General features: G+C 47.3%; 22 protein-coding genes and 2 tRNA genes (1 of these 24 running past the window's edge). 12 read left to right on the top strand and 12 right to left on the bottom strand.

Features of this window, described 5'->3' with window-relative positions; all coding sequences use genetic code 11:
• Window positions 1–1,433, top strand: a 1,433-nt coding sequence (locus HGH90_RS30070) for a putative LPS assembly protein LptD (RefSeq protein ID WP_262888622.1), incomplete at its 5' end; no start/stop codon positions are given.
• Window positions 1,434–1,502: 69 nt separating this feature from the next.
• On the opposite strand, the gene HGH90_RS30065 is transcribed toward HGH90_RS30070, so the two are convergent.
• Window positions 1,503–2,240: a lysophospholipid acyltransferase family protein gene (locus tag HGH90_RS30065; protein ID WP_169192646.1), complete on the bottom strand. Its 738-nt coding sequence runs from the start codon at window positions 2,238–2,240 to the stop codon at window positions 1,503–1,505.
• 12 nt (window positions 2,241–2,252) lie between these two features.
• Window positions 2,253–2,924: a uracil-DNA glycosylase gene (ung, locus tag HGH90_RS30060; RefSeq protein WP_169192645.1), complete on the bottom strand. Its 672-nt coding sequence runs from the start codon at window positions 2,922–2,924 to the stop codon at window positions 2,253–2,255.
• Window positions 2,925–3,061: 137 nt separating this feature from the next.
• On the opposite strand from ung, the gene HGH90_RS30055 reads away from it, so the two are divergent.
• A tRNA-Arg gene (locus tag HGH90_RS30055) sits at window positions 3,062–3,135 on the top strand.
• Window positions 3,136–3,330: 195 nt separating this feature from the next.
• Here HGH90_RS30055 and HGH90_RS30050 read toward each other — a convergent pair.
• From HGH90_RS30050 to HGH90_RS30035, 4 genes are all read right to left on the bottom strand, one after another.
• Window positions 3,331–3,723: a hypothetical protein gene (locus HGH90_RS30050; RefSeq protein ID WP_168764705.1), complete on the bottom strand. Its 393-nt coding sequence runs from the start codon at window positions 3,721–3,723 to the stop codon at window positions 3,331–3,333.
• A 204-nt stretch (window positions 3,724–3,927) separates the two neighbouring features.
• Window positions 3,928–5,247, bottom strand: coding sequence for an RICIN domain-containing protein (locus HGH90_RS30045; protein ID WP_169192644.1), 1,320 nt, complete (start codon window positions 5,245–5,247; stop codon window positions 3,928–3,930).
• Window positions 5,248–5,343: 96 nt separating this feature from the next.
• Window positions 5,344–5,844, bottom strand: a complete 501-nt coding sequence (locus HGH90_RS30040; protein ID WP_168764703.1) for a DinB family protein — start codon at window positions 5,842–5,844, stop codon at window positions 5,344–5,346.
• A gap of 48 nt (window positions 5,845–5,892) precedes the next feature.
• Window positions 5,893–7,404 (bottom strand): SecDF P1 head subdomain-containing protein, encoded by a 1,512-nt coding sequence (locus HGH90_RS30035; RefSeq protein WP_169192643.1) that lies wholly within the window; start codon window positions 7,402–7,404, stop codon window positions 5,893–5,895.
• A gap of 228 nt (window positions 7,405–7,632) precedes the next feature.
• Between HGH90_RS30035 and HGH90_RS30030 the strand changes: the two genes are divergently transcribed.
• On the top strand, window positions 7,633–9,486 hold the full coding sequence (locus HGH90_RS30030) for a PQQ-binding-like beta-propeller repeat protein (protein WP_248277097.1): 1,854 nt from the start codon (window positions 7,633–7,635) through the stop codon (window positions 9,484–9,486).
• 47 nt (window positions 9,487–9,533) lie between these two features.
• On the opposite strand, the gene HGH90_RS30025 is transcribed toward HGH90_RS30030, so the two are convergent.
• Window positions 9,534–9,953, bottom strand: coding sequence for a hypothetical protein (locus HGH90_RS30025; RefSeq protein ID WP_168764701.1), 420 nt, complete (start codon window positions 9,951–9,953; stop codon window positions 9,534–9,536).
• Window positions 9,954–10,132: 179 nt separating this feature from the next.
• On the opposite strand from HGH90_RS30025, the gene HGH90_RS30020 reads away from it, so the two are divergent.
• The gene (locus HGH90_RS30020) at window positions 10,133–14,767 is read left to right on the top strand and encodes a DUF3320 domain-containing protein (RefSeq protein ID WP_169192642.1); all 4,635 of its coding nucleotides are present in this window, start codon (window positions 10,133–10,135) and stop codon (window positions 14,765–14,767) included.
• Between the two features lie 93 nt (window positions 14,768–14,860).
• On the opposite strand, the gene ygiD is transcribed toward HGH90_RS30020, so the two are convergent.
• From ygiD to msrA, 4 genes are all read right to left on the bottom strand, one after another.
• On the bottom strand, window positions 14,861–15,682 hold the full coding sequence (gene ygiD / locus HGH90_RS30015) for a 4,5-DOPA dioxygenase extradiol (protein WP_168764699.1): 822 nt from the start codon (window positions 15,680–15,682) through the stop codon (window positions 14,861–14,863).
• A 38-nt stretch (window positions 15,683–15,720) separates the two neighbouring features.
• A complete protein-coding gene (locus HGH90_RS30010) occupies window positions 15,721–16,131 on the bottom strand; it encodes an Rrf2 family transcriptional regulator (protein WP_169192641.1) in 411 nt (136 codons plus the stop codon).
• A 56-nt stretch (window positions 16,132–16,187) separates the two neighbouring features.
• Window positions 16,188–16,613, bottom strand: a complete 426-nt coding sequence (locus tag HGH90_RS30005) for a hypothetical protein (RefSeq protein WP_169192640.1) — start codon at window positions 16,611–16,613, stop codon at window positions 16,188–16,190.
• Window positions 16,614–16,691: 78 nt separating this feature from the next.
• Window positions 16,692–17,339 (bottom strand): peptide-methionine (S)-S-oxide reductase MsrA, encoded by a 648-nt coding sequence (gene msrA / locus HGH90_RS30000; protein WP_168764696.1) that lies wholly within the window; start codon window positions 17,337–17,339, stop codon window positions 16,692–16,694.
• Window positions 17,340–17,769: 430 nt separating this feature from the next.
• Between msrA and HGH90_RS29995 the strand changes: the two genes are divergently transcribed.
• From HGH90_RS29995 to HGH90_RS29965, 7 genes are all read left to right on the top strand, one after another.
• A complete protein-coding gene (locus HGH90_RS29995) occupies window positions 17,770–19,890 on the top strand; it encodes an endonuclease MutS2 (protein WP_169192639.1) in 2,121 nt (706 codons plus the stop codon).
• Between the two features lie 112 nt (window positions 19,891–20,002).
• Window positions 20,003–20,890 (top strand): helix-turn-helix domain-containing protein, encoded by an 888-nt coding sequence (locus HGH90_RS29990; protein WP_168764694.1) that lies wholly within the window; start codon window positions 20,003–20,005, stop codon window positions 20,888–20,890.
• A 341-nt stretch (window positions 20,891–21,231) separates the two neighbouring features.
• On the top strand, window positions 21,232–22,428 hold the full coding sequence (locus HGH90_RS29985; RefSeq protein ID WP_169192638.1) for an efflux RND transporter periplasmic adaptor subunit: 1,197 nt from the start codon (window positions 21,232–21,234) through the stop codon (window positions 22,426–22,428).
• Between the two features lie 137 nt (window positions 22,429–22,565).
• Window positions 22,566–25,730, top strand: a complete 3,165-nt coding sequence (locus tag HGH90_RS29980) for an efflux RND transporter permease subunit (protein ID WP_169192637.1) — start codon at window positions 22,566–22,568, stop codon at window positions 25,728–25,730.
• Window positions 25,731–25,771: 41 nt separating this feature from the next.
• Window positions 25,772–27,184 (top strand): efflux transporter outer membrane subunit, encoded by a 1,413-nt coding sequence (locus tag HGH90_RS29975; protein ID WP_169192636.1) that lies wholly within the window; start codon window positions 25,772–25,774, stop codon window positions 27,182–27,184.
• Between the two features lie 178 nt (window positions 27,185–27,362).
• Window positions 27,363–27,447 (top strand) — tRNA-Ser (locus tag HGH90_RS29970).
• Between the two features lie 262 nt (window positions 27,448–27,709).
• Window positions 27,710–30,670 (top strand): two-component regulator propeller domain-containing protein, encoded by a 2,961-nt coding sequence (locus HGH90_RS29965; protein WP_169192635.1) that lies wholly within the window; start codon window positions 27,710–27,712, stop codon window positions 30,668–30,670.
• Here the strand turns inward: HGH90_RS29965 and HGH90_RS29960 are convergent.
• The gene (locus HGH90_RS29960; RefSeq protein ID WP_168764690.1) at window positions 30,636–31,301 is read right to left on the bottom strand and encodes a response regulator transcription factor; all 666 of its coding nucleotides are present in this window, start codon (window positions 31,299–31,301) and stop codon (window positions 30,636–30,638) included. The two genes, HGH90_RS29965 and HGH90_RS29960, sit on opposite strands and share 35 nt — an antisense overlap.
• A 599-nt stretch (window positions 31,302–31,900) precedes the next feature.
• On the opposite strand from HGH90_RS29960, the gene HGH90_RS29955 reads away from it, so the two are divergent.
• Window positions 31,901–47,454, top strand: the 5' portion of a protein-coding gene (locus HGH90_RS29955; RefSeq protein WP_169192634.1) for a Calx-beta domain-containing protein. 10,582 nt of this gene lie beyond the right edge of the window; the window shows 15,554 of its 26,136 coding nt (coding positions 1–15,554); the start codon lies at window positions 31,901–31,903; its stop codon lies beyond the right edge, outside the window.

The raw sequence follows: 47,454 nt of genomic DNA, 5'->3' as shown, positions 1-47,454 counted from the left end.
TTTCCTTCCCGGACGCGACTTTCACCGTAAATACCATCTATCCTTTTCAGCCAAAAGAAATGGTAGGTAAGCCTAAGTGGTATGAGAAGATAGGGATTTCGTATAATGGCGTATTGCGCAACCAGGCCAACTTCAAGGATTCACTGTTTGGACGGCAACAGATGTTCGATGCGATGCAAACGGGTATACAGCATAGTGTGCCTATCTCTTTCTCCATCCCTGTGTTTAAGACATTTACTTTATCGCCGGGTATCAACTATTCAGAATACTGGTACGCCAAGAAATTTATCCGTAACTGGAACCCCAACAAGCCGAACCTGGGAACGGGCGACAAGGGCGCCCTGGATACTACTTATCAGGCTGGCTTTTTCACCGCGCGCGACGTAAGCGCCAGCATGTCGTTGTCGACCGCCCTGTATGGTATGTACACGTTTGCCAAGCATTCCAAGGTGAAGGCCATCCGCCATGTGATGCGTCCTACGCTGAGTGCCAGCTACCGCCCGGATTTATCCAGCAGCTATTACCGCCTGGTACAGTATAATAAGGAGGGAGATAAAACCATGATGTCTGACTTCGATGGAGCGATCATTGGCGTGCCATCCCCCGGAACCTTTGGCGGTATCAACTTCGGGTTAGACAACAACCTGGAGATGAAGGTATTTTCCCGGAAAGATACCACCGGCAACCACGAGAAGAAGATTAAATTACTGGATGGTTTCGGTATCAACGGCAACTACAACCTGGTAGCCGATTCCTTTAAGCTGTCGACTTTCGCTATTTATGCCCGTACTAACCTGTTTGATAAACTGAATATTTCCGCCAGCGGTAACCTGGATCCTTACCAGACTGATGCCCGCGGCCGCCGGATCGATAAACTCATCTGGCAGCAGGGCAAGATCAGCCTGGGTCGTTTAACCAACGCCAGTATATCGATGAGTACTTCTTTCCAGTCGAAGGATAAGAAGAGCAAAGCCAAAGAACAAACTATCGACTCCATTGAAAATGCGCAGAGCAAGGATGCTGCATTTGCTGCGCAACAGCGGCAGCTGGCCATGGTACGTGCAAATCCTGGAGAGTACGTGGACTTTGATATTCCGTGGCGGGTGGATCTCTCCTATAGCCTTGCCTATACGAATACTATTATTCCGGATTCCGGAGGTGTAGTAAAGAGAATTACCCAATATGTTAGTTTCAACGGGGATTTTAGTCTTACGCCAAAATGGAAGATAGGTTTGAACAGTGGTTTTGATTTTACCAATATGCAGATCGCGTATACGAATATGTATATATCGAGGGACCTGCACTGCTGGCAGATGTCTATCAACCTGATACCGTTTGGTACTTTCCGGCAGTTCAGTATTACGATCAACCCCAAGGCCGGTATCCTGCGGGATCTGCGTATAAACCGATCGAGGCAGTTTTACGATTTATAGGGCAGGATTTCATCCTGCTGGTATCATAGAAGAAGAAAGCGAGGCAGGCATCTGCTTCGCTTTCTTCTTTTATTCATGCGTGGTATAAAAGTCCCACATTTGTTTAAATACTTTTTCTTTCAATGCCGGCAAATCATCCCTGGTAAGCCCTTGTGTTGGGATGGGCGGGAAGAAATGGTAGTCGATGCGGTGCGGCCATGCGAAAAACTTTTTCTCTGCCGGTACTATTTTCCTGGTATGTAGTAATACAGACGGCATCAGCGGCAGCTGGGTATCTATTGCCAGCGCGAAGGCGCCGTCGTAGAAAGCTTTCAGTGGTTCTTTGGTACGGTTGCGAGTACCTTCGGGGTATAGCAGGATGTGCAATCCAAGGCTCAGCGCATGTTTCATTTCTATCACACTTTGTTTCCTGCTGGCTTCGCTGCTGCGGTCTACCATGATGCCGCCGATCCGGTATAGTACGCCAAAGAGCGGGATTTTGCCCATAGAGGCCTTGGCCAGTGTTTTGTTGGCGCCAGGAATTTTAGCGGTGGTTACCGGCACATCGATCAGCGAGTTGTGGTTACAGACAATCACGTAGGTTTGTCCTGGTGCAAAATATTCCGTTCCCTTTCTTCTCACAGGACATCCTATGAGCGGCATATACACGATCATCCATATCCTGCCGATAGCCAGGAAGCCTTTGGATTTTACAGGGTCTGGCCAGAAGGAAAAAATCCAGATAGGAATAAACACGATTAACATGGTGCCGGCAAAAAGCAGCAGGCACCATAACGCGAATATCCGGCCGAGTATGTTTCTTAACATGGGTAGTTACTTTTAGAGTCTCCAGTCTACCGGCTCAATTCCTGCTTTCGTCAGTATTTCATTGGTTCTTGAAAAATGCCTGCATCCAAAAAATCCTTTGTCCGCGCTAAAGGGAGAAGGGTGTGCTGCCTGCAATATATGATGTTTAGTGGCATCTATCAGGTATTGTTTATCCTGTGCAAAGCGGCCCCAGAGCAGGAATACAACATCCTGTCTTTTTTCGGAGATAGTTCTGATAACGGCATCGGTAAAATCTCCCCAGCCTATTTTGCTATGGGAGGCGGGTTCGCTGGCTCTTACCGTCAGGAAGGCGTTAAGTAATAATACGCCATGCTCTGCCCATTTAGTGAGATTGCCACTGGTAGGGATGTCCAGGCCAAGGTCTGTTTTCATTTCCTTGTAAATGTTAACCAGCGAAGGAGGTGGTTTTACGCCATCAGGTACAGAGAAGCTGAGTCCATGCGCCTGGCCTTCGCCGTGATAGGGGTCTTGTCCGAGGATCACTACTTTTACTTTGTCGATCGGGGTTTTATCGAAGGCGTTAAAGATGAGGTTTCCTGCAGGGTAGATCACTTTTCCCAGTGCTTTTTCATGCTTGAGGAACATGACGACCTGGTCGAAATACGATTTTGTAAATTCATCTTTCAGCGCTTCCTTCCAACTTGGTTCAATTTGTACATCCATAGTGATCAAAACTATATTTAAAGAAATTTAAAATTAAATTTGATTTATTGAGAGAAATTTACATAAATTTGCACTCCCAAAACGAGAGATAAATATAACAATTTATTTCACATTTCAAGGGAAAATGAAACATATAAGTCTCGGTAGCTCAGCTGGATAGAGCAACTGCCTTCTAAGCAGTAGGTCATTGGTTCGAATCCAATCCGGGACACGAAAAAAGACAAGTTGAATCAGTTTCAGCTTGTCTTTTTTATTTGCAGCGCATTCAAAAAAAGTCTTTTTATTTATGCAAATAGCCTCTTACGCGCGTAGTTAATCATTCAGAATTTTGCATGCTGTGAATGATGATAAAAAGAGATGGTAGTCGTATTCCGGGCTAAGAAAAAAAGTGTGGTGAAGCAATCTATCACTGTTCATATTCGCTTTTCAGCCGCACATTCTGCTGTAAATTAAATACTGTGCCTGCAGGGTCAGTAATCCAATGCATGTTTTCAGGAAGCTCCTCAATTTCGTCACAGGTTTCTACCCCGTTCGATTGCAGATATTTTGTTGCCTCTTCTACGTTAGGAACAGTCAGTTGTAGCCAGGTTTCGGAATGGGTGTAGTTGTCTACGCAATCTAACCATATAACATTGTTACCGAATTTCACTTCGTGTGTTCGGGAAACGGTTGGATTATTAATCGGTTTTTCCTGCACTTCCAGCTTCAAAATATCCTTGTAAAAAGCGACGGTTTTTTCGTACTTACTTTTTGGGATTTTTATGGCAATATTAATTCCTGCATCAAATTTTGTATCCATATTTTATGCTTTTACGATTATACAAAATGTTTAAGTTTTTTAGTCAAAAAATACGTCTCATGACTGCATGGATGTCTGGTAATATTATGACTGCCTTCTATTTATTTTCGTTTAGTCGTTAATGTTACCAGTTATAAAAATTTGACAAACAACCGGCCGCCTCAATTTGAGGCGGCGGATTTTTACATGCCAATTGCAATCATATTACTGCTGACTGATAATCTGCCATTGCTGATTGGCGCCAGACTGATAAGGCCATTGAATGGCCGTATCGCCCTGCACTTTGGAAGCATTGGCCATATCCAATGTTAATCCGCTATTGCGATTTTTGAAGTTGTAAATCCCATTTCCGACTCTCGATATCTGCCAAATTTGGTTATTGCCACCGGTAGACGGCCACTGTATGATAGCAGCGCCCTGTGTAGTGGAAGCATTTTTAACATCTACCAGTTGTCCGCTGTTGCGATTGGTTAATACATAGTAGCCGCTGCCCTGATCGCCGATCTGCCATTGTTGCTCTGTGCCTCCCAGCCAGGGCCACTGAATGAGGGTTACTCCCTGGGTAGTAGAAGCGCTTGGCACTGCCAGTACCTGCCCACTGTTTACGTTTACCAGTTTATAAGAAGCGTTGGGATCGAAGGGGGTTTTACCTTTGCGCATTATCACGTTCTTCACTTTGAAATAGGTAGCTGTTTGCGGACCGGGGTTACCGCTGGCGCCCTCCATCTGCAGATCAATAATGAGCCAGTATGGGGCATTCGCAAAATTATTCCCCACATGCGTAGCCGTCAATATGCCATCGATGAAGTACTGGCATTCTACACTATTGGACCAGGACCCATTGGTATTCTTTAACCGGTTATATACTGCTTTATAATGATGCCAGGTAGTGGCTGCATTGTTGACAGTAGTTAACTTGGTTTGCCAGTTGCCATCGTAGGTATTTTGCCAGATGGACGTACTGCCTTTCACTTCCACGATATCACTTTCGGGCGGCCAGCTATTTACAGCTGTAATCCAGAACGCAGGCCAGGTGCCCAAAGCCGTGGGCGCCTGAAGGTCTACGCTGATCTCCCAGTAAGGGTAGATAGAATCGATCAGTACCTGGTGCTTAGAATAAATGGTACCTGAGTGATAGTGAATCGGGAGGTACGGATCTTTATTACTGGGAAGACTGTCGGGCTGATATGTAGCCTTGAGTGTCAGGGAGCCATCGCCGTTCAGGTAGATCTGGCTATGATCCGTGCTGCTTCCGTACATACGGGCCGTTCCATTGTGATCGGATCCCCAGGGATAGAGATAATTCCATTCTGATTCGAAACGGGTATAATCCGTCAATGAGCTGCCATCTGTTACCGTTTCCCAGGTGCTGCTCAGGATCTGGGCCGCGGTGGTTGTTTTGTTTGAAGCCAGCATGCTCTGCTGACCATTGATCTGGGTAAGTGCTTGTTTACTGCAAAATGAAAAAAGTGCGGCACTTGTTAGTGCCAGACAAACCGTGGGCATTTTGTGCGTGAGGGTCATGATATGTGAGGTTTAAGTGATGGGTTACACTATTATTTCACAAATGGTACGGCGCCCAATGTACGGAATAAATTTTTGTAAAATGCCCTCTTTTCTTTACCTGGCCGCCCTTACCCAATGGGGCGCATCGCCGGTATCTTTTCTGAGTAGCATATTCAGTTGTGCAGCATGATGTTGTACATGACGCATATTGTATAAGAATAGTTCAAAGACCGGCATCACTTTGTCCCCGTCTATTTCTACCCATGGTTCATTGAAACCGGTTTCCGTCATATGGATGATGAGGTCATGGCATTTTTTTCTGCTTGCCTGTAGCCAGGTCAATATCTCCTCTTTACTGTAAATTTTGTCCGGAACAATATCGTCGATGCCGTCGGCCGGGATATCATCGCTAAGCGTAAATGAAAGCGGGGCGGAGAGGGGTGCTGCGGGAATGGTGAGGTAGTAATCCAGGAAAATAGCTACATGATAGGAGATATAGAAAAACTTTTTCTCCTGGTACCAAAGATTTTCAGGATACGCGGAAATAGCGTTGACCAGCATATCAATGCTGCCGCCAAATTGTCTCCATAAACTTTGTCTGTGAGATGGTAACATGAGGTTGTTTTTTAGATGTAATATACGGCCGGAAGTTCTATAAGTCCGTTACTTTTGTTGTAACTGTTTCGCAATGTTGGTCACTTCCTTCAGCGTAAAGCCTCCTGCTATCTGTATTTCCCCTCCTGTAATGGGTTCCCGGACAACCGGCATGGTGATAACTTTTTTCCCTACTACCACTGCGATGGGTTTACCGGTATTAGCCGCAGTGATGGTGGTTAATTTGCTTCTCCCGGTGTCGCTAAATTTGATATCTATAACCGACTGGCCATCATCATTTGTTCTGGCGTTTGCGGATGTTATATCTTTTTTAGTAAGAAATGGCATTTTAGCCAGTATCGTTTTACTATAGTCCTGGTAGTTGGCATTCTGCACTACATAAAATCCATCCTCGCGGTTAACAGGAAATGGTTTAAAGTTAGCGTAGTTGGGCGTATTGTTATTACCTGGTGCCGAATGCGTATCATCCACTTTATGAGGATTATCTGTCGTTATCATGGGGGCTGGCGCAGTGGTCGCAATCGGTGCTGCATCCGCCGTGGCATCTTCGTATTTAATATAGCCATTATAGTGATATGATTTTTCTGATCCCTCGCCACAAACGGTATAAAATATGCTTCCCTGGGCCGCTTTGCGGGCATCAAATTCATTATCGCGCTTCGTTACAGGCTGGATCTTTACGTATTTGCGCAGGTAACGGTCGTCGTTATATTGATTACTCCGGAAGTATTGCTCATTATCGGCCGCCTGCTTGCTGATGTATTGGTTGGAAGCGGGATCGAAAGCATAATTCGCCAGATCTACTTCGGGGAAAGCGTGATAATGCCTGTTGGCATAACCGGTGTCTGCATTTCCCTGCTTTGACGCTTCATATTCCTGCTTCATAGCAAGAACGCGTTGCCATTCATCGTTATCGGCTGGTTCGTTTTTCTGATATCCTTCTTTTCCACCGTAATTAGATAGTTGTAACGTCTCACCATCTTCGTTTTTTCTCACCATGCCGCTAAAATCTTCATATTGCCGTTTAGGTTCGTTGTGAACAAAAATAAAATCGTTGAACTCTTTATTTACCTGGTAGGTCCATGCAATACCTGCATCTTCCTTATTCCAACGGGCTTCGGGCAGAATGGCTGCCAGTGTAAAGGTGCGTGGCGCCCTGGCTGCTTCATAAACATAAGGTGGGTCAAAGCAATTGGCATTTTCATTAAACACCGGGTGGGCTATATCATTATCAAATTGCAAAAAGGTTTTGCCCTGCTGGAAGCCTACAAAATTAATTCGTACGCTATCACCGTAGTTAGGGTGCTGATGGGCATATACCTCGTAGATATCAGGTTTATCGGGCGTGAAAAGAAGGTAATCTTTTTCAAACCTGTAAGTACCAAATACCATCGTTGCATAACCATACATCAGGAACTGGCCGTCTTCAAATAGGCAGATGCCTGAGTTGTCGCCGTACTTCCCGGTGTACTTTTTATAGCGTGCATCCCTGCTGTTGTTTTGAGCGCATACAGTCATAGACAAGATGAGTATTGTGTATAATAAGAAAGATTTTTTCATTTCCTCTGGAGCGTTATAGTCTGCCGAAAATAAGCAAAATAGAGAGGAGGCAAGTGGTTATTTGTATTCGTCCGGATTGGGATAAAATTCGCGGGATTTCAGTGCAGATTTGCGGAAAGGTAAATATTTCCGGAAAGAACGTAATGAATACAACTTATCTTTTTTTTGTATTTTACTGCATGTGCAGGTCCGCATAAAGTTCTAATTGGCAATAAATAAAAACAACGCATGAAGTTTTATTTGATGTTATTGGCGGGTAGCATATTATTGGCTACCATGGCGCCTGTGGCGGATGCCCAGACAGCTTTTAAGTTTGCCGAAGTATCTGATACACACGTGGGTAGTGACCACGCACTGGAAGACTTGCAACGCACCGTGGCGGATATCAACAGCCAGCCGGACCTGGCATTCGTGATCATTTCGGGCGACATTACGGAATTTGGCGCCGACGCAGAACTGCAACAGGCCAAAGCTGTGTTGGACGGGCTGCAGAAGCCCTGGTATATTATCCCGGGTAATCATGATACCAAGTGGTCGGAGAGCGGTGGCAACACCTTTCGTAAGGTGTTTGGCAGCGAAACATTTTCGTTTAGTTATGGCGGTTATCGTTTCCTGGGGACTAACTGCGGACCTAACATGCGGATGGGCCCCGGGCAGGTGCCGCGGGAGAATATTGTGTGGCTGGATAAGACATTAAAAGGCATAGACAAGCGTACACCACTCATTTATATCAATCACTATCCACAAAATGCAGATCTGAATAACTGGTATGAAGCGATCGACCGGCTGAAGCAGCACAATATACAGCTGATTTTATGCGGCCATGGTCATGCTAACCGGGTATTTGATTTTGAGGAGATACCTGGCGTGATGTGCCGCTCCAATCTGCGGGCGAAAGACAGTATTGGCGGATACAATATCGTTACTATCGGCAGTGGAAAAGCACAGTTTGAGGAGCGTACTCCTCTGGTAGAAAAGAACCGGGCATGGGCGAACATTCCGATGGCTGGACATTCTGCGGGCGTTACCCATGCATTCCCGCGACCTTCTTTTGCGATGAACGACTCATTTCCTGCTGTGAAGGCAGCGTGGGTATACCAGGACAACAGTGATATTGGATCGGGGATGGCCTTGTACCAGGACCAGGTGATATCCACCAATACCGCCGGCGAGGTGTATGCGCTGCGATTGAAGGATGGAAAAAAGCAATGGACCTTTGTCACGAAGGGAAAGATATATGCTACACCGGCCGTTTCAGGAGATAGGGTAGTAGTAGGTTCTTCCGATCGTTTTATTTATTGCCTCAATGCCGCTACCGGTAAGCCCGTGTGGCGTTTTGAAACCGGTAAGCCGGTGGTGGCCAGTGCGCAAATCGTTGACGGCGTGGCATATACCGGCGCGTCTGATGGGCATTTCCGGGCCATTGATCTCTCTACAGGAAAATTATTATGGGAATTTACCGGTGTAAATGGATTTGTAGAGGACAAGCCGCTTTTTTACGGGGGAAATATTTATTTCGGCAGCTGGGGTAATGATTTCTATGCCCTGGATACGCATACCGGCGCTTTGAAATGGAAATGGAATAATGGGGCCGCAAACCGCATGTTTTCTCCGGCAGCCTGCTGGCCGGTGGGGGCAGATAATAAGATATTTATCGTGGCGCCGGATCGTTATATGACTGCCTTTAATGCAACTACAGGCGCGGTGATCTGGCGAAAATCACTGCCGGGTGTCAGGATGCGGGAGTCTCTGGGACTTTCGGCCGATAGCAGTGAGGTATTCATTAAAACGATGGATGGGCAGTTGTATGGCGTGGCCACAAATGCAGATACCATGCAGCTGTTGTGGCGGTCGCCGGTGGAAATGGGCTACGAGTTGGATCCGGCGGCGCCAGTGGCGTGGGGGGAGGTAATTTATATACCTACTCACTCCGGGGTAATATATACGATTAACCGGGGCGATCATTCCCTGTTATGGAAGTATAAAATATCCAACTGCCTGGTCAACCAGGTGCTGGCAGCAGGTGACAAACAAATGCTGTTCAGCACCATGGATGGCAAGCTGGCTTTATTGCGGTATTGATAAATTTACAAGTGTAGGAAAGGACCGGGTTTTACCTGGTCCTTTTTTTATTTTCTGCCGGTAGTATCTCTCAACCACGGCCTGCGGCCGGCTTCCAGGATAGGAAGGTTGGCTTCCGTAGGTACATAGATTACCGCTTGTGGATTTTTATCGATGTTATCTATCCACAGCCAATGCAGGTATGCTTCGTTGTTGCGCAACGACTCGCCTATGATCTGGTTGGAGCGGGCCACGCCATGTGCGCGGATGGTATCGGCGGCAGCCAGCATTGCTGCACTTTCCATTTTAGCGCGGGCCTCGGCCACGGCTACTTCCTTGGATGCCTGGGCATGCGCCAGCAGGGCTTCTCCTTCCATGCGTTGGGAGTATACCTTGTATTGGGGACAGCCCCATAATCCCAGGATGATCAGGCCAACAAACACCAGCAGTACAAAAGAAGAAAGCGAAATGATAGATCTTGTATTCATATAGGTAATGTCCTGAACCGCAGGACGGGGTTTGGTTTCGGGGGTAAATATAACTATATATCAGAGATGGAACAGCTGTGAATTCCCGGAAAAAAGGGAATTTCCTTGTTTTATATACTTCATTCCCTGCTTCACCGTTTATTAAAATTATATTTGTAGCCTTTATCATTATTGTTATTATGATCGCATCCATATTAACCAGGCTTGAGTCATCCCGTAAGGAGTTGCTGGATTTGGGGCTCAGAAATCCATTGTTGAATTACCGACAGACCAGTGGTAAGGGATTGCATATTGTAGAAGAACAATCTGCCGCCGTTTATGAGATATTGGTGCGGGAGAATAAAACTATGTCCTTCCTCGGACGTCCTGAAAAGAAGCAGGAAGAGGAAGCAGTAGAGTATAACGACCCGGTGGTGTCGAAAGATGCGTATACAGATACCCGTTTACAGACGAATGAAACCCAGGTAAATCTGCATACCAAACTATTGAACACCTACTATGCCGCCCGCATGAGCATAGAAGAAACGGGCGCCAACATCTTGTATATTTCCCTGGGCATGCTGCATTGGTATGAAGAAAGCGAGCGGGAAGAAGTAAGGCAGGCGCCGCTGATCATGGTGCCGGTATTGCTGGACCGTTCCAGTGCGCGGGAGCGCTTCCGGTTGAAATACTCGCTGGAAGAGGTAGGCGCCAATATTTCCCTGCAGGCAAAAATGAAGGCCGATTTCAACATTGATATTCCAGATTTGCCGGACACGGAAGACTTTGATATAAATGCTTACTTCGCGGCTGTTACCGCCGCCATCGTAGGAATGCCAGGGTGGAAAGTAGTGCCGGATGCCATAGAGCTGGGCTTTTTCTCCTTCGGCAAATTCATGATCTATAATGACCTGGACACTGCCAAATGGCAGCAGGATAACGATATACTTACCCATCCTATTATTCAAAGCCTTTTTGGTAGCGGATTTTCAGACGACAGGCCGGCCATACCGGAAGACGCATTTATCGATCATGATACCTTCGCGCACGAGCTGTACCAGGTAGTGGATGCAGATAGCTCGCAGATTATGGCCATGCTGGCCGTACAGGAGGGGCGTAACCTGGTGATACAGGGACCTCCGGGCACCGGTAAATCTCAAACCATTACCAATATTATTGCCGACGCCATTGGGCGGGGAAAGAAAGTGCTGTTTGTTGCCGAAAAGCTGGCAGCCTTGGAAGTGGTAAAGCGCCGGCTTGATAATATCCAGCTGGGAGAGGCCTGCCTGGAACTACATAGCCACAAAGCCAATAAGAAAGAACTGCACCAGGAACTCCGGCGGGTGCTGGAGCTGGGGCGTCCCAATATCCAAAAATTACAGGAAGAAGTATTATTACTGGCCGACTGTAAAAAAACACTGAATGATTATTGCCTGTCGGTAAATGGAACTATCGAGAAAAGTGGCCTGACAGTGCACCAGGTAATAGGACACCTGTTACGGTTAAACGAAATGACGGCCGGTATTGCTATTCCGCGGCTCGACTTACCTGATATTGTTCAATGGGATGCCATGACCATGAACCGGGCTACTGCTATGGCAGCGCGTATACAGGCCTGTTTGCAGGAAACCGGTGTACCTGCTTCCCTGACGTTTAAAGGCAGCGGGTTGACCGTACTATTGCCGCATGAACAGGTGGCGTTAACGGAGGCGTTGCACACAGCCATTATAGCCTTAACATCATTGCAACAATCAGCGGCCGTCATCGCCGAGAAAATCGGGATGACTATTCCGGCAGATGCCAACGGCATTCATGCCTTGATCGCTATTTGTGAGTTATTGTCGCAACAGCCGGATCTGCAGGACATCGCCGTAGACCACCATGCCTGGCTGCAGCAGCGGCAGGACATAGCAGATTGGCTGGCTGCCGGCGCCGCTGCCACTGAAGTACAGGAGCAGTACCAGGAGATATTCATACCCGAGGCATGGGAGCAAAACGTGATGGAAATCCGCCAGGATTTGCTGGCACATGGCGAAAAATGGTATAAATTCCTGATAGGAGCCTATAAACGCAGTAATCGCCAGCTGGCGGCACTGTGTAAAGATCCTTTGCCTAAAGATAATGAGGAGAAGTTGCGCTACGTGGCTGCTATCATGGAATACCGGCGGCACGACACTATATTGAAAGAACATGCCGCATTGGGCAGCGCATTATTTGGCAGCCGTTGGCAGAAATCGCATACTGACTGGAATGCTTTACAGGAAGCCACCCGTTATATAACGGAAATGCACCAACGCATTGCTGCCGGTACGTGGCCGGCGGTGATAATTTCCTACCTGCGTGAGCATAAAGAGGCGGCTGCAGCGCTGGCTGATAAAGCGCTCCTGTTGCGCTTACTGGAAGAGCAGCAGGCACATTGCACCGCCGTCTTACAAAGGCTGCAAATGAATGAGTACCATTACCCGGTGGCATTTGAAGCGCAACAAACGTTGTTGCAAAAATGGTCTGATCGGTTACCGGAAATTCATCACCTGATTTCCTGGAATAATATTGCGGAAACGGCTATTGGAGAAAAGCTGGAATGCCTGGTTACGCCGGTTGTTGAATGGGCAGGGGCTTCTCAGTGGCTGAAGACCGCCTTACAGAAAACCTGGTATGAGTACCTGGTGGAAACAGCGATAAAGTCGCAGCCCGCACTGCGTAAGTTTGAACGTGGTGGCCATGAGGAACTGGTAGAGCAGTTCCGCAAACTGGATGTGCTGAATTTACAATATAACCGTGCCCGTGCCGCCTTGCAGCATTGGGAGCAGATGCCGCGTATGGATGCAGGGGGGCAAGTAAATATTCTCCGGACAGAATTTAATAAGAAGGCGCGTCATATGCCTATCCGTAAACTCATGCAGGAGGCGGGTTTTGCGATACAGGCGGTGAAACCGGTATTTATGATGAGCCCATTGTCGATCGCTAATTTCCTGCCGCCAGCCACGCTGGAATTCGACCTGGTAATTTTCGATGAAGCCAGCCAGGTGAAGCCTGTAGAGGCGCTGGGTGCTATCCTGCGCGGAAAGCAGTTGGTAGTGGTAGGAGATAACAAGCAGTTGCCGCCAACCAGTTTTTTTGATTCACTCACCAAAGAAACCGATGATGAAGACAATGTGACGGCCGATATGCAGAGTATCCTGGGGCTGTGTGATGCCCAGGGGGCGCCGCAGCGGATGCTGCGCTGGCATTACCGGAGCCGGCATGAGTCGTTGATTACTTTATCTAACCATGAGTTTTACGAAAATAAGCTGGTAATATTCCCCAGCCCGGGTTCTAAAGAACAAAAGGGGCTGGTGTTTCATTACCTGGCAGATACCGCCTACGACCGGGGAAAGACCCGCACAAACCCCAAAGAGGCAGAAATTGTGGCAGATGCCGTGATGGAGCATGCGCGTAAACATCCGGCGTTGAGCCTGGGTGTGGTAGCTTTTAGCACATCTCAGCGCCAGGCCATCAGTGATGCGCTGGAGCTGCGTCGCCGGCAATCGCCGGAGCTGGAATCGTTTTTCAGCGGGCATGCCGATGAACCATTTTTTGTAAAGAACCTGGAGAATGTACAGGGCGATGAAAGGGATGTGATCTTTATATCTATCGGTTACGGACGTACGGAGGAAGGATATGTGGCCATGTCTTTTGGTCCGCTGAACAATGAAGGTGGAGAGCGGAGGCTGAACGTACTGATTACCCGCGCCAAGTCGAGGTGCGAAGTTTTTACCAATATCACCGCTGATGATATTGATCTCAATAAATCAAAAAGTTATGGTATACAATCGCTGAAAAACTTCCTGTATTTCGCACAGCATGGCAGGTTGTATATGACTGCGGAAACGGGGCTGCCGGCGGATAGCCCGTTTGAAGAAAATGTGGCTGCCAAGCTGGAGGCGTTAGGATATGCAGTGCGTAAGCAGGTAGGGTCCAAAGGTTTTTATATCGATATGGCCATTGTTGATCCTGCATATCCCGGACGTTATGTGCTGGGAATTGAATGTGATGGAGCGGCCTATCACTCGGCGAGATCGGCGCGTGACCGTGATCGCCTGCGACAGCAGGTATTGGAAGCCATGGGCTGGAAGATACATCGCGTGTGGAGTACCGATTGGTTCCGCGACCCGGAACGGGAGTTGAAACGCCTGGTGACAGCCATTGAGAAGGCGAAGACGGGGTATGCAACGTCCGATACTGATACCATCGAAGCGGTGAATGATGCACCGCCAACGATTATGCGGGAGGCCGTTGAGATCGTTGACGAAGAGGTGCCTGCTTACGAAACGGCGGTATTGCCGGAAGAGATAAAAGAGCAGGAATTTCACCTGTCGCCTATTGGTAAGTTGTGCGATTGGATAGAGCAGGTGGTGGTAGTAGAAAGTCCCGTGCACTTCGATGAGGTGGCGCGGCGTATGATAGAGGCGGCGGGCATTACGCGGGTAGGGCCGCGTATCCGGGAAATTCTGCGGCATGCGGTGCGTCATTCTGATGCCAGCAAGCGCATTAAGATCAAAGGACAATTTCTGTGGAATACCGCGTTGCCTGCACCGGTAGTGCGTAACCGCAGCCAGTTGCCGGCTTCTGCCCGCAAAATCAACTACATTGCTGTAGAAGAAATTGGGGTGGCGCTGGAAAAAGTGGTGAAAGATGCCGTGGCCATCCAACGCGAAGATGCAGTACCCTGTATTGCGAAGATGTTTGGCTATAGCCGGGTAACAGAAGAGATGAGAGAAGAGATTCTCAAAGCTATTGATATTAATGTGGAAGGCCGACGTGTGCAGCAGGAAGGAGAGTTGCTGAAGGCGTAAAGCGAAAAGCATAAAGCTATTGTGAGGGGATGATCTTAGCGAATATTTAAAAATCGCATTGGTCTTCTTTACAATAGCTTTATGCTTTTCACTTTATGCTGTTTTAAAACAGCGCATACTGATACTGCCGTTTTGTATTTCTTCGTAAGTGAATTGTATGGATTCATTTTTATCTACCAGTCCCAGGGTATAGATCATAGGTAAATAGTGATCGTTGGTGGGGATAGATAATTGTGCTTCGAGGCCAAGGTTGTGGTAGTTGACGAGGTCGTTGAAGGCGCCCTGTTCCAGTTTTTGTTTTACGGTGGCATCGAAGGAGAGGGCCCAGTCGTACGGTTTGGCGTTATCGCTGAATACTACCTGGCGGAGATTATGCACAATATTGCCACTGCCCATAATGAGCACGCCTTTGCTGCGGAGTGCTTTTAATTCGGCAGCCAGTTTAAAGTGATATTCCGGGGGCTGGTGATAGTCGATGCTCAGTTGATATACGGGAACATTGGCCATGGGGTACATGTGTTTGAGTACCGTCCAGGAGCCGTGGTCAAGGCCCCAGTGATCGTCTTCCACTACCTGGGTGGAGGTGATGAGCTGCTTGGTTTCCCGGGCGAGTTCCGGGGCGCCGGGCGCCGGGTATTGTACAGCGTACAGGGCTTCGGGGAATCCGCCGAAGTCGTGAATGGTTGCGGGTTGTGGCGCTACCAGCACATGTGTGCCTTTGGTGAGCCAGTGGGCAGAGATGACCAGTATGGCGGCAGGCTTATGGGGCATGTCTTGCCCCATTTTACCCAGTGCGCGGGTAAAGGCGTTGTCGCTGATGCCATTCATTGGGTTACCATGGCCAATGAACATGACAGGCATCTGGCTGGTGCTTTTAAATTCGCTGGTAATATTTCTGAGATCGTTGAGTTGCATGCTATTCCTCCTCGTGGCAGCATTGCCTTTGATAAAAACTATTGAAACTGGCGTAAAAAATCCGCCAGGCTCATTTTCTCTAACCTATGTAGTAAAGCTCCTTCTATATCCTCGTAAAGATGGTCGAGGTGAAGGTTGATTTGTTTGCCGATGGGGCAGTCCGGGTTGGGTTTATTTTTACTGTTTCCCAGCAGGGACGCCTGTTGTACGGCGTGGTATACTTCAGAAAGCCGGATTTTATCGGCTGGTTTGGCCAGGGTGGCGCCGCCGTTTTTGCCTTCCTTGCTTTCTATCAGCCCGAAGTTGCGCAGGTTGCTGATTTCCTTGCGTACCAGTACTGGATTGATGTTGATACTGCCGGCAATATAGTCGGAGGACAGTAATTCCCCTGCTGAGCTGGCCAGCAGCGTAAGAATATGCAGTGATATGGGGAATCGTCCGTTGTTCATTCTGTAATTGACTTTATTACAGTACAAAGGTACGATTATCCGGGGAAAGGAAAAATTTATCTGTGGGTAAAGAAGTAGACCACGCAGGCGACGATGAGAACCAGTACGATCAGGGCGATAACACCGCCGTTTTTATTAGGTTTTTTTACCATACTACTGAGGCCACGGGTATAAAGGATGGCTTCTACCGTTTCTTTGGCCTCCCGGAGCCCGATGGGAGGGATGCCTGGCGTTTTGTTCATTTCAGTGAGGTAATACTTGATAGCCGGAAGTTTGCCGGCATTCATACAGAGCTGGATGACTTTTTCCTCCACGCTTTGCCTGGCAGGGTTAGTCTTCCTGGCAACTGAATTGCTATCAGTACCGGAAACGATCCGTTGGCATTGTTTACAGACGATAATAACGTTAACAGGGTCTTTTTCTGGTATAGTGCGTATAATTTGGTCGCTCCCACACCAGGGACATTCTTGTACAGTGCTCATTAATGGTGGAACTTTTTAAAAACTGCTGTATAAGATAGGGAAAAAAGCTGAAAGGAGAGCTTTCAGCTTTCCGCTCCATTACAGTCCTTTCTTCAAGTGTCCGGCAAATGCTTTTTTAAATTTTTCGAGTTTTGGTTTGATTACGAAAGTGCAATAAGGTTGAGAACCGTTGTCGTTATAATAGTTCTGATGGTAGTTTTCCGCCTTGTAGAAGGTAGTCAGGGGCGCAATTTCGGTGACGATTGGTTTATCGTAGGCGCCAGATTCCTGTAGTTTCTTCTTATAGAGCTCCGCTTTCTCTTTCTGTTCTTCGCTATTATAGAATATTACACTGCGGTATTGGGTGCCTACATCATTGCCCTGCCGGTTTAGCTGGGTAGGATCGTGGCTGAGCCAGAATGCCTGCAACAGTTCTTCGTAGCTGACCTTAGTGGGGTCGTAGGTGACCCGGATTACTTCCGCATGGCCGGTATTGCCGGTACATACCTCTTCGTAGGTAGGATTGGCCACCGTGCCGCCGGCATAGCCCGATTCTACCCTGATCACTCCTTCCAGTTCCTGGAACTGGGCTTCTGTACACCAGAAGCAGCCGCCTCCAAAGGTGGCGGTGGCTGTTTGTTGATTGTTACTTACTTCCATATCGCCCGGTACTTTATCTTTTTTATTTTGGGCACAGGCAAAAAGCGCCAGTGCAATCAGACAAATGAAGATGGAATATTTTCTCATAAAAATAAAATTTTAAAGATGCGCCTTTTTTAAAATATGACTCAGATTCAATGCTGTAATCGCATTCCAGCCTGTCTAAGCACCTTTATTATCCCTGTTTTTATAATAATTTACGTAATAAATGATGCAGGAAAAGAACAAGTTAAGTAACTTTAACATTCTTTTGCAGTTTGTGGGAACCCGAGGGCGCCCTGAAAGCCGTCAAAAAACATACGTCAGCAGCAGCAGGAACCGATATAAAAAGCCGGGATAACCGGATACGTTTGATAGCATAATGACAATAACGATGGACAAGAATTAATCATTTTCCCGGATAGTATTTTCCCCGCCACCCCGTTGGCCGCGCTTTCATGCGCACGATCGTAAACCTTTTACGCAGACACGAACAAGTATGGATTGTTTGTGCCTTTTTACTTTAAATAAATAACACTTGAAATATTTTCCAGAATCTGCGTTGGTGCAGTTGGAATTCGATAAAGTACAGGCATTGCTGCAAGAGCATTGTAAAACAGAACTGGGCAAGGAAATGGCCGCAGAACTGCGCCTGCACACGCACATAGATTACGTTAAAACAGCTCTGCAACAGGCACATGAATACAAACAACTCACCCTGTTGCAGGAGAATTTTCCCAACGATTACATACTGAACCTGAAAAAGGAATTACGGCTGCTGGAGATCCAGGGAGCCGTATTAACCGGTGAACAGGCCATGCAGCTGCGCAAGCTCGCAGAAAGTATGCACAGTATCGTCCGTTTCTTTGATCACGACCGCCGCATCCAGTATGCTGGCTTGTTTGATGTGATCAAAGACACCCATTATGAGAAGAAGATTACCGCTACGATCGATGAAGTACTGGATGAACTGGGACAGGTAAAAGACAATGCTTCGCCCGATCTGGCCAAAATCCGCATGTCGCTGTTCCGTAAGCGTACGGAATTGCGCCGGATATTTGACCGTATTCTTCAGAAGCTGCAAAAGCTCAACTACCTGGCCGACCAGGAGGAGGCTTTCCTCAATGGACGCAGGGTGGTTGCCATATACGCAGAAAATAAGCGTATGGTGAAAGGTATCATCCTGGGCGAATCGGATACCCGTAAAACAGCTTTCCTGGAGCCGGAGGAAACAATACAGCTCAATAATGATATACAGTCGCTCGAAAGAGAAGAGGGCCGGGAGGTGTACCGCATTCTCAAGGCCATGACGGCTTCCCTGAGCAGCTACTCCGGTTTGTTGAACAGCTATCACCTGGTACTGGGCACCTTTGATTTTATCAGGGGGAAAGCCAGGCTGGCACTGGATATGGATGCCAATTATCCCATGTTGTTGCCACATGCCCAGTTGAACCTGATACAGGCTTATCACCCGTTGTTGTTGCTGTACAACCGGAAAAACCAGAAGCCTACCATCCCGGTGAATATCAACCTGGATAAGGACGCGCACATCCTGGTGATCAGCGGACCCAATGCTGGTGGTAAGACGGTTACCCTCAAAACCATTGGTTTGATACAGCTGATGTTGCAGGCTGGCCTGTTGGTACCGGTACATCCTTCATCGCAGCTGGGTATTTTCAAACAACTGATGATCCATATCGGGGATACGCAGTCGCTCGAATTTGAGCTGAGTACCTACAGTTCTCATCTCAAAAACATGAAATATTTTATGGAGAACGCCAACGGCAAAACGTTATTCTTCATAGATGAACTGGGTAGCGGCTCTGATCCAAACCTCGGAGGGGCTTTTGCGGAGGTGATCATGGAGGAACTGGCCAAGAAGCATGCTTTTGGTGTAGTAACCACGCACTACCTGAACCTGAAGGTAATGGCCAATAAAGTGAAAGGTATTATCAATGGCGCGATGGGCTTCGATGAACAAACGTTGTTGCCCATGTATAAATTGATGGTGGGTAAGCCGGGCAGTTCCTATACTTTTTCCATTGCGGAGCGGATAGGGTTGCATCCTTCGCTGATTGCCCGTGCCAAGAAACTGGTGGATGAAGGGCACTTCCAGCTGGATAAGCTGTTGAACAAAGCAGAACAGGATCTGCAGAAAGTAGAACATAAAGAAAAAGAACTGCAGAAGTTACTGAAGGAAAACGAGCGGTTGAAGAAAGAGTACGAAATTCTGGCCGACAAGGAGCGTAAACAACAGCAGTATACGCTGTTGAAACTACAGAACCAGATTAAGGAAGATGATCTGCAGTACCTGAAAGATATGGAGCGTAAGCTGAAGCAGATCGTGATTGAATGGAAGCGCGCCGATGACAAGGAGAAAGTGATGAAACAGGCCGAAATTCTATTATTCCGCCGCAGGGAAAAGCAACATAATGAACAACTGCAGAAAAAAGTGCAGGATAAGTTTGAGGAAGTACGCGGGGATATAGAAGTAGGTACGCTGGTGAAAATTGTTACCAACCGCCAGGTGGGTAAAGTGCTGGAGATCCGCGACAAGCGTGCCATTGTGAAGATTGGTAACATTCCGATTAATGTAAAGCTCAGCGACCTGGTATTAGTGCAGGAGAAGCCGACAGAAAAGATAGAAGAAGGGAAGTAATATCGATGGTATAGAAAATATCTATACCGCTTATAGTTGGAAGATGGATGTCTAATCAGCTACCTTTACTTTCTCAAATTTGAATGATGGTTACTGTTAAAATATTCAACTAATGGAAGTATTAGAACGCGTTATAACACGTAATTCGCCTGTTGAGGTTTATAACTGTGACTATGCAGATGGCGCTAATTTTTTTATGGGTGAGTGGAAAGGGTTTGAGGCTTGTATAGGGGATATGAATGTCCCGCATCGCCATAACGGATACAGCATTGATATATTGATCAAGGGGCGTATACGGCAGTCGATCGATTTTAAACAATACGAAATGGAGGCGCCTGCGCTGATGTTGATGGAACCTAACCAGGTGCATCAGCATGAGATGGATCCGGACGCTGAGTTGATCAATATTTATTTTACTAACGACTTCCTGGTGCCCGAAATGCAGGGAGTCGTTAGTTGCTGGCGCTGTGTATTCACTTCCGGGATGATTCCCCTGAATGAAGAGCAGCTGGAGGAGGTATTGTCGTATGCAGACCTGATCCGCAAGGAGTATAATGGTGATAAGCTACGGAAGGAAGCCATTATCCGGAATTTATTGAATGCGTTTGTGATCGCCTGTGGCCGGATTTCTGAGCCATCGGGCAACTGGATGAATGCGGAGAGCTCCCAATATAATATGGCGCGGCAGTTTAAGATGTTGGTTGACCAGCATTTTCATGAGAAGGCGCAGGTATCTGATTATGCAGAAATGTTGTACGTTTCGCCGGGACATTTAAATGACACAGTGAAAGCCTTGCTCGGAAGGAATGCAAAATTTATTATAGATGAAAAGCGGATTATGGAGGCAAAGCGGCTGCTGTATTGGGGTGAGCACTCCATTAAGCAGATTGCGGCGCAGTTGAATTTCGAGGATGACGCTTATTTTAACCGCTTTTTTAAGAAACATTCCGGGTTTACGCCCGCATCTTTTCAAAAGAGTATCCGTGAAAAGTACAATTAAACCCGTAATAATTTAAACGTCCGTTAACATTATTGTTTTATTTTTGCATCGTTATCAATAAATGGTGTTGCCCGTACACCATTACAAATTTGAAAACCATGAGAAGTTTTTAGCGGAGATTCCGCAATACCTTTCTATTAATTTTATTTACAGTAGTAACATTTAGTTGCGTGCTTACGTATAATATGCTGTGACATTATGCGTTGCCCGAAGCCGCAACGTTAACTACCTGTATTTTCACTCCCGACTGCTGTTACTAAACTGCTGCTGTGAAGCAATGTGAGTTGTATTGTCTTCACTACGGAGAGAGATTTATTGTTGCATGATTTAAAAAAACAAGTATGAAACTAAGGAGAACTATTTTCGCAAATTTGCCGGCAGGCTTAATTTATAGTACTATCATCCTCGCAGTGATGTCTGGCTGTGGCACATCGCAGGCACACCAGGAACAGGGAGGAGGAGCGCCGCCTTTACCTGTCATTAAAGCAGTTACATTACCTGCCACAACGTTTCAGGATTTCCCTGCTTCGGTAGAAGGAACCCGTGATGTGGAAATAAGACCACAGGTAGATGGCTATCTAACGAATATTTCAGTAGATGAAGGTGCTTATGTTAGTAAAGGTCAAACACTTTTCACGATCGACAGAAGACCTTATGTTGAGCAGCTCAACACTGCCACTGCGAATTTACAGGCTGCAACAGCGGCATTAGAGAATGCACAAATCAACGTTGATAAATTGAAACCGCTACTTAGTAATAATGTGGTATCAGATGTTCAATTAAAATCGGCCGAAGCCAGTTACAATTCAGCGAAAGCTAATGTTGCCCAGGCACAGGCCCAGGTAGAAGCTGCCCGTATCAATCTTGGGTTCACAAATATTACCGCACCTAGCGATGGTTATGTAGGTAGTATTCCCTTCAAAACGGGGAGCCTTGTTAGCAGGGGAATGGCTGGTGCATTGACTACTATTTCTGAAGTAAAGGATATGCGTGTTTACTTTTCTTTGAGTGAAACCGATTTCCTCAGATTCAAGGAAAAATATCCCGGTAACAGCATTGCTGAAAAAGTAAAAGGGATGCCGGCGGTAGAATTAATCCTGGCAGATGGAAGTGTTTATCCTGAAAAAGGAAAAGTTGAAATAGTGGAAGGGCAGTTTGACAAAAGTATTGGTGCAATTAGTTTACGTGCCAGCTTTCCTAATGCACAGGGAGTACTTAGAAGTGGCAGTACCGGTAAAGTCAGGGTACCTACTTTACATGCTTCCGCATTGGTAATTCCTCAGGAGGCCACGTTTGAATTGCAGGACAAAGTATTCGTTTATACGGTGGCCGATAGTAATAAAATCGTCACAAAACCACTGACCATTTCTGGCAAAACGTCTAATTATTATTTTGTTACTGATGGCGTAAAGGTGGGAGATAAGATTGTATTATCTTCTCAATCTACCATGATGATGGGTGGTTTAAAAGATGGCGTTGTTATTCAGCCACAGATGGTATCTGTAGATAGTTTGTTGAAAGCAAAGCCGCTGCTTTAAAACGATTAAGCGTGAAAGCACGCCAGTGTTAAGAACGTTTACACAAAACATTATTCAAATTGTGACGCAGGCAGTGTTGTTACACACATGCACTGTTTGTGTTCGTGCGGACATACCGCAACCCATAATTGTTATTTATGTTAAAACGATTTATTGAAAGGCCGGTATTATCTACGGTTATTTCTATCATATTGGTTATACTGGGAGGGTTGTCTTTATTCACCCTGCCTACGGCTTTATTTCCTGAGATTGCGCCGCCATCTGTACAGGTTATAGCCAATTACCCTGGCGCCAACGGGGAGGTGATATCCCGTACAGTTGCTACCCCGATAGAAGAATCGGTAAATGGTGTGGAGAACATGACGTACATGACCTCCAATTCCAACAATGATGGTAGCTACATCCTGACAGTTTTTTTTAAACAAGGAACCGATCCTGATATTGCGGCTGTAAACGTACAAAACCGCGTATCTAAAGCTAACAGCCAGTTACCTCCCGAAGTATTACAAGCGGGGCTTTCTACACAGAAAGTGCAGAGCAGCTTCCTGATGTTTGTGGCATTATATAGCGAGGATAGCGTTAAGTATAATGAGCTGTTCTTAAATAACTATGCAAGAATTAATATCATCCCTCAATTACAACGTATACCAGGGGTGGCACAGGTACAACCATTTGGTTCAAAAGATTATTCGATGCGTATCTGGTTGAAACCCGATAGGCTTGTTGCTAATAATCTTTCTACGACAGAAGTGATGAATGCGATCAAAGATCAGAACGTAGAAGCTGCACCAGGGCGTTTAGGACAAAGTAGTAAAGAATCTTTCGAGTATATTATTAAATACAAGGGGAAGTTAAATAAGCCTGAAGAGTATGAAAATATGGTGATTAAGGCAAATAACGATGGTTCTGTTCTTCGCCTTAAAGATTTGGCCAGGGTTGAATTGGGTGGCTATACTTATACTGCCTCGAATTTGCTCGATGGCAAACCAGCTACTGGTTTTGGTATTGTGCAGACACCGGGTTCCAATGCTAATGAAATTCTTACCGAACTGGAACGACAGATTGGAGAATTTGACAAGGCGTTACCCGGAGGTATGAAGTTTAAGATAATGTACAACTCGAAGGAGTTTTTGGATGCATCTATTGACCAGGTAAAGGAAACACTGATCATTGCGTTCATCCTTGTAGCCATCGTGGTGTTCATTTTCCTGCAAGATCTGCGCTCTACATTGATCCCGGTAATTGCTGTTCCTGTTTCGATTATAGGTACTTTCTTCTTCCTGCAATTATTCGGCTTTAGCATTAACCTGCTTACATTGTTCGCATTGGTACTGGCTATTGGTATTGTGGTGGATGATGCCATTGTGGTTGTAGAGGCCGTACACTCAACGATGGAACGTGAGCATTTAGCGGCAAGAGAGGCAACAGTTAAAACGATGAGTGAGATATCCGGGGCGATTGTTTCTATCACATTGGTAATGGCAGCAGTGTTTATACCAGTGAGCTTTGTACAAGGTCCTGCAGGTGTATTCTATAAGCAATTTGCCTTCACCCTGGCCATTGCCATCTTTATTTCTGCGGTGAATGCATTAACGCTAAGTCCGGCGTTGTGTGCTTTATTCCTAAAGAACCAGCATATAGGCGAAGGCGGAAAGAAAAAAGGTTTTGGTGCCCGCTTCTTCGATGCGTTTAATACCGCTTTCAATGCCATGACGGCGAGATATATACGGAGCATCAAATTCTTGTTGAAGAACAGATGGGTGGCCATTACCGGATTATTACTTGTGGTGGTTGCTACCGTTTGGCTGATCAAAAAAACACCTACCGGGTTTATTCCAGATGAGGATCAAGGATTCGTAGTTGGTATTACCCAAACACCTCCAGGTAGTTCACTTAGCAGAACGGAGAATGCAACGAGCCAGATTAGTAAAATTGTGATGAAAGATGAGGGTGTGAGCGATGTATGGGCTGCAAATGGAATGAACTTCGTAACAAATGCGAATGCTTCTCCTAATGCTGCAATATTTGTAAGGTTAAAAAATCGTAAAGATAGGGGTGTTGTAAAAGACCCGACTGCTATTGCAGGTGGTTTGTTAGGCAAATCAATGCAAGTACATGATGCCTTAACTTTTTTTGTTGGTTTTCCAACAATACAGGGTTTCGGTAATGTGAGCGGGGTAGAAATGATGCTGCAGGACAGAACAAACGGATCGCTGGAGAAATTAGCTGGAACGGCATGGGGTTTTGTTGGTGCATTAAGTCAGCGACCAGAAGTGGCAAGCGCGTTCACTACTTTTAATACAGGTAATCCACAATACACAATTGACATAGATGATGTAAAAGTGAAACAATTGGGTGTATCTGTTGGTGATTTGTTGAACACGCTGCAAACATATTATGGTAGTAGTTTCGTTTCAGACTTTAACCGTTTCGGGAAGTATAGCCGCGTAATGGCGCAAGCCGATATTTCATACCGGATGGATAAAAGTTCATTGGATGCTATTTACGTAAAGAACAACCTGGGTGCGATGGTGCCGGTAAGTACAGTGGCCAAATTCACACGTGTATATGGCCCGGAAACAGTTACACGAAACAACCTGTATACTGCTGTTACCATTAATGCTACGCCCAAACCAGGTTATAGTACCGGGGATGTAATTAAAGCCATTGGAGAAGTATCGAAAAAGGCATTGCCACAAGGATATGCCTATGAGTTTACGGGTATTACGAGGGAAGAGATAAGAGCAGGTAACCAAACTGCGTTCGTGTTTTTATTGAGCGTATTGTTCGTATTCTTCCTGCTGGCTGCACAGTACGAAAGCTATATCCTGCCACTGGCAGTAATCCTTACTGTACCTACCGGTATATTAGGTGTATATAGTTTCATTGGATTAAGCGGCATAGAAGGCAATATCTACGTACAAATAGGTATGATCATGCTGATAGGATTATTGGCTAAAAATGCGATCCTGATTGTGGAGTTTGCCATACAACGGCGAAAGGCGGGCTATAGGCTTGTTCAGGCGGCGTTAGAAGCAGCACAGCTTCGTCTTCGTCCAATATTGATGACTTCCTTTGCCTTTATTGTTGGTATGTTGCCGTTAATCTTTACACAAGGTGCGTCTGCCAAAGGCAATCATTCAATTGGTTGGAGTACTGTAGGAGGTATGTTTACCGGGGTGATCCTGGGGGTATTTATCATACCTGTGCTGTTTGTAATTTTCCAGTTCCTGCAGGAGAAAATCAGCAGCAAGCCTGTAGTGCAAGTGGAAAAAGAACATGAGGCAAGGCTGGTACACTAAAAGATTAGCATTATCTATTATCAGAATCAGAAAAAAGACAAATGAAAACAAGTTATAGCTCATTTTTAATGTTGTTGTCCTTAGTTGTAGGGTTAGCAGCTTGCCGGGTAGGCCGCAACTATGAGCGGCCCCCGGTGGCGCTGCCCCAGCAATTTGGCAACGTAGCCCCGTCCGACAGTAGTATTGCGAGCATAGAATGGAAAAGGTTTTTCACAGATCCTGCCTTGCAGCAGTTGATCGACAGCGCCATTGCCGGCAACTATGATCTGCAGCTGGCGGTAAAAAGGGTGGCGTCTGCACAGGAGTACCTGAAGCAGGCCAAGGTGGCGTGGCTGCCGGCATTCACTGCCAATGCTTCTGCCAATACCAATTTTCCTTCCAAAAACAGTTTCACTGGTTTGAACCTGTCGTTGAATAAGCTGGGCGATCACCTGGAAGATTTCAACCTGGGTGTAAGCATGTCGTGGGAAATAGATATCTGGGGTAAAATACGGCGTCAGAGGGAAGCAGCCCTGGCTACTTACCTGCAAACCTATGAAGGACAGCATGCCGTACAAACCGGCCTGGTTGCCGCAGTTGCCAACAGCTATTTCAACCTGCTGATGCTGGACAAACAGCTGGAGATTGCCCATAAAAACGTACAGCTCAGTGATACCATCGTAAAGATGATCCGCCTGCAGAAGGCAGCCGGAGAGGTAACGGAGCTGGGCGTGCAACAGGCCATCTCCCAGCAGCAAACAGCCGAACTGCTGGTGCCGCAGCTGGAACAGGGTATTGCCATACAGGAAAATGCCCTGCGCATTTTAATGGGAGAGCTGCCAGCTGCGATTAGCCGTACAGGTAAGCTCAGCGACTTCCATGTAGCCGATTCATTGCCTACCGGTATCCCGGCTGCCATGATCAGTCGACGTCCGGATGTACGGGCCAGTGAAATGGGCCTGGTAGCGGCCAATGCCCAGGTGGGCGCCGCACAGGGGAACATGTATCCTTCGCTGACCATTACCGGCAGCGGTGGGGTGAATGCCTTCAAAGCCAGTACCTGGTTTAATTTGCCGGCTTCCCTGTTTGGTACCGTAGCCGGTGGGATTACGCAGCCTATCTTCCAGCGCCGTGCATTAAAAACACAGCTGGAAGTAGCCAAAATACAGCGCGAGCAGGCGGTGATACAGTTTAAACAATCTGCCCTGAATGCCATTGGGGAAGTGAGCGATGCGCTGGTGAAGCTGGACAAAGTAAAAACGCAGCAGGAAATCGCTATCCGCCAGGTAAACACATCGCAACTGGCTATACAACAGGCGCAGCAACTGTTTCGCAGCGGTATGGCCAACTACCTGGAGGTAATTACCGCCCAGGGCCGGTCGTTGCAGGCGGAACTGTCGCAGGCAGATATTGACCGTCAACGCCTGAGCGCTATGGTAGATTTATACCGCTCCTTAGGTGGCGGTTGGAAATAGTTGATGCGAACTACGGATCGAAGCGCAGACAAACAGACTTATTTTTCGACGCAACAGCCAGGCACTTAACGTCGCTTAGGTCCGTAGTTCATAATCAAATCCTTTATGGGAAAGAGTTTTGCAGTTTTTTCTGCAAAACTTTTTTTATTTAGAATTGGTTTTATACATTTGCGTCCCTGGAGAGTTGGCAGAGCGGTCGATTGCGGCAGTCTTGAAAACTGTTGACTGTAACAGGTCCCGGGGTTCGAATCCCTGACTCTCCGCGAAGGAAGAAGCCTTTGGTTAATCACCAAAGGCTTTTTTATCGCTTGCCAGCATGCCATCTATCAAAGAGAAAAAAAATTGCAACTGAATTTTTATATCTTTATCAAGTTGTCATAAAAAAATTATGGCAGACGGTCCTGTATTGTCATGTTATTAGTGCCCATATCTACGATGAACCTTATTTTTTGTCTGAGTCTATCCTTATTACACTTTAACCCACCTGTGTCTGTCAATTCACCGGACACGGCCCCGCATTATTTTGTGAGACATTTTACTGATGAAGATGGCCTGCCACAAAACAGTGTAAAAGGTATCGTACCGGATAAGAATGGTTTCTTATGGTTGGCTACCGAAAATGGGTTGACCCGGTTTGATGGTAATTACTTTTTCAATTTTGGCAGTGATAATGTACCTGGGCTGAAAAGCAGCCGCATGGCCAGGATTTATCCCAATGATACCGTTATCGCTGTAGAAACAGATGTTAAAGAGATATTAACAATAACGGAGAGTAGGGTAAAGCAAGTTGGTAAAGTGTTACCAGGATATAAGTATCAACAATACCTGGATACTAAGAATGATTTCTATCCTATAAGGGGCTGGCCGGACGATTATGCCGGACATTTTGCTGCTGTGCGCCCCATCGTTATTCCGGACGCCACCGACAGTTATTTCGCCGTTTATCGTGATACCATCTCTTTTATAAAGAATAGTAAAGAAGCGTACCGCATTATACAACCTCAGCTCGACCTGCAGCGTTTATTTGTATGCAGTAACCGGCTTTTTTATCTTGGCCGGGATGGGCGTATCCTGGGTTGGAACAAAGATCAGCAGGTAAAAGTGCCACTTACGGGAGATTTGCTTTCTGATTCCGCATTTATTAAGTGCAGGATGGAATTGTTTTGGAACCTGGCTACCCGCCAGGTTTTTGTTTATACAGACGATAATTGCTATCAACTACAGCTGGAAGCAGGAGGTATTATACATAGTACGGTTGTATTACGGGATTTCGATTTGCATGCTGCTTACGTTAATTCGATCTATTACGACCAGGCCAACAACCGGGTTTTCCTGGCGAGTTCTACTAAGGGCCTTTATGTTTGTACCAGGCAACAGTTTACGGTGCATAAATCTGAGGCTTCGGAAGCCGAGGTATTTTATGCACAAGCTCCTTTTGGGAAAAATGGGGTAGTAACCGCCACTGGTTTAGCCTTTGATCAACAGGGGAGGTATAACCGGTTGCCATTATCTTTCGATAGAAAAAATCCACTGGAAAAATATACGTTGGCCCGTGACAAGCAGGGGAGATATTGGGGAAGAGATGGATTTCTGTTGATTTGCATATCACCGGATTTCAGCAAGATAGTGTGTAAAATTCAGTTACCATATCTTATTAGCCAGGTTTATATTGATACAGGTGGAAATTTATGGGTGGGTGGGAAATATCCCGGGTTATATTACATGAAGATGGCTGATCTGGCCCAGGGGCTGCAATTTCTTCCGGCCGCTGTAGACGACGTTACTTATATCAACGAAGGGCAGATCCCCGATATTTTATGGGTGGGCACCGGCAAGGGAATGTATCGAATCCATTTGCCATCAGGACGTACCGACACCATCAAAGGCCTGGAAGCAGGGAATATAAGAAGCATTTATATCCCTAAACAAGGAGAAATCTGGATCACTACTTATAACAAGGGTGTTTTCCTTTACCGGAATGAACGGTTGGTGGCCCTGCCGCTAGACCGGCAACGATACATGTCTACTACCCATTGTATTATGGAAGATGACCAGGGTTATTTCTGGTTAACGACTAACAAAGGTTTATTTAGTGTTCGCCGGCAGGATGCGCTGGATTTTGCAGATGGGAAACAAGATGATTTATTTTACTATTATTTCGGAAGGGACCAGGGATTTAATACAAACGAGTTCAACGGCGGTTGCGAACCTTGTGCCCTGAAGTATGAGGACGGTGATATTTCATTGCCTTCGCTCGATGGGCTTGTACAGTTTGCCCCTGCTGCTATTAAAATGGAAATGCCGGACAAGGGAATATTTGTGGACTGGGTGGAACGTGATCTAAAATTGACGGAAGCGGGAGAGTACATCGAATTGCCGAATAATTTTAAAACCTTCCGCTTGCATGTAAGCTCTCCTTATTTTGGTGATCCGCGGAACGTCTATTTTTATTATTGTTTAGAAGAAGAGGGCAGAAGGGAAGAGAAGATATGGTTACCTGTGAATAGTGACAGGACGATCACTTTGTCATCTTTGCCATCAGGAGATTATCGTTTACGTATCCGGAAGCTGAAGGGATTCGGAAGAGACCAGCATATCGAAAAAGTGATGGAGATCCATGTAGCGAAGGCTTTTTATGAAAAAGGATGGTTTCGGTTGACTGTATTGATAGCCCTGATTTGTTTGATCATATTGCTTTACAAAATACGTATCAGGCATATCCAGGAGCAAAACAGGCAATTGGAAATAAAGGTATTTAACCGTACGCGGAAGCTGCAGGAAACGATGGCCACTTTGCAGGAGTCAGACGCACAGGTGCGTAAGCAGAGTCTGATGCATAAACACCTCCTCACTGCCATTACCCATGATATTAAAACACCTTTGCGTTTCCTGCTCCGGGTTAATAAAGACGAGCCGTTATCCGGCGCTTTACAGACGGAAGAAATAAAAATGGTTACCTACGAAAGTCTTTACCGTATGCATCACCTGGTGGATAACCTGATACATTACATGCGGACGACCTTCCATACGGGTGAATTTTCTGCAGAAATCGTAGGCCTGTCACTGTTAGTCGATGAGAAGACGGCGATCTTCCGGCCGGTCTCTGATTCTAAAGGCATACGGTTGACTACTCACATTCCGTCTGATATGACAGTAATGGTGAATAAATTGCTATTAGCGGTTGTGTTGCATAATCTGCTGGATAATGCGGTGAAGTACACCAGTCGTGGTACTATAGAAATAACCACCGAAGAAGGAATGAACGGAATAACCATACATATTTCTGATACGGGCGCCGGGATGCCGCCAGCGGTGATGGATTGGATTAATCACCCTAAAAATGATGGCAACTGGCACTCCCACAGTACCGGTATCGGGTTGGTACTTGTAAAAGAGTTGCTGCCGGTAATCAATGCCAGTTTGCTGGCCAGTCCACGCATAGGCGGTGGCACTATACTTTCACTATGGCTGCGCCGGAAGGATTAACTACCTGGTACATCTGTGCTTTCTCTACTAAGGCGATTACATTTTTTACACCCGTCTTTTCAAAGATGCGTGCTTTGTAAGTGCTTACGGTAGTGAGTTGCAAGTGGAGTATTTCCGCAATTTTTATCAGTGGAAGTCCTTTGGTAAGCAGGTTCATGACTTCTATTTCGCGGCTGGAAAGTCCGGAGAATGGGCCGGGAGACTGGCTTTCCTGCCTGGTATATTTCCTGATCAGTTGTTCCCGGACCGCTTTGCTAATATACTTTTCTCCTCCAAGCACAGCGTTAATAGCTGTTTTAAACTCTTCATCTATAGAATTCTTTTCAATATAGCCGTCGGCGCCTGTCTGGAGATAGTCGAGGGCATACAGCATTTCTTCATAGGCAGAACACACCAGTATCCTGACATCAGGGAGCCGTAGTTTTACGGCATCGATCATTTGTCGGTTGTTTCCACCGGGCATATTAATGTCCAGTATCAGCAGGTCAAAATGTTTGGCTTCAATAAGAGAAATGGTTTCATCAAATGTTCTTGCTTCAGTTACAAGCATGTTGCCAGGCAGGGAGCAGATAATTTGTTTTATGCCAAGTCTTACTATCGAATGGTCATCTGCAATCAGTACATGTATCATTCTATTATGGGTTAGGGACCACGGGTAGCATTGGATGTTTGTCACCACTAAAATAATGTATTTTTCTTTGGATGTATATAATTAATTATAATTTTTTATTGGGTACCGTTGATCCGTTTTTCGAGAGAGCAGACGCTGAAAATGCGTACCCTTAATTATCATGTAGTATAACTACTACATGTACATCGAACTACAACGACAATCATGAAAAGATAGTTTAATTACTTTCGCTGCAAGACTTGTTCCGTGGAGTCGTGTGAACATGTCTGTGAATCATAGAACGTACCGATAATATAATGCCCGTATCCTTTTTATCTAATCTTAATGCTTTCCTATGTGGAATTTTACGCGATTGTCATTACATGCGGACCCTATTTTTTCCCGCTGTTTCAAATTTCATTATTCGTAAAATAAGTACTGTTTGTGTTTGATCGTATAGGCTGAAGAGAGTAGCCGTAGGTCGTGGCAAACAACCATATCGTACCCTTAGCATATAAAGATTTCTAAAGGAATCTTTCCTGGTTTGCTGTGTGTAACACAGTGGATCCGGCCCCTTATTACCCAATGTTGATTGCATGATGTCCCTCTTAAATAATGTTATGAATCCCGATTCAAGGTTTTTCAGCAAGCATTGCAAGCGATTGTTACTGGCCCTGGTTGGCATGACGATGACTGTTGCCGCCACAGCTAACACTTTCCCTGTCACAAATACGAATGATGCGGGGCCTGGTTCATTCCGACAGGCTATCCTCGATGCCAATGCCGCCGGCGCTGGTCCGCATGATATCGCGTTCAATGTGCACGGGCAGATTACGCTGGCTACCTCTTTGCCCACTATTACAGCTAAAAAGCTGACGATCGACGGGCAGAATAGGATCACGCTGTATTCTACCGGTACTAATTCTGTTATCAATCCTTTTGTGATTAATGCGGATAGTGTGACCATCCGGAATTTCATCGTACAGAATAACGGGGACATCAACGTAGATATTTTCCCGAATACAACGGGGATCACGATTGACAATATACGTTCTTTCAGTACCGTAGGGAACTACCTGAACGCATTCATGAGAGTGCAGGGGGCATCTACCGGGTTGACGGTGAGAAATATTTCTTCCACCGACGTGGAGCCTGCCAATAGTGGATTTATTGGAAGGGCTTTTTATTTTACCGGTGGTACACAGACCAATCTTGCGATGGATAACATCCAGCTCAGTACCGCCAACAATACACGTGGAGGAGAGGGGATCGTATTCCGGGATGCAGGGGTAAACGGATTTACACTGACCAACAGTAATATCAGCGGCTTTCAGAACGGCGTGGTGTTTGATAATACCGCCGGCCCCGTGGAAACGGCAAACAATGTGCTGTTCAGGAATGTGAGCATTGATAGTTTATGGAGTGGCGTGTCGCTGGGTGTTTATTGCGATTATCCTGCTACTAATTTTGATATCAATCGTACTACTATAGATATGGATGTGATCGGAGCAGATGACGATGGGGACTATGCCATCCGTTTCGACAATACAGCCAGCAATATTACACTGGACACCATTAATATTAATGAGAATGATATTCACGCCATTTGGTTTAATGGCGCTGCAAGTACAGTAACTATCAATAAAACAGTAGTCGAGAACCGGGTACCGGGGCTCTATGGAGGAAATGCCTGTATTAGGTTTGAAAGTACCATCAACGGATTTAACTGCACGAATTCTGTGTTGAACGGAGATAAGCTTGCCAATACAGATGATGCGGACGTAGGTATTGCTTTTTATGCAGCAGCTACGGGAGTGACAATTGACAAGGTTTCTTTTAACGAATTTGATGTAGATGGTATCTATGCGGCTGCGGCAACCACCAATTTCCAATTGACCAATGCTACCTTCACCAATAACATGGATGGCATCGAATTTTACAACAATGCTGCCAGGACCAATGTAGACATCATCAACTCAGCGTTCTATAACCAGACACGTTCGGGCATCGTGGTGAGCGGCGCCGCCGGGGCTACAGATGTAGGCATTAAAGGCGACACGCTGGTGAACAATGCTAATCACGCTGTTTGGTTTTATGGCGCCGCCAACGTTACGAACGCGGAAGTGAGCGGTTGTGTGATACATGATAATGGCGGGGCGGGCGTTATTAACGTTGCACCGACTAATGTGCTTATCTCTAAAAACTCTATTTATAATAATGCCGCTGCCGGTATTTCATTGCAGGGTGGTAACTGTAGCTACACCAATGCCGCCGGGAAGACGCCGGTACTGGTATCGTCGTCAGCGTTGGGCGGAGGGCAGTACCAACTGCAACTAACGATACCTACTATAACTGCAGGTGCGCAATACACGGTAGACATTTATGCTAACGATCCCGCTACGAACAAAACGAGCGGGCAATATTATGTTACTACTTTAACAGGATTATCTGCAGGCACTTCTACACAAACAATTACATACAATGCTGGTCCGGGTGCTACCGGGCTGGGCTTCTGGACAGCCACGCTGCGCATTCCAGCCAATACCTGTGGTACATCCGAGTTTAGTAATGGAATTCCAATGGCGGCGAAAGGGCCTGCCTGTGTGAGTAATGGCGTAGTAGCCTGGTACCGGGCGGATCAGGCTGTGAATGGCGTAAACTGGGGAGATATTTCTGGTAACGCCAATCATATGACGGTGGTCGGTGATCCGGACAATACCACCGGTATGGTCAACTTCAACCCCGCTATTTATTATGATGGTAACGATGCGCACCTGGCGCCTGCTTCGGCAGCCGTGTCTGGTGCTTATTCCATTATGGGTATGGGCGTATTGGAAGGTTCTCAGAACGGTCGTGTATTTAATAGCTCCAGTGGAAATAAATTAATGGGATGGCATGCTGGGTTTGAAAACCGCTTATATGTGGAAGGATGGCTGAACACAGGTAATGCAATCACCGCCAAAGGCAAACTCTACTCTTTTGAAAGAGCGGCCAGCGGCGCTTATGCCTTTAAAAGCAATGGTACGGTAGTGAAAAACGGTCCCACCGCAGATGGTACTGCCTGGACATTAGACGTTGGCGGCGCTACTTTCTCGGAGTATTCAAAGGTATTTATCCCGGAAGTATTCATCTATAACCGTGATCTTACAGCGGCCGAAATACAGCGCATTGAATCTTATATGGCGCTCAAATATGGTATCACCCTTAATTCCGGCGCAACAGATTATATTAACAGCGACGGCACTGTGCAGATATGGACTGCCGCTGCCAACACAGGTTATGGCACACGTATCACGGGTATAGGCCGTGAAGATTGCAGTATGCTGAGCCAGAAACAATCCCTGAGCCAGGATAGCGGTATGGTGACCATTGCCCTGGGAAATGCGATTGCCGCTTCCAATGCTGCTAACAGCAATAATTTCACCCAGGATAAAGCCTTCTTCACCTTTGGCGATAATGGAGGAAACACCGGTTACTTTACGGCAGTTACCAGCGCCAACGCTAACCAGCGTATGAGCCGCGTATGGCGCGTGCAGAAAACCGCTTCCTGGGATAACAGCCAGCAGATAACGCTGCAGCTCGCAGGCGGCGCAGGGAATAACTATCTGCTGATCAGTACAGATGCTGCTTTTGGTACAGTTACCAAGGAGTTGAAACTGAGCAGTACGGGAATGGTGACACTGAGCAGTGCAGACCTGGCTAATGGCGCTTACTTTACCTTCGGCCAGCAACAACGATATCCGGGTGGCGTAGCGACTAATTTGCAGACATGGGTAAAAGCGGATGCCGGCACATCAGTGGTTGACGGCAGTATTCTCAAATGGCAGGATCAGGCTGTACAGCGGGAATGGCCGGTTAATGCTTCTAATATACCCATAGGTTGGGAAAAGAATACCATTAACTATAACCCGGCAATCAGCTTCGCAGGAAATAACTATTTCACGGTGCCGAAATTTACTGAAGGTTATACTGCCGGTGAAATATTTTCTGTACAGTTATCTAACCTGCCGGGTACTTCTACGGCGGTGAGTTTCCCGTTTGAATTTGGTGGTGACCCAACAGTAGCAGGCGGAGCGCCGTTCTACGTATATAACGGTAGTCACTATACGCACTTCGGTACTACTACAAGACCTGGCTATGGATTGCCTGGCATTAATATACAACTGCCACATTTATTAAATAACTGGAGTGCCCCTGGCAGCTGGTCATTGAATTTTGATGGTAAAACAATGGGTAGTAGCGCGAGCTTCCCCGTTAATTTTTCGAGGGGAGCTGCGCTAAACAACGCCATCGGTGCAGGACATAACTCTATCTTCAATGGCCGTATTTCAGAAGTGATCTTCTACAACAGGCAGTTAAACGCCACTGAACGTGCGCAGGTGAACAGTTACCTGGGCCTGAAATACGCGCTTACATTGAAAACTGGCGCTGGTGCTCCTGTTGATTATATCTCCAGCAATGGCACTACCCGGATGTGGACTGTCACTAAAAACACCGGTTACGGTGAACGCATCACCGGTATTGGTAGAGATGATAATGGTACCTTGTTGCAGAAGCAAAGCCGCTCACAACTCGATGGAGCTAATGTAACCATTGGCATAGGAAGCAGCCTCGCCGCCTCCAATGCTGAGAATGCCATTGACATCGCCAATGACCTTTCTTTCTTTACTTTCAGTGACAACGGCCAGCCGGCTACATATAGCCAGGCAGTTACCGGCCTGGGTAATCTCAACGTGCGCATGGCGCGTATCTATAAAACAGACCGAACCAACTGGGTTAAAAGTCCTGTTACCTTATCACTTACCGGGGGAAATAATGCCACCTACCTGTTAGTGAGCAATGACGATACCTTTGGTGCAGGCGATAAATCATATGCACTGGATGCAAATGGTGTGATAACACTGGATAGCGACCAGTTGCCAGATGGTGCCTACTTCACTTTCGCGAGTACGCAGGCAGCTCCGGCTGGTGTGGGAGCAGGGCTGGAAGTATGGACCAGGGCAGATAGCGCAGTAGCAGGAGGGAATAACGCTACGCAATGGAAAGAGTTGAGTGCTTCCGGTCGTACCTGGACTCTTGTTAACGGAGGTGGCCTCTCCTGGAAAGAAGCTTCCTTTAATTTTAACCCGGCTATCGGTTTCGTAGGTACTGGCCCCAACGGCAACTATTTCATACAACAGCCGGAGGTAGCAAATACTTTTACTGCTGGCGAAATATTTTCTGTTCAAACATCCAATATTGATGCCGCCAGTGCTGCTGTTGGTTATCCTTTTGAATTTGGAGGAACTTATGTAAGTGGTCAGAGTGTATATGTATGGAGTAATAACAATCAATATTCCTACTTTGGCTCGGGCACGGCGCGTAGAAACTTTGCATACCCCGGCAGCGTAAATGTGCGTAATTCACATATGCTCAATATATGGAGTGCCACCAATGACTGGGCAGCCGGTATTGATGGCAAAGTATTACTAACAGATAATACCAACGCTGTAAACTTCCTGTCGCCGGTTGGTAATCGGGATTATATCGGTGCTGGTCATAATGCTGTATTCAATGGCGATATACCTGAAGTAATATTATATTCCCGCAAGCTTAGCACAATAGAACGCCGGCAGGTACAATCCTATATGGCGTTGCGCTATGGCCTTACATTAGGTATAGATACCCCGGTGGATTACCTCGCCAGCGATGGTACTACTACTATGTGGAAGACGGCTACCGGTGGTGCTTATGCCAAACATATCACTGGTATTGGCCGTGATGACAGGGGGATGTTGCTGCAGAAACAATCTGTGGCTGCCGATACTGGTATCGTGACTATCGCAGCGGGTGCCTCCGTGGCAATTTCCAATAAGGCCAATGCAACCACTATTACTAATGATCTTTCCTTCTTCACTTTCGGAGATGATGCCGGTGCAACAACTTACCAAACACCGGTTACCGGTATCAGTAAAGTCAACAGCCGCATGGGCCGTGTCTTCAAAGCACAGAAGACTAACTGGGCAGACCAGAATATCACTATAAAACTTGCCGGTGGTAATGCACGGACTTACCTGTTGGTAAGCACCGACAACACCTTCGGTACCGGCGACGTGGCCTATGCGCTGAACGCCGATGGTATAGTTACGCTCAACAGCAACCTGCTGGCCGATGGCGCTTACTTTACTTTTGCAAAAAATGTTACTGGTCCTAATGGCGTTAACAATGGAGTTAGCTTCTGGTTACGTGCAGATGATGGTATATCCGGCGGCAGCAACTGGAGCGACTATAGTAATAAAGGTAATGACGCCGCACAGGGCGTGGTGAGCAGTCAGCCTATCACTGATGCGAAAGCGCTCAACTTCAACTACGGCCTCGTATTCGATGGCACAGATGACTTCCTGGATATAACTACTACGCGCATTGACCCTGCTACAGCCACCGTTTTTGCGGTAGGTAGCGGTTCGGGCTTTGCATCAGCAAGAGAGCTTGTTGGTAGTGGTGCTGTAGGCGGTTCCCATGGAATGGAGTTCCGGGTCGTTAATACCGGGCAGATACAGTATTTGGAGAATGCCGCATCAGTAGTGGGCATAGGCGGGCTTAATACCTATCTGCCCAATAAACCTTATATTTTTAGTGCCACCCAAGCCAATAATACCCCGAACGGAATTCGTATTTTTGGAAATTACACCTTTGACAACCAGGGTACCATCAATTTAACACCACTCACCGCCAATCTTATCTCTATTGGATCCCGTACTACAGCTGCCAGGGGGCTTTACTGGATGGGTAATATGGGAGAGGTGATCGCCTACAACCGCGTATTATCTGATGCAGAGCGCCAGTCCGTAGAATCCTACCTGGGCCTTAAATATGGTATTACCATCGGCAATGGGGCCACGGATTACCTGGCTACTGATGGCTCCAAATACTGGACAGCTGATCCTATTTATAAAGCCCGTATTACAGGTATTGGTAGAGATGATGCTACTGCACTGAATACCAAACAATCACTCAGCGTAGATACCGGGTTTGTAACGCTTTCACTGGGCAGCAATATTCCGCTGACCAACGAACAGAACAGCAATACTATTACCAACGATAAATCATTCCTGGTATTTGGAGATAATGGGCAGTCTGCTACCTCTTACACAACAGTTGTAAGCGGTACCAATGCCACCCGTCGCCTGCCGCGTATTTGGAAGGTAGGCAAAACCAACTGGACGGATCAGAACATAACCTTGAAGGCCAATGCAACGGGTAGCAAAGTGTATATGTTGATCAGCACAGATCCTACTTTTGCGACGATCAGCAAAGAGCTGCCATTGAATGCAGATAAGACCATCACCCTTAGCAGTAGCCAGCTACCCGATGGCATCTACTTCACTTTTGGAGCAGCGGTGAAATATCCGGGTGGTGTAGCCAGCGGCAACCTGTTATGGTTACGTGCGGATATTGCTACTTCTGCTACTGCCGACAGTATGTCGATCAGCAGCTGGAATGATTATAGCCCCAACGGGAATAATGTAACGCAGGCTACACCGGCGAACCAGCCTATTTATAGGGATAATGCCGCAGTGAACTTGAACTTTAACCCGGTAGTAAGGTTTAACGGTGCGCCTAATGCAATGACCGGTAGTTCCTTCCTGAAAAATGGTACCTACAATGCTGCTGCTGCATTCTATGCGGGCAGCCAGGCAACTAATCTTAACACGGTTGTATTTACCGAACCTGCCGGAACAGGCACCCAGTTTACGTTACACGCTACCTGGGGAGATAATGTTGTGTACTGGGATGCTCCTTATGTTAGTAACCGTTTGACTTACAGCGCAGGTAACATCAATGACTCTGTTGTTCTCTGGACAACAACCAGTGATATTAGCCTGGCCGCTAACAAGCAATCCATTTACAGGAATGGCTTGAATGTAGCCAACGGTAATAATACCAGCATATTCACCGGTAATGGCAGCGGCTTCCAATTGGGTTGGGCATCAAGCCCTACCTCCTATAATGGCCGCATGGGCGACCTCATCGTATATACCAATCCGCTTACGCCGGTTGAACAACAAAAGGTGAATAGCTATATGGCTATCAAGTACGGTATTACGTTGAACAATGGCGCCAGCAACTACCTAGCCACCGATGGAAATACCATATGGGATGCCACCGCCAACAGCGGTTATAGAAGTAACATCACCGGTATTGGCCGCGATGATGCAGAAGATCTGAACCAGAAACAATCCCGCAATACAACCGGCGGTATGCAACTGGCCATCGGTTTGAATAATCTCTCAGAAACAAACAACAGTAATGCCAATGCATTTACTGCCGATAAATCATACATGGTATGGGGCGACAACGGTAACAGTAGTCTCTTTAAAACACCGCTGACCGGTCACCCGGTAGCCAATTACCGCATGGCAAGAGTATGGCGTGCACAAAAAACCGGTACGGTGGGCACTGTACAGGTAGCCGTGCCTTACAACGCACTGCCCAATGCTGCGCAGACTTACCTTATCATCAGTAATGATGCTACTTTCGATGGCAGCGATACTTACATCCCGGTAACCGCCATGACGCTCAACGGTGTGAAACACTATGCTGCCAATGTTAACCTGACCAGCGGCCAGTATTTCACCTACGGCGCGGCTATTAAAACGCCAGGTGGGGTAGTGGGTACTTCCCTTTGGTTACGTGCAGATGCAGGTACCTCCAGTACAACAGATAGCACAGCTATCAATGGCTGGACCGACTATGCCTCTGACCTGAACAACGCTACGCAAGCTACCGTTGCCAATCAGCCGCTGTATATGAACAACGCGACGGCTAACGCTAACTTTAACCCGGTGGTAAAATTTGACGGTACTGATTTTATGGGCCTGGATATCACTAAGTTGCCGATAGGAACTGCTGCAAGAACACTCTTCGGCACTGGTAGTGCAGCCACCACCGGCGCAGGCAATAAGTTTATTCTCGCTTACGGTGCAGGTGCAACTAGCCAGGGTACAGGTCTCGCACTTGTAGGTGGAAATGGAACAGCCGATTTTGTGGGATGGGCTAATGATGTGACAAGTCCGGCTGGAAACTGGCAACCGGGAGTGTTTAATGAAATGGTGGGTGTGTGGGCCGGTAATGGCGGCACTGCTACACTGTACAGCAAAATGAAATCGCTGGGATCTGCAGCTAAGGCGTGGAATACTGGTAACGTTGATGCCGGAATAGGTGCATGGCCCTGGGACCGCGCGCAGGCATGGATTGGTACCATGGGAGATATTATCGTATACCCGACTGCGTTAACAGCTACCGAGCAACAGCGCGTATCTACCTACCTGGCTATCAAGTATGGTTATACGATAGATCAAACCACTCCGATTGATTACCTGGCTACCGATGGCACCACCAAAGTATGGGATGCCACGGCTAATGCCACTTATAAAAATAATATCACCGGTATCGGTCGCGATGATGTAGAAGGCCTTACGCAGAAGCAAAGCCAGAACATCAACACGGGCTTACAGCCCATAGTGGGCCTCGGCGGCATTGCGGCAGATAACGGCAGCAATACCAATACTTTCTCCGCAGATAAGTCATATATGGTGTGGGGCGACGATGGCGCCAGCACCGCTTTCTCCACCGCTATCACTGGTAACCCAGCTGTGACCACCCGTATGGCGAGAGTTTGGAAAGTACAGGAATCCGGTACCGTAGGTACCGTGAATATTGCGGTACGGAAAGACCAGTTGCCAAAAACTGCCACCACACCTTACCTGGTAGTGAGCAACGACGCTACGTTTGACGGTTCCGACCAATTTATACAACTGTCTACCAACGATGTGAACGGTGTGGCTAGTTATACCGCCAACCTGGATCTGACTAATGGACAATACTTTACTTTCGCCAGCTATGTAACTGCACCAGGTGGCGTAGCCAATGAAATGTTGTGGGTGAAAGCAAATGCAGATGTGCAGGTAGATGGCGCTAACCAGGTGCAGCAATGGCTGAACCAGGCGACTACGATGCCTACCGAACTGCGTGCAGCCCCGGTTGCACATACAGATGCCATTGCTCCTTCCGCAGACGTTGTTCAGGTACCAAACGGTATCAACTTTAACCCGGCTGTTGATTTCAGCGGCGCGTTGGGCAAATCTCTCAAAGGAGATGCCGGCGTTAACTGGAATACCTCTGCTAACCTGTCTATCTTCTCCGTCGCTAGACAGGAAGGCGCGATTCAAAACGGTGCTAACCTGGGAGGGGTCTTCGCCTCCAACGGAAACTGGACGGCAACAGGCGCTTCCGGTAGAGGATTAATTTATACAAACACCAATACTTTTGGCCTGGATGCCGCTGGATCTATCATGGGTAACACTACGGCTACCTACACCGGACCTGTCATCGCCAGGGGTATTTATATCAGTACAAATAATCCGCAGGGGGGAAGCGTGTGGCTGAATGGTAAACAAGGTCCAATCGGCGGCAATCTTGCCACGGGAGCGGATGGTGGTTTCTTTGAAATCGGTGGCCGCACTACTGATGGTACAAGCTTCGACGGCCGTATCTTCAATGGTAAAATCCCTGAAGTAATCGTATACAAATCGGCCCTTACCACCACCGAATCACAACAGGTAGAATCCTACCTCGGTGTTAAATATGGTATTACGCTCGACCAAAGCACCGCACAGAACTACCTCGCTACAGATGGTTCCGTGATCTGGAACGCCACAACTAACAGCACTTATAAAAATAATATCTTCGGTATTGGTCGCGATGACCGCGAAGCGCTGGTACAGAAACAGTCCCGCAGCGTTCATACAGGTTCCATCCTGACGGTTGGCATGCGTACTATTGCTGCCACCAATGTGGATAACACCAATACTTTCGGCGCAGATAAAAGTTACCTCCTCCTAGGCAGCAACAGCAATGCCCTTACCGTAACAGGAACAGACCTGCCAGTGGGCAGCTGTATCCCTGAACGTCTCACACAAGAATGGAAAACACAATTCACCAATTACGATATCAGCACACAGCCGCTCAGCATGCAGTTTGACCTGACTGGTATCACCACAACGGGTACCGATGCCAGTGATTTCACGATCATGGTGGACGAAGATGGTGACGGTAACTTTGCTACTGGTACGGTGACTGAAATTCCAGCAACCAACTTTGCCGGCAACATCGTGAGCTTTGAAAATGTGAGTGGACTGAAAGATGGCGTTGTGTTTACACTTGTTACCAGCCACCTGAAACGTACCGCTAACCTGGTACCAGATGCGACAGTGAGGACAGTCACCGCCACCTGTATCAGCAACGATACCCTGTATTTCTACGATCCTACAGACGCTAATAAATACATTGCCTCTATTGCCCTCAATGGCAATACCATGGATGTTTCAAAACTGTCGGCGCTGGTAGATGTAAACAGGGACATGAATACCGCATTGGGCAAAAACAGCGGTACCGATTATGGTACGCAGCTGATGCGCAGGCTTCTGCAGATCAACTACACCGGTGCTGCCCTGACGCAGAACGGCGGTGTTACCGTTCGCTTCTTCTGGAACCCGGCTGAAAAGACCAATGCAGAAAATATGCTTTCCGGCACCCGTGGTGTAACCGGTACCCAACGCTGGACGTGGTTCAAACACACCGGCGATATCGCTGCCACACTGGCCGACCTGGCCCCTGAAGGACTGGCTAATATTACAGCACTGAATCCTTCGGCTACTGGTCAGCAGGATGGGGTGGAATATGTTGAATTCAGCGGTATACAGAGCTTCTCCACTTTCGGTGGCCTGACAGCTGTGAACCAAACGTTGGCTATCACCAAAGTACAGGATGGTAAAGAGGGAGCACAGAACGGTTCCTTCAAAATCAGTCTCCCTGGGACAGTAAACGCAACCGAAGACATCACCGTGAACTATACGGTGAGTGGTACCGCCACCAACGGCGGCGACTATACTACGCTCACCGGTACGGTTACCTTCCCATCTGGTAGCAATAGTATATCCCTGCCTGTAGCAGTGACCGACGACAACATCCTGGAAATAACAGAAAATGTGAACGTTACGCTGAGCGGCGCCATAGGCACCATCAGTGGCGATGCTTATAATATCAGCAGCACACAATCAACTGCTTCACTGGACATTGCCGATAACGACAGCAATGACCCGGCTAAAACTACGGTAGGTATTACCTGGAGCAAGGATGCTAAAGAACCCGCCACTAACGGCGCCTTTAATATCAGTTTGCCGGCAGGCGTTACTTCATCTGAAGATATCACCGTTAACTATGCTATTGCCGGTACTGCCACTCCAGGTGCAGATTATGTGGCACTCAGCGGATCGATTGTGATTCCTGCAGGTCAGCCTGGCGTAACCCTGCCAGTGCTGGTATTGGATGATCAGTTGCTGGAAAAACCAGAAACCGTAATCGCCACCATTACCAGTGGTAGCTCAACCAACTTTACCCTGACGCCAACTACTGGTGCGGTAAGTGCAACTGTGAATGTTATTGATGATGAGAATACACCGGCCAACCTGGTACTGAGCATCACTAAGAAGACCGACGCCGCTGAACCGGGTACCAACGGTGAATTTACGATCCATTTACCGGCAGGTGTGATACCTACCGAAGCCATTACCGTCAACTATACAGTAGGCGGTACAGCCACCAGTGGGGCTGATTATACTGCCCTTACCGGCACGGTAACTATACCGGCAGGTAAAGACAGCGTGGTGGTGCCTGTTAATGTAATCGACGACCAGGTGATTGAAAATACCGAATCGGTAGTGGTAACGCTTACCGGTGGCAGCAGCACCAGCTTCAACTATACTGCCAGCGGTACCAATGGTAATGCTACTGTTACCATCGCGGATGATGATAATACAGCACTTAACCGCCTGATCAGTATCAAGAAGAAAACGGATGCCGCAGAACCGTCCACCAACGGGGAATTCACCATCGGGCTCCCTGCCAATATCACTTCTTCCGAAGATATAACCATAGCCTATACATCCTCCGGTACCGCTACCAGTGGCGCTGACTACACCGCCCTGGGAACATCAATCGTGCTGCCTGCTGGACAGAACAGCATTCCTCTGCCCATCACCGTTGTCGATGACAAGATCATCGAGAATACAGAAACTGTCATTGCAACGGTGACCGGCGGTACCAGCACCAGCTTTGCTTTCACCATCAGCGGCACGGATGGCAGTGCCACTGCCAATATCGCTGATGATGATAACACCGGTGGCAACCGTATCCTCAGCGTGACCAACGACGGAGGAGATGCATCTGAACCAAGTACCAACAGCCGGTTCAAAATCAGTTTGCCGAAAGGCGCTACCACAGCCGACGACATTGTGGCTGCTGAGCCTATTACCGTCACCTACACCATTGGCGGTACAGCGATTAACGGCACCGACTATACCACCATCACCAATACTGCCATCATACCTGCAGGTCAGAATAGTGTAACCGTGCCAGTGACCGTGATCGACGACCAGCTGATGGAGAATACCGAAACGGTAACCATGGCACTTTCCAGCGGTGCGAGCGCCAGCTTTGCCTTTACGGTCAGCGCTACCAACGGTAATGCTACCGTGAATATCCTGGATGATGATAACACGCCTGTAAACCGCGTGCTGAGCATTACGAAGACCGCCGATGGTGCGGAACCGGCTACTAATGCAACATTCAAGATCAGTTTGCCTGGAACGGTTACTCCTTCCGAGGATATTACGGTGAATTATACCATTGGGGGAACAGCAACTAACGGTACCGACTATACTACATTAACTGGTACTGCTACCATCCCGGTAGGACAGAACTCCATTATCCTGCCTGTTGCAGTCATCGACGACCAGGTAATAGAAAGCACAGAAACAGTAACGTTGACGCTTTCCGGCGGCAGCTCTACCAACTTCAGTTATACCGTTAGCGCCGCTAATGGTGCGGCCACGGCGAATATTGCCGATGACGATAATACCGCTGCTAACCGTGTGCTGAGCGTTGTTAATAATGGCAATGGCGCAGAACCAGGTACGCCAGGTGAGTTTAAAATCAGCCTGCCTACAGGCTTCACTTCTTCTGTACCCGTTACCGTGAACTACACAATAGGAGGAACGGCTACCAGCACTGCTGATTACGTTACATTAAGCGGTACCGCTACCATAGCGGCTGGTCAACCTTTTGTAACTGTACCGGTGACTGTGAACGATGACAAAATCATTGAAGTAACAGAAACGGTTGTAATGACCCTCACCAGCGGCACAGATGGTACATCTGCCTATACTGCGTCTGCAGCAGCCAAAACTGCTACGGTGAATATTGCAGACGATGATGATACGCCGGCCAACCGGGTTGTAAGGGTGCAGCTTGCCCGTGATGGGGCAGAAGGCGGCGCCACATTGAGATTCAATTTCCTGCCGGCTCCAGGTATTACCTACTCCGAACCGGTAACAATAAATTATACCATAGGTGGTACCGCCACCTTAGGTGTTGACTATAATGGTATAACCCCTGCACACTTCAGTGGAACAGCTGTCCTTTCAGCTGGAAGCACAGGAACAGCCATCGTGGCGAATATAGTAGATGACCAGATTATAGAAGGTACCGAAACCGTGATCATCAATATCACCGGCGGGTCTTCCACTAATTTCACTTTCACACCTGATGCAGTTGAAGGAAGTGCAACCGGCAACATTATCGATAATGATGATACCCCGGACAACCGCGTACTGAGCATCACCAAAACAGGCGATGCGGCTGAACCCGGAACAAACAATACTTTCAAGATTAACCTGCCGGCAGGCATAACGGTTCCTGAACCTATCACCGTAAACTATACCGTAAGTGGTACTGCTACCGGAGGTTCAGATTATGCGACCCTGAGTGGTACCGTAACTATCCCTGGTGGTTCAAATGGCACCACATTGCCAGTGAATGTGATCAATGATGATTTCATTGAGAATACAGAAACAGTGATCGTAACGGTTACTGGTGGTAGCACCAGCACGCTGACTTTCGCGCCTAGCCCCACCAATGGCCAGGAAACGATGAACATTGCCGATGACGACAATACAGGTACCAACCGCGTACTCAGCATTGTGAAACAATCAGACCTTGCAGAACCTGCCGGCAACGGCAGCTTCAAGGTAAGTCTGCCTGGAATCGTGTCCTCGTCAGAACCGGTAACCGTTAATTACACTATTAGTGGTACCGCTACTAACGGCAGCGATTACACAACCCTGACAGGCAGCATTGTATTACCTGCCAAACAAAATAGTGTAGTTATACCGGTAAATGTAATAGATGATAAGATCATAGAAGGTACAGAAACCGTGGTGCTCACGCTTACAGGCGGTACCAGCACCAGCTTTACTTTCACGGTCGACGCTACCAACGGCAGTGCAACGGCCAACATCACCGACAACGATAACATTGCGGCCCACCAGGTATTGAGTGTGATCAATGGCGGCGATGCCGCAGAACCAGGCACCAATGGCGCCTTTACCATTGGCCTCCCTGCCGGCTATACCGCAGCGGCGCCAATCACTGTCAACTATACCATTGCTGGTACAGCCACTAGTGGGTCTGATTACACCGCGCTTACCGGCACGGTGACTTTGCCGGCCAACCAGCCGACGGTATCGGTACCAGTATTAGTGAAGGACGATCAGTTAATAGAGAATACCGAAACCGTGATTATGACGATTACCGGTGGTACCGGCGCAGGCCTGACTTATACAGCCGACCCCGCCAATGCTACCGCTACCGTGAATATTGCAGATGATGAAAACTCCGCCGCCAGCCGTGTACTGAGCGTTACTAACAATGGCAATGCCGCAGAACCAGGCACCAACGGCAAGTTTAAAATCAGTCTGCCAGCCAACGTCTTCCCATCAGAAGATATTACCGTTACTTATACCATTGCCGGTACTGCTACCGGTGGTAAAGACTACACGGCGCTGACAGGTACGGCTATCATCCTGGCGGGTCAGAATAGTGTGGATGTTCCTGTTACCGTAATAGATGATCAGATCATCGAAGGTCAGGAAGCAGTAAATCTCACGCTTAGCGGTGGTAACAGCGGCAGCTTCGCTTATACTGTAAGCGGAACCGCCGGCACCGCCCAGGTAACCCTGGATGATGACGACAACACTGCCGCCAACCAGGTACTGACAGTAACTAAAAATACTGA

It is taken from the genome of Chitinophaga sp. Ak27, from assembly GCF_012726295.1.
Taxonomy (GTDB): Bacteria; Bacteroidota; Bacteroidia; order Chitinophagales; family Chitinophagaceae; genus Chitinophaga.
Note: the sequence above shows the minus strand (reverse complement) of the source record. Positions and strands in the feature narration are given on the sequence as shown.

Coding starts and splice junctions, on each gene's coding strand:
- HGH90_RS30065 (WP_169192646.1), bottom strand. CDS start 2,240: ATGTTAAGAAACATACTCGGCCGGATATTCGCGTTATGGTGCCTGCTG.
- ung (WP_169192645.1), bottom strand. CDS start 2,924: ATGGATGTACAAATTGAACCAAGTTGGAAGGAAGCGCTGAAAGATGAA.
- HGH90_RS30050 (WP_168764705.1), bottom strand. CDS start 3,723: ATGGATACAAAATTTGATGCAGGAATTAATATTGCCATAAAAATCCCA.
- HGH90_RS30045 (WP_169192644.1), bottom strand. CDS start 5,247: ATGACCCTCACGCACAAAATGCCCACGGTTTGTCTGGCACTAACAAGT.
- HGH90_RS30040 (WP_168764703.1), bottom strand. CDS start 5,844: ATGTTACCATCTCACAGACAAAGTTTATGGAGACAATTTGGCGGCAGC.
- HGH90_RS30035 (WP_169192643.1), bottom strand. CDS start 7,404: ATGAAAAAATCTTTCTTATTATACACAATACTCATCTTGTCTATGACT.
- HGH90_RS30030 (WP_248277097.1), top strand. CDS start 7,633: ATGAAGTTTTATTTGATGTTATTGGCGGGTAGCATATTATTGGCTACC.
- HGH90_RS30025 (WP_168764701.1), bottom strand. CDS start 9,953: ATGAATACAAGATCTATCATTTCGCTTTCTTCTTTTGTACTGCTGGTG.
- HGH90_RS30020 (WP_169192642.1), top strand. CDS start 10,133: ATGATCGCATCCATATTAACCAGGCTTGAGTCATCCCGTAAGGAGTTG.
- ygiD (WP_168764699.1), bottom strand. CDS start 15,682: ATGCAACTCAACGATCTCAGAAATATTACCAGCGAATTTAAAAGCACC.
- HGH90_RS30010 (WP_169192641.1), bottom strand. CDS start 16,131: ATGAACAACGGACGATTCCCCATATCACTGCATATTCTTACGCTGCTG.
- HGH90_RS30005 (WP_169192640.1), bottom strand. CDS start 16,613: ATGAGCACTGTACAAGAATGTCCCTGGTGTGGGAGCGACCAAATTATA.
- msrA (WP_168764696.1), bottom strand. CDS start 17,339: ATGAGAAAATATTCCATCTTCATTTGTCTGATTGCACTGGCGCTTTTT.
- HGH90_RS29990 (WP_168764694.1), top strand. CDS start 20,003: ATGGAAGTATTAGAACGCGTTATAACACGTAATTCGCCTGTTGAGGTT.
- HGH90_RS29985 (WP_169192638.1), top strand. CDS start 21,232: ATGAAACTAAGGAGAACTATTTTCGCAAATTTGCCGGCAGGCTTAATT.
- HGH90_RS29980 (WP_169192637.1), top strand. CDS start 22,566: ATGTTAAAACGATTTATTGAAAGGCCGGTATTATCTACGGTTATTTCT.
- HGH90_RS29975 (WP_169192636.1), top strand. CDS start 25,772: ATGAAAACAAGTTATAGCTCATTTTTAATGTTGTTGTCCTTAGTTGTA.
- HGH90_RS29960 (WP_168764690.1), bottom strand. CDS start 31,301: ATGATACATGTACTGATTGCAGATGACCATTCGATAGTAAGACTTGGC.